Consider the following 56,227-nt stretch of genomic DNA (forward strand, 5'->3'; position numbering starts at 1 on the left):
GATTTGTACCTCTGCGCGTGCGGCGAGCGCCGCACCGGGCTCTCGTGAACCGAGCCGCGCGGCGTCTCGGCCATACGGCTTCGATCCCTCGCGCGGAATGAGGTGTCCCTCGCCGAAGGCGCTCGGTCCGGGTCCTGTGGCGCTTCGCGCGGACGCTATGATGACGCGCCTGCGGCTGCCTTCGTTGGTCTCGCTGTCGGCGAGTAGTTAGGCTTGCGCTACGCAAACTGCGTTTTCCATCGTCTCTGCCTTCGAATTGGGCTGCGCGCCATGGATCCTTGTTGGCGGTTGATAAGCGGATCGACCGACCAGCCTCCTCGCAGCACGACCGAAGAGTCAAAAGGAGGGCCGGGTTTGCCGTGACGGGTTGATGGCCGCGAGAGAGGCTCGTGGGACCCGTCGCGGAGAACCGGGATGTCCAGACATGTTCGCAAGGCCCAATTCGTCACCGATCGGACCAATTTGTATGAAGATATCACTCGCAAGATTATCGCCGAGCTGGAAGCTGGGAGCGTCCCGTGGGTCCGGCCCTGGGCTGCGGCTAAGGCGCCGCTTGCATTGCCTCACAACGCCGCAACCCGTCGACGATATGGGGGCATCAACATTCTGATCCTGCTGGGCGCCGCCGTCGAGCGGGGTTTTTCAGGCCAGAGCTGGCTCACTTTCCGCCAAGCATTGTCGATCGGGGGCTGTGTTCGTAAAGGCGAGCGCGGTACGACCGTTGTCTATACCGACCGCTTTGTGCCGGCCGAGGAGATAAAGCGGGCGAGTACGGCGGGTGATGAAGCTCGGGCGATTCCGTTCCTGAAGCGATTTACAGTTTTTAATACCGAGCAATGTGACGGCCTATCCGCCGATGCCTCTAGCATCGCACCGTCGTCTCATATGGTTGAGCCGCAGGTCGAAGCGCTGATCCGTGCGACCAGGATCGACTTCCGTATTGGGGGCGACCGGGCCTTCTACTGTCCTCGCAACGACTACGTTCAGGTGCCGGCTCTGGCCGCCTATTTCGAGACGATCAACTGGCACAGGACCGCGCTGCATGAGTTGGCGCACGCCAGCGGGCATTCCTCCCGGCTCAATCGCGATCTCTCGGGCGGCTACGGTACCAAAGAATACGCCTTCGAGGAAATCATCGCCGAGATGTCCTCTTCGTTTTGCTGTGCGTCGCTCGGCATTGTGCCTACCGTGCGGCACGCCGACTACATCGACTCATGGCTCAAGGTGCTACGCGAGGATAATCGCGCGATTGTGCGGGCGGCTTCGCAAGCCAGCAAGGTCGCGGATTATCTCCTCGGTTTTCTCCCCGATCTCGGGGTGGGCGCGCCGACGTTAGTCGACGATCACGAGGCGACGTAAATCGTCTCCGCCGCCTGTCGAGAGAGTGAGAGAACGGGCCGGTTTCTGTGACGGGTTGGAGGCCGAGAGAGGAGCTTTCGGCCGCCCGTCATGGGAGATCTGGAGATGACGAAGGTTATCAAAAGAATCGCGTTGTTGCTCTCTTGCGGGATTTCTTTCAACAAGCCGGTGCTGAGCCAATCGACCGTCCGTAGCGTAAACGCCAGTGTCTTGATCGAACGACTAGCCGAGAGCGTCGCGCGCATGTTGTTGCCCACTGACGCGGCTGGCGTTGGTGTCTCGGCCAAGGCACTACTGCGCTTGCTTATCGCGGGCAATACCGAGCGGGAAGTCGCGTGATGCTACGCGACGCTTCCGAACTGGTGCAACGTCTTGCGCGCGATGCCGAGGCGGTGTGTCGCCACTATCTTTCCAACGGAAGGCGCCAGGGGAACTACTGGCTAATCGGCGATGTCAAAAACACGCCGGGCCGCTCCATGTTCGTTCGGTTGAGGGAGTCGCCGAAACGTCCAGCCGGAAAATGGACTGACGCCGCAACGGGCGAGCACGGCGATCTCCTCGACATCATTCGCGAAAGCTGCGGTCTCCTCGACTTCCGCGATGTTGCCGACGAGGCACGCCGCTTCCTCGGTCAGCCGCGATCCGAACCTGGGTCGGACTATCGACCGCCTCTGTCAACAGTACCGACCGGCTCAACGGAATCTGCGCGGCGGCTCTTCGCCATGTCGAGCCCGATTTCCGGCACCATTGTGGAGACCTATCTGCGTCAACGCGGCATAACCAACTTAGGCATCGACAGTTTGCGATTCCAGCCGCGTTGCTACTACCGTCCCGAGGCAGACGCCACAACCGAAATCTGGCCTGCTATGATCGCGGCTGTTACTGACCTCCGGGGACACATCACCGGCGCACACCGCACATGGCTCGATCCATCTAGGTGTGACAAGGCGCCAGTCGGAACCCCACGCCGGGCGATGGGCCACCTTCTCGGTCATGCGGTCCGTTTCGGTCCGTCTGGCGACGTGATGGCGGCGGGTGAGGGCATCGAGACCATGCTGTCGCTTCGCTGCGCTATGCCCTGCATGGCGATGGTCGCAGCGCTCTCGGCCACGCATCTTGCAGCAATCCTGTTTCCAGCAACGCTGCGCCGACTCTATATCGTCCGTGACGACGATCGGGCAGGCGATGGCGCGGTGGCAGGACTGTCCGACCGGGCGCAGTCGGCTGGGATCGAGGCGAGGGTGCTGTCGCCGCAGGATGGAGATTTCAACGAGGATCTGCGGAACTCAGACATCTCCGCGCTGCGCGCGGCGTTGCGCTTCCAGCTCACCCCGGAGGACGTTGGCCGGTTCTTGAGCACGGGCGCTTAGATGGGAGCAGGGAAGAGGCTGGTACTCCGCCCTGACCGTGTGCCATCGACCCCGGGCTTCCGTATTGGCGGAGAGGCCCGCGCCCACGGCCTTCTTGAGAGGGCGACCCTGCGGCAAGCGGTCCGGCCACGCAATGGCGTCCGCCGACTATTTTCCGTCGCGTCCCCAGGGGGCCGCTTTACATCGCGAAGCAAAATAGCCGGCTCCCGCCATCCTCCGCTTCGCTGCGGCCGTTGTCGCTGCGCTCGTCGGTGCAGGTCCGGTCCGCCTGCCGCCTTTCGTCGCCATGAAGGCCGCGATGGGCGCGGCCGATCCGACAAAAGGAGACCACCATGACGATCGACCGCGACGAACAGGCGTACGAGCCACCGCAGGCGACATCCCCGACCGATCACATCCTTACCGAGCTTCAGCTCCATGGCTATCGCCCCTTTCAGGATGAGCCCGACCCGAGATCGCTTCCCGAAGCCTGTACCGTCACCAGTGCCGTCGCCGATATCTTCGACGCACTCACCGCTACCTTGAGCGATACTCGCCTCGAACCCGACCTCGAGGATCTCCTGTGGTCGACGGTGAATCTCTTCCACCGCGCCAGCGAGCGGGTCGAACGTAAACTCGACGACAATGAGCAGGCACAAAAGCGCAGCCAACGCGACCAGGATGGCTCCGAGATCCGCTCGGTCGAACTGGAGCGTCTCACCGCCGAGGGCATGAGTTTGATCGAACGCCGCGATGTCATGGAACTCTTCCGCGACCAGGCCGCCGAACACTTCACCCGACAGATCGGATCGCACTGGCACCCGCGCAGCGGCTCGAAGGTCAACCATCGCGCTCTGACTTCCGCCGTCATCGACAGCCGCGACTTCCTCGCCGCCAGGCGCCGGGCCGGCACCGAAGTCATGCTGCCTCCCGGTCCGAAGATCGCCTTCACCGGCGGCCTCGACTGCAACGATCATCGTCTGATCTGGGACAAGCTCGATCAGGTCCATGCCAAGTATCCAGGCATGGTTCTCTTGCACGGCGGTTCGCCGAAGGGGGCCGAACTTATCGCCGCGCGCTGGGCCGACCACCGTAAAGTTCCGCAAATCGCCTTCAAGCCCGATTGGACCAAACATGCCAAGGCAGCACCGTTCAAGCGCAACGATCAGATGCTCGACGTGCTGCCGATCGGTGTCATCGCCTTCCCCGGCACCGGCATTCAGGAGAACTTGGCTGACAAGGCACGGAAGCTCGGCATCCCCGTCTGGAAATTCGGCAACGGCGGCGCGTGAGCGCCACCGTAGCTCCAGTTGGAGTTGCTATTCATCGAACTTGCAAAGCGGCAATGAGATGTGCTCGCAACTCATGCATTGCCGTTCTTCGTCGGCATGAACGTGGGATCTATTCCTTTCAAGCCGGAGCAGGCCCGTTCGGTGCCGTCGTAGTTTGGCTTCGTCACGGCCGGTGTCACACTCGTAGTCGGGCAGTACGCCTTCTCCGTCGCGCGCTCGAATCGTTCGCCTTCATCTGGGTTACTGTTCGCGGTTCCGGCGGCGCGCGCTGGCTATGATGTGATCCTTGCTCATGCACAGTTCGGCATTCCCTCGGAATGGTGGCGGCAGTCGTTCGCTGTGCTTGGCGCCATCGCTGTCGGGGTCGCCGCTTACGCGAATGTGTCGATATCGACTGACACCGCGCTCAGAGCAGGCGCTGCGCTCAGCCATTGGTCAGCCACCCAATGGGACGGCGACTACGGGGCGGGTGACTATGCGCGTCTGTCGTCACTCGGTTGGCATAACGCTGAAATCTGCTCGTCGTTGCTGATCGCCACATCGCGGTCCCCTCGCTCGCCCCGATTGAGCCGGATGATCTCTTCGGCCGACAGCAACCCCGTGGTGACCGGCACATGCGCTGACTTCCATCTGCTCGGTAACAACGGGGACGCCTTTCTGCACGCCAGGTTTCCTTTTCCTTCGCTGGGAAGGCCGGGCTTCTTGTGTGAGCCGATTGTCCGCTGGCACGTCTCCTAAATGCTGTTCAGCGCTCGCGAGCACCTAGCCTCTCATTGGCTTGATCTGGCCGAAGGCCGGCTACGCCTCGATCGCCTGAACCGCAATGGCGGCGGCGAGACTTTCTTCCCCTGGGCTTCGCCCATTCCTCGCGAGGCAAGAAAGTCTCACCGCCGCCATCCTCCGCTGCGCTGCGGCCTTTGGGGGTGCGGCGTCGATCGCCTTCGGCTTTCAGATCGCCATCGAGGCCGCGGTGGTCGCGGAGCTCGAAAACAGCAAGGAGAAGTGACATGGCTAACATCGGCTCATTCAAGAAATCCGGCCAGGAATTCCAGGGCGAGATCGTCACCCTGAGCCTCCAGACCAGGGGCGTCCGCATCGTCCCCGAGACTGACCGGACCAACGACAACGCGCCGAGCCACCGGGTCTATGTCGGTCGCGCCGAGATCGGGGCTGCCTGGTCGAAGCGCTCCACCGAAGGCCGCGATTATCTCTCGGTCAAGCTGGACGATCCGAGCTTCAACGCTCCGATCTACGCCAACCTCTTCGACGACGAAGACGCCGAGACCTTCACCCTCATCTGGTCCCGCAGCCGCAAGCCGAATGGCGACTGAGGCTCATTTCGCCCCGCCCGAGTTCCTCGGGCGGGGCTTTTTTGCTTTAAAGTCCGCTCACGGCAGTCACATACCTTGATGTGGATGCCGTGGGCTTGGGCGTGCGCATCGCGCGCGGTAGCCTTCAACGCGTCGGTCCCCCAAACGACGTTCTTAGTGAGGATTATGCGAAGGAGTTTGCGCCTGCAATCGATGCACAGTTGTCCCTTGCCGCATTCCCCTCGCTCAAGTGTTCAATGATGCATTCAAGTGATGGTGTACCGGTCTTTAGCGTTGGGCGCGTCCGCTGGCCTCGGACCGGGCTCTCGTGCACCGAGCCGCGGGGCGTCTCGGCCATCCGGCTTTGATCCCTCGCGCGATCATGGGTCGCTCGCCGGAGGCACTCGCCTTCGGGTCCCGCCGTCATTTCATTCCGGCGTCGCTATCACTGCCCCTCTGCGGGTGCCTTGTTAACCGGTCTCGCGACTGCAGTCGGTCCCGCGTCCCGCCGCTTTCAGCGTCGGCGCTATGCTGACGCTCCTGCGGCTGCCTCTTTCTCCAGCCTGCGCTTCGCTTCGGCACGATCTCGTCGGTCTCCGTTGGCGGACGAGAATTGGAGGATAAATCCGACGGTTATCGTCATAGAGCCGCTCGTCCCGTTTGGGTCCATGGGACGGTTCAGGCGTGCCTAGCAGAACTGATATGATCTATATATGGTCCACATGACTCTAAATGATATGTTTATGATACATATTAATCGACCGTCAAAGTAGAATGAGCTATAAAGGAGGCGCAGAAGGTAACATGAACTGTTTATGGACCATACATGTCGAAAACCCAACGCCCTCTCTCCCCCTATGCCGCTGAAGCGGTGGCCCTTCTTGGCCAGCTCATTCGCAGGGCGCGCATCGAACGCAAGCTCAAGGCCGTCGATGTGACCGACCGGGCAGGGATCTCGCGTGGTCTCCTGCGGCGCATCGAGACGGGCGATCCCGGATGCACGATTGGCGCGGTGTTCGAGGTCTCGACAATTGTCGGCGTGCGACTGTTCGATACCGATCAGACAGCACTATCCAGGGCCGTCGAGACCAATCGCGAAATAATGGCGCTGCTGCCGAAATCGGTTCGCAGTCCACGTATCGAGGCCGACGATGACTTCTGACGCCAAAAACACCCAGGCTTTTGTCTGGGTTTGGCTCCCAGATCAAACAGAACCCGTCGTCGCCGGCCTTCTGTCGGCAAGTGGCAAGCAACTCGTATTCAACTACGGGCGAAGTTACCTCGCGCGCAAGGATGCCATTCCCCTCTATGAACCGGAATTGCCGCTGCGGAGCGGAATCCTGCCGCTCATGGCGGGGTTGAGCATGCCGAGCTGTATTCGCGACGCAGCTCCTGACGCATGGGGCCGCCGCATTATCATCAATCGAAAATTCGGAGTGCAAAGCAGGAATGTCGATCCGGGTAGCGTCGATGAGTTCACCTATCTGTTGGAATCCGGTTCAGACCGCATCGGCGCATTGGATTTTCAGACATCCTCCGCGAATTACCTGGCGCGAGAAGGAGCTGAAGTCTCCCTCGACAAGCTCCTGAACGCCGCAGCGCTGGTTGAAAAGGGAGTTCCGCTCCCGGCTGAACTCGATCAGGCCCTTCTCCATGGAACCTCGATCGGAGGTGCGCGCCCCAAGACGATGATCACGTCGGGCAACAAGAAATTTGTTGCGAAGTTCTCATCGCAGAACGACCTCTACGGTGTCGTCAAGGCCGAGTACATCGCCATGCGTCTGGCCGCTGATGTCGGCCTGACCGTTGCCCCGGTGAGCCTTGAACGCGCAGCGGGAAAGGACGTCCTCCTTATCGAACGCTTTGATCGCGTGAAAATGGAAGGAGGTTGGAGTCGGAAAGCCATGGTTTCCGCCCTCACGCTGCTTGAGCTCGACGAACTCATGGCCCGCTATGCCAGCTATGAGCAACTCGCGACCATCATCCGCCACCGATTTCAGGCGCCAAGGGAGACGCTCAAAGAGCTCTTTGCTCGAATGCTGTTCAACATTCTCTGTGGAAATACCGATGACCACGCGCGCAATCACGCCGCTTTCTGGAACGGTAAGGAACTGTCCTTGACCCCTGCATATGACATCTGTCCGCAAAATCGGACAGGTGGAGAAGCCACCCAAGCCATGCTGATCATGGGCCAGGAGCGCGCAAGCCAAATTGCTTTGTGCCTGAAAGCGGCGCCGCTGTTTCTGATCAACAACGCCGAGGCAATCCTGCTCGCCACCAGACAAATCAAAACGATCAAGCAGCGCTGGCCCACTGTATGCGATGAGGCAAAGCTCAGCATGGTAGATCGGAATTTCCTCTGGCGTCGCCAATTTTTGAATCCGTATGCCTTTCTGGGCGCACCGGAAGCCGTCACAAACCTGATCGATTAGAAGGGCATCTCAACCGCGAGGTACGCCAGACGCGAGTCGACATTTTGATCCGAGAATCGAAAGTAACCGAAATCGTTCTGCACGAGGAAAACCGCAAGCCGGAGGGCAATCTTCGATTTCGTGCTGGGATCACGGTGCTCGCCCGGAGGCGCATCACGATGCCGTCTCGAACCGGAAGGCAACGCAAAGCGCCTGATGGAGCGCGTCATCTGAACGGCGATGACGCGTGTCCGCGTCCGGCGCTCGCCGGGCCTTCGGCCCGGCTCGCAAAGGGACAGAGCTCGACATTTCCCTATATCGGATCTCGAACCGCGCCCGCACTTAGCTGACGGTCGTACCCCGTGTTTTTCTCTTTCCGCTGAACGCCGTTGGACGGGTAAGAAGGTCGGCTGCTTCAACGCCTAAGGCCCGTGCCAGGCGATCGACCACATCAATTCCGGCCGCATAAACACTTCGCTCGAGGGCACTGATATAGGTCCGGTCAATCTCCGCGCGATGGGCCAACTCTTCCTGCGACAAGCCGCGGGCTCTCCTGAGCTTTCTCAAATTGATGGCCAGTATCTCGCGTATGTCCATACACGAGAAGCCACATTCTTGAAGAGTATTTCACCACGGAGTATTCTCTACAAACGTAAAGCGGCGAATGTTGCGCACCAAAGTTTTAACCTTTCGACCCTTCCAGCGACCGCGGCGCCGATCTAGAAGTTGGCAGAACTAAGGCGTAGAGACTTATGAAGAAGCCACCACTCGACCCGGACGTCGCAGATGTAGCGCCGACCGATTCGGCGCTAACGCCCTATGACGGACAGCACGTCATAACGTATGCGCGCCTCTTGGCAGCCGAGAGCGAGGGGGCCGACTGGCGAGAAGTTACACGAATAGTGTTACATATCGATCCAGAGCGAGAACCCGACCGCGCGCACAATGCATACCTGACTCATCTTGCGCGGGCTAAGTGGGTTACAGAGCGGGGACGCCTCTTGCACGGTGCCGGCTCGAATTAGAAGAAATCTACCGACCCTATATCCATCGTCAGCACAATTTTCTCCGGCTGATTGGTGGTCATCCCGGAGCACCACGTGGTGCCAAAATAGGGGCTTCCTACAACCCAATCGATCAGAATTATTGCGCCGCAATCCTCGTTAGCTTTGTGAATGGGGCGGAAGCAATGCCTGAGTTCGACTGGCGCTCGCCGGAATCCTACAAGAGCCTGCAAAATGCTGACATCACCGACATCGCCTGGGAATGCCTGCGTCGCAATGCGGATTACCGACGCGACTACGAAGCGATGATCGCCAACAGTCCCGATGGCGAGGCAACCCCGGAATTCCGGAGGAGGTGGGGCATCTGCTTTCGCTCATGATCCGCAAGAGTCCTGTGGCAAGCAAGTTATCTTTTGGGCGCCAGAGGTTCTGCCGACTGTCGTTCCAGTTGCAGCAACCACGGCGCGCCTTAAGGACGACACGCCCCAGCCGCTGCTCGATCTTGCGGCCGGCCAGGTGCGGCGCGCCTCCGATGGATGGCACGCCATCCTTCGTGTTGGCACGTTTGAGCATCGTGTCTGGCTAAAAGAGCCGCCCGCTATCGGTACCAATTATGTGGCAGAGTTGCCGTTTGACGGCGATTTCGACGCACGCGCTTATGCTGCCCGAAGGCTGTGGCGCGCAATCAACGGGCGCACACTGGGGCCCGCTTTTCACGAGCTATCCAAACAGCGGCGCGAGCGGCTGAGCGCTGCTATTCGCGCGCTCGATGCTCGCAATTCTGGCGGCATTTACCGCTCAATTGCGGAGGCGCTGTTTAGCAAGAAGCACATCCCGGATCGTGCCTGGAAAACACACGACCTGCGCAATCGAACCATCCGTCTCGTGCAAAGTGGCCTCGCATTGATGCGCGGCGGCTATCGCGACCTTCTGCGGCCCAAGCGCAGAGGCAAGTAGTGCCTCTTCGGGGGTATCGAAAATCAACCCCTTGATCATCGGCATCCCCTGCGCGGGCCCGCTCCTCCATGATGACCGCACACCCGCCGGCGCCACCGCTGGTACGCGTCGTCATCAAAGAGCTCTCAAATGCCCGATCCAATGGCCGGCCTACCGCCGCGATTCCTGCGTACGCCAGAGGCTGCGCGATATCTGGGCCTTTCCGGCCGCACCCTTGAAAAGCACCGTACGTACGGCACAGGACCGATCTATCGGAAGATCGGCGGTCGCGTCGTCTACGGGCTGGACGATCTGAAGGCCTGGGCTGATCTTGGTGCCAAGAAATCGACATCGGATCCGGGCAAGGGCACGGTACTGCCTGCCAAGAAACATCCGACCCTACGCCCGTATGCGGGCCAAGAACGCCGCTAATTGCCAAGAGGAACAAAGGCGATGCGGCGCAAATGCCTGTCCGAGCCCGATCAGCTTGAGCTCTTTCGTGCGTTACCCGCGCTCCAGCTAAGCAACGAGCAGTCTTCCAAAGCTCGGAGCACACCATGACCGATGTCACGGAAGTCGAACTCCTTTGGCTCGAGAATCGCATCGAGAACCGCATTCGGTTCGGACGTGCCGTCGAGGAAAAGATCCTCGACCCTCGCCGACGGCTCCTGTCATTTGCGCCAGGTAGCATCTTTGCTTTCGTTCGCTGGACGTCGAGCGACTTCGGAACGGCGATCTCGCGGATCGACATCTTACGGGCGGTCGCACCGGGACAGCGGTGCTCGACGGTGCCGTATGTGAAGCCGGGTGGTGAGATTCTTCTGCGTTTGCCTGGCTGGCCCAAGGTCGAACGGGTGCTTCAGCTGATCGATGCGGTCGAAGCGCTCGGCGTCGATCCGGCGGACGCTGCGCCCGACTATTGGCATCACGTTCATAACCGCCTGTCTGTCAACGAGAACCCGCGTCCTTACACGAAAGCGCGACACCAGGCGTGGCTTCACCGGCAGAGGATCATGCGATGAAAAACTGCTTGAAGACGTGGACCGCGATGCTTGCCGGCGCGGCCGCCCTCTTCGCGCCGACCGTTCTGGAGACGACACCGCTCTACGTCTGGAATGCGTCCGACAGTGTACCGATCGGCCTCTATCGCTTGCGCTCCGCCGACAACCTGTTTGTCACCGAGCTGGTTGCGGTTCAGCCCCCAGAACCGCTTGCGATCTTCCTCGACCTGAACGGCTATCTGCCGGCCGGCGTGCCGTTGCTCAAACGCGTGCTGGCGCTTCCGGGGCAGACCGTCTGCAGAAGCGGGCTCACCGTTTCCGTCGACGCGATTGAAATGGGCGAAGCTCGAGATCGCGATGGCCGCGGCCGGCCGCTCCCCAAATGGCAGGGCTGCCGCGTCGTCGGCGAGGGCGAGTTCTTTGTCATGAACTGGCAGTCCGTCAACTCGCTGGATGGCCGCTATTTCGGGTTCTTGCCGACATCAGCCGTGATTGGCCGAGCGTTCCCTGTGTGGACCTGGGAGGACTGATCGTGCGCGTGTTGGGAATTAGATCTGCCATTCCTCTGTTCGACCGAGTGCGGCACCATTTCTTCATCTCGACCAACAACCGCGCAGCCGTCGCGCGCAGCGGCGATCCAGGGCGGCCGAAAGGCCGGCGCGAAGCGGCTTTACCCTGGACGGGCGCGAGCACGACGGCATGCTTGCGGTCGTTCGGGAGGAGCGTTCGCGTCGTCGTACCGTTGTTCTTTCTCCTGACTGTGTGCGACTTTTCTGCTGCAGGGGAGACACGAGCCGCAACGCATACAGCGAGTTCCCGAACTAGCGATCCCCTCGCGGGTTTCATTGACGATGCCTCGCGTCGCTTCGGCGTACCCGTGCAATGGATACGCTCGGTCTTAGGCGCGGAAAGCGCGGGAGATGTTCGCGCCAGGTCCCCGAAAGGCGCCTTGGGGCTGATGCAAATCATGCCGAATACCTGGACGGACTTGCGCCTGCGGTACGGCCTCGGCAACGATCCTTACGATGCCCGGGACAACATTCTTGCAGGTACTGCGTACCTTCGTGAACTGCACGACCAGTACGGTTCGCCGGGCTTCCTTGCAGCCTACAACGCGGGACCTGCTCGCTACGAAGAACATCTTGCTGGTCGTCCATTGCCAGCCGAGACCCAAGCCTATTTGGACAAGCTTACGTCAGTGGTCGGCAGCGATATTGCCGTTTCCAGCGCAGTCGCGAGTCTGCGGCCATCGGCAGCGGCGCTCTTCGTTGTGCGGTCCGATAACTCAAATACCTTTGTCTGGGTGCAGCCTATTCGCCTACCGAACCGAACTCCGACGGCCGACTCCGCTCGCGATATCTCGGCCATCGTGCCTCAAGCCACTGGGCTCTTCGTCGCGAGATCTGATGTGGGAGGTTTGCGATGACCGAATGTGCAAGCTCGTATGCATTAGCGTGCCCTGGGGAAGAATGGGCGGATACGCGAGGGCAGTGGGGAAACACGACAGTAGGGCGGCGAGATAAAAGGGGCTCGCCGGTCGAACCGCAAGTCATTGGCATGGCTTGGGCTCTGGCGTGCCGGTCGGTCGGGGCGGGTGCCGCGCCATGTATTTTGAGCGATGCAATCAAGGACATTTTCGGCACTGTAGGTGCTCTCGCGCCTCTTGAGGCCCGGTCATGACGGTGGGCGACAGCGATCTGCGTATTCGACCCGGGCGCATTCGCAACACCCGCGCGCCGAAACCGATGAGCTTCATCAACCAGGTGCTGCGTGCCGCGAAGAAAGCTGGACATACCTCGGGTCAAGCTGCGGCTGGCAAGCGTTCCGCGGTCTACGGGCGCTCGACGTTCGGCCGTGGCCGGCTCGCCTTTGGCCGCAGCCGGTTGTTCAGCACCATACGGCGCGTGGTGGTTAAGGCGCGCGTGGTTCGTCATAAAGGGCGAGCTTTCCGTTCAGCACCATTGACGGCTCATCTTTCATACCTGAAGCGCGATGGCGTGACCCGGAGCGGCGAGCGGGCCGAGATGTTCGATGCCGACGGTGCGGCTTTCGCGGAACGGTGCCAGGACGACCGGCATCATTTCCGGTTCATCGTCTCGCCCGAGGATGCCGCCGAGATGACCGACCTCAGGGCTTTCACCCGCGACCTGGCCAGGCAGATGGAGATCGACCTCGGCACGCGGCTCGATTGGGTAGCTGTCGATCACTGGAACACGGACAACCCTCACGTCCATCTTCTCGTTCGGGGAATCGATGAGGAAGGGGCCGATCTCGTGATCTCCCGCGACTACATCAGCCGGGGCCTGCGCTCCCGCGCTGAGGACCTGGCCGCCATCGAACTGGGTCCCAAACCAGAGCATGAGATCCGCAATTCGTTGGAAAGGGAAGTCACGGCAGAGCGATGGACGCGGCTCGATCAAGAGATCCGGCTGGCAGCTGATGAAACCGGCTATATCGATCTTCGCCCCGATCATTCGGGCAGTTCGGATCCCGAGACCCGGCGCCTGATGGTTGGTCGGCTCCAGCACCTGGAGAAGATGGGCCTTGCCGCACCAGCTGCGCCAGGGGAGTGGATGGTCGGGCTAGAGACTGAGCGTAATCTCCGCGACCTCGGCATGCGCGGCGAAATCATCATGACCATGCGCCGCGCCTTCACGGAGCGCGGGGAAGCGCGCGGCGTTTCCGACTACGTCATCGAAGGTGGACCGCCGACATCCCGGATCGTCGGACGCTTGATTGATCGGGGACTGCATGACGAACTGACTGGCGAGGCCTACGCCGTGATCGACGGAACAGATGGACGCGCGCACCACGTCCGCTTCCGGGGGATCGAGGCCTTCGAACATGTACCGCAGGCCGGCGGGATCGTCGAAGTGCGACCCTTCGATCAAGCCGGTGAGCCGAGCCCCACCGTGATGCTTGCGACCCGTTCCGATCTCGATCTCAGTGCGCAGGTCACCGCGAGAGGTGCGACCTGGCTCGACCACCGCCTGGTCGAGCGGGACCCTATGCCACTCGCCATGGGGGGATTCGGTCGCGAGACCCGCGACGCCATGGAAGCCCGGACCGAGCATCTGATCCAGGAAGGTCTGGCGCGGCGGCAGGGCCAACGCATTATTCTGCAACGCGACCTCCTGAACACGCTGCGCCGACGCGAACTGGACGAGGTGGCAGCAAGAGTCTCGGCCGACACCGGTCTGCCTCACGTGAAGGCCGCTTCCGGCGAGCACGTGGCAGGCACGTATCGCCAGCGGCTGACGCTGGCGTCGGGGCGTTTCGCCATGATCGATGGCGGACTTGGCTTCCAGCTCGCGCCCTGGTCTCCCGAGCTCGAAAAGAAGCTTGGCCAGCACGTCACCGGCGTCGTGAAGGACGGCGGCGGCATTGAATGGGGTTTTGGTCGCAAGCGCGACCTAGGCCTCTAGCTTGAACTCGCCAAATTCAATTGCACGAAGGACGTTTGGGATGTCCGGAACCAAAATCCTCTGGGGACAGGTGATCGTTGTCGGCCTGATCGTTTTGCTCGCCATCTGGGGAGCGACCGAGTGGACGGCCTGGCGGCTCGCCTACCAGCCGGAGCTCGGACGCCCTTGGTTTGAATTGTCGGGCTGGAAGGTCTATTACCCGCCAATCTTCTTCTGGTGGTGGTTCGTCTACGACGCCTATGCGCCGCAGGTCTTTGTCGAGGGCGCCTTCATTGCTGCGTCGGGGACCTTCGTTTCAATTGCGGTGGCGATCGGCATGTCGGTCTGGCGGGCGCGCGAGGCCAAGAATGTCGAGACCTATGGCTCGGCGCGCTGGGCCGATGAACGGGAGGTTCAAGCGGCCGGACTTCTCGGTCTGGATGGCGTGGTGCTGGGCAAGCTTGACCGCAACTACCTTCGACATGACGGACCGGAGCACGTGTTGTGTTTCGCGCCCACCCGGTCCGGCAAGGGTGTCGGCCTCGTCGTCCCCTCGCTTCTCGCGTGGCCTGGTTCGGCCATCGTTCACGACATCAAGGGTGAGAACTGGCAACTGACAGCCGGCTTCCGTTCACGGCATGGCCGCGTCCTCTTGTTCGACCCAACCAACCCAAAGTCGTCGGCCTACAATCCGCTGCTCGAGGTCCGGCGCGGGGAGTGGGAGGTGCGTGACGTCCAGAATGTCGCCGACGTCCTAGTCGACCCCGAAGGTTCCCTCGATAGGCGGAACCATTGGGAAAAGACCAGTCATTCGCTCTTGGTCGGCGCCATCCTCCACGTCCTCTATGCGGAGGCGGACAAGACCTTGGCCGGCGTCGCCGCCTTCCTGTCCGATCCGAAGCGGCCGATTGAGGTGACGTTGAAGGCGATGATGACTACATCGCACCTCGGCGAGTGGGGCGCCCATCCCGTCGTAGCCTCAACGGCGCGTGAACTTCTCAACAAATCCGAGAATGAACGCTCTGGCGTCCTATCCACCGCTATGTCGTTTCTCGGCCTTTACCGCGATCCCGTAGTGGCCCGGGTGACGCGCCATTGCGACTGGCGGATCGCAGACCTGACCGCCGATGTCAGACCGACGACACTGTATCTCGTGGTGCCACCTTCCGACATCTCACGGACCAAACCGTTGATCCGTCTTGTACTGAACCAGATCGGCCGGCGCTTGACCGAGGATTTGCACGCGAGCGACCGTCGTCACCGTGTCCTGATGATGCTCGACGAGTTCCCGGCGCTGGGGCGTCTCGATTTCTTCGAGTCAGCGCTCGCGTTCATGGCGGGTTATGGGATCAAGGGCTTCCTGATCGCGCAGTCCCTCAATCAGATCGAGAAGGCCTATGGGCCCAACAATGCAATTCTCGATAATTGCCACGTTCGCGTCAGCTTTGCGACCAATGACGAGCGGACCGCCAAGCGGGTGTCCGACGCGCTCGGTACGGCGACCGAGATGCGAGCGATGAAGAACTATGCCGGGCACAGGTTGAACCCCTGGCTCGGGCACCTGATGGTCTCGCGGCAGGAAACCGCGAGGCCGCTGCTTACCCCAGGTGAGGTCATGCAGCTTCCGCCCGGAGAGGAAATCGTCATGGTGGCGGGCACGCCGCCGATCCGAGCGAAGAAGGTTCGCTACTACGAGGATCGGCGGTTTAGCGAGCGGGTCTTGCCGCCGCCCGATCCTGCGGCCTCCGGCCGGTCATCGCGTACCGATGGATGGTCTACTCTTGGAACGCTCATGCCGGCGGCGCTTCCAACCGACCGAGCGGAGCAAGCAGGAGAAGACACGGCCAACAGCGGTCTTCGCCGTGAGCCCGAACTCCCCGATCATCTCGCCATCGTCAAGGAGGCGATCGAGCCGACGCCTACAGAAGAATTTGCGGTCGTTCTTGACGACGATGAGGACGCGGTCCGCCAGTCTCGATTTCTTCGTCAGCAAATGCGCGGCGTCGCCAGTCAGGCCGCCATGGACCCGAATGACGGTATGGAACTGTGAGGCAACATGCGCGACCGGATGAACGTGTATTTCCCGCCCGAGCTTCTAAAGCAGATCACGGACCTTGCCGATCGCAAGAGGCTTTCCCGGTCTGCGATCGTGGAAGCGGCAGTCGCTTCATTTCTGTCACCGGACGGAGCGGACAGGCAGGAGGCAGCATTTACCCGTCGCCTCGACCGGCTATCGCGTCAGATGCAGAGGCTGGAACGAGACGTCGGCTTGTCGGCTGAAACCCTGGCTCTCTTCATTCGCTTCTGGTTGACGATTACGCCACCGTTGCCGAACGCCGCGCAGGCGGTAGCGCAACTCAAGGGGCGGGAGCGCTTTGAAGGATTTGTCGAAGCGCTGGGCCGCCGTTTGCAAAAGGGCCAGAGCTTTCTGCGGGAGATTCCCCACGATATCATTCATACGAAGGTCGACGAACCCGGTAGTTGAAACACTGTTCTTTACATCGAGCTTGCCGTCGAGAAACGTGCGCTCTGTCCAGCCACCGGGCCGTTTCTTTCTTTGCCTACGACAATCTACGAGGCCGGTGTCCACGCGGTCGGTAGCAAAAGGTGAGAGTGTGGGCGGGCAAGTCCATGTTCGAGGATGACGGGTCTGTCTGACGTAAGCAGCTTGCGCCCGACCTTGGTAACATCAATTGTCCACCACTCCAGCTCATTGATTCGGCTTCAGACCAACCCGTTCCGAGGATGATGCGATGTAATCGACGTGACCAGGCTCGCGAGGCTTCTTCGCGCGATTGTACTCTTCCACGCGGTTGTCGTAGTCACGAAGCCAAAAGACTTCCTGGTTTCCCTAACGCGCTCTGGATTTCGAAATATCAGGCCGGTTACGAAACGTGACCAAGCACTCCGTAAAGGCACAGTCCAGGTCGGCGTATCTTCACCTAACAACACATTGAGCGTTTTTTTGGCGAGGCTAATAGCAGTTCATTGAACACACGAGGTCGCCTACCGAAGCCTGCATAACAGGGTGTAGGCGTCCAGCCAGCGTGTTGGTTTTGGCCACTAGGTCCGTAGCCAAATCTTCGAGTTCCTGCCGATCATCTGGCAGGAGGAGTTCCATTGCGGATACGTCCATTTTTGCCGCTTTCATTTCTGCCAAAATATATAACAATATCAATAGTTTTCTTTGCCGCTTTTATTGCCGCTTCCCACGCTCGACAGCGTCGAGCCGCTCAAGCCGCTTTTGGACAAACATGTAGCTGATCTTTGCGGGCATTCCGCGCTTAAGTCTGACGACATCTTCAGGGTGCCAGGTCGAAACCCCGCTAGCCTTTACCAGCTCGGCAATCTCATGCCAGTCCTCCTCCGTTTTCTACGCCAGCCTACGACCGCAGCAATTTAGCCAAGCCGACGAAAGCTGGGTGCGCTATCGGCTCGGAACGAGCAGAGCGAGCAAGAGAAGGCGGCATGCAGATTTCAATTGAGCTGACCGAGCGGCTGGAGGCTTTTGCCCGCCTCAAGGGAGTACATAACGCCCAAATCGTAGAGCAGGCGCTTGATCGTTTTCTATGCCTGAATGGCGGTTCCGTCGACGAAGACCCGCTATTGAAGCGCCTCAATTCGATCGAGAACCAACTCAATCGGGTTGAACATAACCTGAAGATTGTGAGTGAAGTTGCCGCACTGCATGTCCGATATCATCTCACAGTTTCGCCACCCTTGGCTCAATCAGAGCAGCGGGCCGCATGCCAGATCGGCTTCGCACGGTTTGAAGTGTTTGCCGAGCAGGTGGGCAGACGAGCCGCGCAGGATCAACCGCTCTTACAGGAGACGATTAATCGACTCAGTACGACCGGACGCGATAGCTCCGGAGATGACGTTGAAATCTACACCACTTCCGCTGTGTCTAAGCCAGACCAAGACGCTGCAGCCGTCGTAAAAGCCGAGCCCGAGCTAGCCGCTGTCGCCCAGGAGGGCGACGGCAATGGTAACTTTCGCACCAGGTTACAAAACCCGTTCTGCTAATCGAGTCAGTGAGTGGGCACCGGATCCTCTCGCGGCGAGAAATGGGCGCATATCGAGGGAGCGAAAGGCAGAGTCCTGGCAGCTCATGGCGTGCGTTTTCCTTCCGTTTGCTGCCGGATACTATCTTTCATATCTGTTCCGAACGATCAACGCTCTGATCTCTGGTCGTCTCAGTTCGGATACCGGGTTGGGTACTGCAGACCTCGGGTTGCTTACGTCTGTCTATTTCCTGGTCTTCGCGGCGGCCCAGATCCCCGTCGGCATATTGTTGGACCGCTTTGGCCCGCGCCGCGTCCAGAGTGCATTGCTCCTGATCGCCGCGGCGGGCGCTGGATTGTTCTCGATTTCTACCGGATTGCTGTCACTTTTGATCGCGCGTGCAATGATCGGGCTTGGCGTGGCGGCGGCGCTGACGGCCGGACTGAAGTCCATCGTTCTCTGGTTTCCCAGGGAACGAGTGGCCTTGCTGAACGGCTACATGATCATGCTGGGGTCGCTAGGAGCGGTGACCGCCACGGCTCCCGCCGAGCACCTACTCGCCTGGATGGGATGGCAACAGCTCTTTGAAATCCTGGCGGCCACGACCTGTGCCACGGCCGTACTTATCTATGTCGTTGTTCCTGAACGAGTCATGACCCCGTCAACGGCATCAATCCCCGCCACTCTTAGCTCTGTTTTTCGCGATAGGCGTTTCTGGCGAATTGCCCCATTGTCAGCGACTTGCGTGGGGTCGGCCTGGTCTCTGCAGGGATTGTGGGCTTCGCCGTGGCTGATAGACGTGGAGGGACTTGATCGCGCGAGTCTCGTCGGACAGCTGTTCATCATGTCAATCGTACTAAGCGTCGGTGCTTGGTTGTTCGGTGCGACGCTCCACTGCATCAGACGAAGAGGATTCGGAGCCGAGACAATATGGGCTGTTGTCGCGGTGCTATTCATCGCAGCCGAGCTTGCCTTGATCCTGCGCGTGCCTTTGCCGTCCATTTTGCTGTGGTCAGTTATAGCAATTGCGGGAACGGCAACCGTGGTCAGCTTCGCGGTGATAGCTGATTACTTTCCGCCTGAGCTTGCTGGTCGTGCCAACGGCGCCTTGAATGTTCTTCACTTCGGGTCGGCATTTCTGGCCCAATACGGGACGGGTCTGATCCTGGAGCAGTGGTCCACGGAGGATGGCCATAGGCCCATCCTGGCCTATCAAGTCGCGTTCGGTCTCAACGTATCACTGCAGGTCGCGGCGTTGGTCTGGTTCGCGCTACCGTGGTTCCGATCCTTCACCTGGTTGATGGGTTCAATTCTCCTCTTCGTGCCGGTTAGCGTTTCCGACGTAGTCGAACCCGACACTTCGTACGAGCAAACGGTCGTACTGATGCCCGTGGATGACGATGCGGAGTGGTGAGTAGCGACCTGCAACTTTACGGGTCGGCCTTCGCGACCAGCACTGATCAATATTCATCGCTATCGAACTAATGCGATCGGGTGGACGTCAAAATTCCGTTCGCAGTCCTTCTTTTTCTACGCTGGTCTACGATCGCTCAACGCGCTTGTTGCGCCAGTCGGTCGTGAGTTCTCTAATCATCGCATCTGAGGACGCTCTTTAGACGTCTTCATTCGGTGGGGACGACGGTGGTAATACATTCCTTTCAATCAGAGGCGAATTCGCGCGGTGCGCGAATGCTGCGTAGCGCACTGGGTACGGCGATCGCGAGCTACCTCGAAGATGAATCGATCATCGAGGTCATGCTCAATCCAGATGGACGGTTGTGGATTGACCGGCTGTCGAGTGGCCTTGTTGATACGGGCGAAACCTTGTCTGCGGCGGACGGCGAGCGCATCGTTCGTCTGGTGGCGCACCACGTAGGCGCGGAGGTGCATGCTGGCTCACCACGCGTCTCGGCCGAACTACCCGGGACCGGAGAGCGTTTCGAAGGTCTCTTGCCTCCCGTCGTTGCAGCTCCTGCCTTTGCTATCCGCAAGCCCGCGGTCGCCGTGTTTACACTCGACGACTACGTCGCCGCGGGAACCATGACCTCGGAGCAGGCCAGCGCCTTAAGGGCTGCAGTCGTCGCGCGCAAGAACATCCTCGTCGCCGGCGGTACGTCGACCGGAAAGACCACGTTGACCAACGCGCTTCTGGCCGAAGTAGCAAAGACGTCCGATCGGGTCGTCCTGATCGAAGATACGCGCGAACTTCAATGCAAGGCGCCCAATCTTGTCGCGCTGCGGACCAAGGACGGCGTAGCCACACTATCGGATCTCGTTCGGTCCTCGCTCCGACTGCGCCCTGACCGCATCCCGATCGGCGAGGTCCGCGGTGCCGAAGCGCTCGACCTGCTCAAGGCCTGGGGCACCGGTCACCCCGGCGGCATCGGCACCATCCATGCCGGGACCGCGCTCGGCGCGCTGCGGCGGCTCGAGCAGCTTATCCAGGAAGCTGTCATCACGGTTCCGCGCGCCCTGATCGCCGAGACCATCAACCTCCTCGCGGTGCTTGCCGGCCGCGGTACCGATCGTCGCCTCGCCGAACTTGCCCTCGTCACGGGGCTTGGGTCCGCCGGCGACTACAGCCTTTCACCAGCAGGAGACTGACATGCGTCCGCAATTTCGCTTTCTTCGAGAAGCCGCTTCATTGGCAGCTTCCGGCACGTTTCTCTTGATGACCGCTCCGGCCTGGGCAGCTGGCTCGAACATGCCGTGGGAGCAGCCGCTCAATCAGATCCTGCAGTCGGTTGAAGGTCCGGTCGCGAAGATCATCGCCGTTATCATCATCGTTGTCACCGGCCTGACGCTCGCGTTCGGGGATTCGTCCGGAGGCTTCCGCAGGTTGATCCAGATCGTGTTTGGTCTGTCGATCGCGTTTGCAGCCTCGAGCTTTTTTCTGTCGTTCTTCTCCTTCGGCGGCGGCGTGGCGATCTGATGGATGACCCGGTCGCAGGTTTTGTCGTGCCGGTTCACCGCGCGCTCACCGAGCCGATCCTGATGGGCGGTGCGCCGCGGTCGGTCGCGATCGTCAACGGCACGCTGGCGGCCGCCCTTGGACTTGGACTGCGGCTGTGGATCGCGGGTCTCGTCCTCTGGTTCATCGGCCACATGGTCGCCGTCTGGGCCGCCAAGCGCGATCCCGCCTTCGTCGATGTGGTGCGCCGACATCTGCGCATTCCCGGTCATCTCAACGTCTGAGCTCTCCGTCATGATGAATCTCGCCGAATATCGCCATTCCAATGCTCGTCTTGCGGACTTCCTGCCTTGGGCAGCCCTGGTCGACGAGGGAATCATCCTGAATAAAGATGGTTCGTTCCAACGGACAGCAAAGTTCCGGGGACCTGACCTCGACAGTGCGGTGCCAGCTGAACTTGTCGCCGTCGCAGGGCGTCTGAATAATGCCTTGCGCCGTCTCGGATCAGGCTGGGCGGTATTCGTTGAGGCGCAACGCCATTTTGCGGGTGCTTACCCGCCGAACACCTTTCCAGATGTCGCGTCTGCGCTGGTCGACGCCGAGCGCAGAGCACAATTCGAGGAGGCAGGCGCCCACTATGAGTCCAGTTATTTCCTGACCTTCCTCTATCTGCCACCGGAGGAGGGGGCCGCCAGGGCAGAGCGACTGCTCTATGAGGGGCGCGATCGCACCGTTGGGGCAGACGCTCGCGAGGTGCTCCGCGGGTTTGTCGATCAAACCAACCGCGTGCTTCAGCTCCTTGAAGGGTTCATGCCGGAATGCGCCTGGCTCGATGATCAGGACACGCTGACCTACCTGCACTCAACGATTTCGACCAAGCGTCATCGCGTTCGCGTGCCCGAAATTCCCATGTACATCGATGCGCTGTTGGCCGACCAGCCGCTGACCGGCGGGCTCGAGCCGATGTTGGGCTCAGCCAACGTGCGAGTTCTTACGATTGTCGGCTTCCCAGGCACGACGACCCCAGGAATTCTGGATGACCTCAATCGCCTGGCATTTTCGTATCGCTGGTCGACGCGCGCAATCATGCTCGACAAGACCGATGCCACCAAGCTTCTGACCAAAATCCGCCGCCAGTGGTTCGCCAAGAGAAAGTCCATTGGCGCCATTCTCAAGGAGGTCATGACCAACGAGGCATCGACGCTCCTTGATACCGACGCCCACAACAAGGCGATCGACGCCGACGCCGCCCTGCAGGAACTGGGTTCCGATCAGATCGGACAGGCCTTTGTGACGGCAACTATCACCGTCTGGGACGGCGATCCCGGTGCAGCCGACGAAAAGCTGCGGCTGGTCGAGAAGGTCATTCAGGGCCGTGATTTCACCTGCATGATCGAGACGGTGAACGCCGTCGAAGCCTGGCTCGGCAGCCTGCCGGGGCACGTGTATGCCAACGTACGGCAGCCGCCGATTTCGACCCTCAACCTCGCCCATATGATCCCGATGTCGGCCGTGTGGGCGGGTGAGGCGAGAGACCTGCATTTCAAAGGCCCGCCTCTCCTGTTCGGCAAGACCGAGGGGTCGACCCCATTCCGGCTCTCCCTCCATGTCGGCGACGTCGGCCATACCCTCGTGGTGGGGCCGACGGGAGCTGGCAAGTCCGTGTTGCTTGCGCTGATGGCGCTGCAGTTCCGCCGTTACCCGAATTCTCAGGTCTTTGCGTTCGATTTCGGTGGTTCGATCCGCGCGGCCGCGCTCGCCATGGGAGGCGATTGGCACGATCTCGGCGGTGCGTTGTCCGACGGGGACGAAAACCCCGTTGCCCTGCAACCATTGGCCTGGATCGACGATCCCTCGGAACGAGGGTGGGCCACTGAATGGATCGGAGCAATCCTGGCGCGGGAAAAGATCGAGATCACCCCGGAGGTGAAGGATCATCTGTGGTCGGCGTTGACGTCTCTCGCTTCGGCGCCGATGCAGGAACGCACCCTGACGGGCCTGTCAGTCCTCCTGCAATCCAACTCCCTGAAACGCGCCTTACAACCCTATTGCCTGGGCGGTCCGTCCGGGCGCCTGCTTGATGCCGAATTCGAGCGCCTTGGCGAAGCATCAGTGCAGGCCTTCGAGACCGAAGGGTTGATCGGAACGAGCGCGGCGCCGGCCGTGCTGGCCTACCTCTTTCATCGTATTGGGGACCGTCTCGATGGCCGGCCCACACTTCTTATTGTTGATGAGGGTTGGCTTGCCCTCGACGACGAGGATTTTGCCGGCCAGCTCCGGGAGTGGCTGAAAACGCTTCGCAAGAAGAATGCGTCCGTCATTTTCGCCACCCAATCGCTTTCGGACATTGATGGCTCCGCGATCGCGCCGGCGATCATCGAAAGCTGTCCAACGCGCCTGTTGCTGCCGAACGAACGGGCGATCGAGCCGCAGATATCAGCTATCTACCGCCGCTTCGGCCTTAACGACCGCCAGATCGAACTTCTGAGCCGGGCAACGCCGAAGCGGGACTACTACTGCCAGTCTCGCCGCGGCAACCGGATGTTCGAACTTGGTCTCGGCGAAGTTGCGCTCGCATTTACCGCGGCCTCTTCCAAATCCGACCAGGCTGCCATCGAGCAGCTACTCGCCGAACATGGACGTGACGGCTTCGTTCCCGCCTGGCTCCAGAACCGTGGCGTCGCTTGGGCCGCAGACCTCATCCCCAATCTCGGCAACCTGGAGAGATCACTATGAGCCGTCTCAGCTCTTTGCTGGTCGCTGGAACCGTCGCCATCACGCTTGGCGTCACGGTGCCCGTACGAGCGCAGTCGATCGTCTTCGACCCCAACAATTACGTCCAGAACGTCCTGACCGCGGCGCGGGCGCTGCAGCAGATCAACAATCAGATCACCTCGTTGCAGAACCAGGCGCAGATGCTGATCAATCAGGCAAAGAATCTCGCAAACCTGCCGTATTCGTCGCTGCAGCAACTGCAATCATCGATCCAGCGGACTCAGCAATTGCTGGCCCAGGCTCAGCGCATCGCTTACGACGTTCAGCAGATCGATCGCGCGTTCTCGACCAACTATGCGCCGGCCAGCGGCAGCCAGTCGAGCCAAGTCTTGATCGTCAACGCTCAATCGCGGTGGCAGAACTCAATTGCTGCTTTGCAAGACACGCTCCGGGTCCAGGCCGGCGTCGTCGGCAATCTCGACACCAACCGTATCCAGACGTCGGCGCTTGTGACGTCAAGTCAAGGCGCCAGCGGCGCCCTGCAGGCGACCCAGGCCGGTAATCAGATCCTTGCGCTTCAGGCGCAACAACTCGCCGATCTCACCGCAACAGTTGCAGCACAAGGCAGGGCGCAGAGCCTTGAAGCAGCTCAGCGCGCCTCAGCGCAAGATCAGGGCCGAGAACAGCTTCGACGTTTCCTGACGCCGGGACAGGGATATCAATCCTCCAACGTGCAGATGTTCCACTGATGACCGATACAAGCCCCTTCAAGGCGTTGTCGCTGCTCACATCAGTCGGGATACTGGTCGTCGCAGCCTGCACGATCCAGCTTCGTGGTGGAGAAGATACGTCTTCACCGTCAAAGGCAGAGCAGACCGTAGACGTCGACGGTTCCGACCTCGCCCGCTGCCGCAGTGTCACTTCGGAGGATGCGGCGAACTATCAGCATTGCCAGAAGGTGTGGGCCGAAAACCGGCGTCGTTTCCTTGGCAGGAAGGATGGTGCCGCAGTTTCCGGCCACGGTAATCCGGCCGCCGGCCTGACGCCCGCGCCAAAGGATCAGAGCCGGGTGCTGCAAGGTTATCCCTCAGTTGAGATACCTGAGGTGGGCAAGCCATGACTGGTACCGGGGTCATCGATCAATTTCTGGAAACGTTCACACACTACATCGATAACGGCTTCGGGCTTTTGGGTGGCGACGTCGGATATCTCGCAACAACCCTTGCTGCGATCGACGTCACGCTTGCCGCGCTGTTCTGGAGTTGGGGAACGGACGAGGACATCATCGCGCGCCTCGTCAAGAAGACGCTCTTCGTCGGTGTCTTTGCCTACCTTATCGGCAATTGGAATAATCTCGCGCGCATCGTCTTTGAGAGCTCTGCAGGCCTTGGGCTGAAAGCGTCCGGCGCAAGCTTATCTGCGTCGGATTTCCTGCGACCGGGAAAGATCGCCCAAGTCGGACTTGACGCCGGCCGGCCGCTGCTCGAATCGATCTCGAGCCTGATGGGCTACATCAGTTTCTTCGAGAATTTTGTCCAGATCGTCGTTCTCCTGTTCGCATGGGTCGTGGTGCTGCTCGCCTTCTTCATTCTGGCGATCCAGCTCTTCGTTACCCTGATTGAATTTAAGCTGACGACGCTTGCTGGCTTCGTGCTCATTCCCTTTGGCCTGTTTGGCAAGACCGCCTTCGCGGCAGAGCGGGTTTTGGGCAACGTCATATCCTCCGGAATCAAGGTCCTGGTCCTGGCCGTCATCGTTGGTATCGGCTCGACCCTGTTCTCGCAGTTTACCTCTGGTTTTGCTGGCGGCCAGCCGACGATCGAAGACGCGATGACGTTGGTCCTCGCGGCGCTCTCGTTGTTGGGGCTCGGTATCTTCGGGCCGGGAATCGCAAACGGCCTGGTGTCTGGCGGACCGCAACTCGGCGTCGGCGCCGCAATTGGAACGGGCCTTGCTGCTGGCGGCGTTGTTGCGGCGGGTGCAGGTCTTGCCGCTGGTGGTGCCGGCCTCGCTGGCGGAGCCATCGCAGGCGCCGCGCGCGGCGGGGGTACCATTCTGAGCGGTGCATCCGCAGCCTATCGAAGCGGCGGTCTTGCCGGCGTCGCTGAAGCTGGTGCTTCGGCCACCATGAGCCCGTTACGTCGAGCTGCGGCCGCATTCGGCAGTAACGGGCAAGCGAGTGAACCGGCCGTCAGCACTTCCGCGGATGGGCAACCTGAATGGGCATCGCGCATGAAACGCGCCCAGACAATTCGGCATGGTGCGTCGGCAGCCGGCCACGCCGTGCGCTCGGGTGACCACGGCGGGAGTGGCTCCTCCGTCGACCTGTCCGAAGGAGAGCGCTGACACAACTGAGCGTCGCTTTTAGCCAACCGCCGCCGTTGGCAGTGACGCATCAACCCGGACACCGCACGACTTGAAACCAATCGCTTGATCCCAAGGGGCAACTATCGATGTTCAAACGACCATCAGTTCATTACGGGCGCATGCCCGAACCGGGTACACCCTACCAAAAGGCAGCGCAGGTTTGGGACGAACGCATCGGATCGGCACGCGTGCAAGCCAAGAACTGGCGCCTGATGGCCTTTGGCTGCCTCATGCTGTCAGCCGGTCTAGCAAGCGGACTTGTCTGGCAATCGGCGCAAGGGTCGATCACGCCCTGGGTGGTTGAAGTCGATCATCTCGGGCAGGCCCAAAGGGTTACGCCGGCCAATACCGACTATCAACCCACCGACGCTCAGATCGCCTACCACTTGGCCCGCTTTATCGAAGATGTCAGAAGCCTGCCGGCTGACGGCGTCGTTCTGCGTCAAAATTGGCTTCGGGCCTATGATTTTACGACCGATCGCGGGGCGGCCGCGCTCAACGACTATGCGCGTAACAACGATCCCTTTGCCAAGTTGGGTAAGGCGCAGATCTCGGTCGATGTCTCGAGCGTCATCCGCGCGTCGTCGGAAAGTTTTCGGATCGCGTGGATCCAACGCATTTACGACAACGGCTCGCTGGGTTCGACCGAGCGCTGGACCGCCATTCTCACGGTCGTGATCGAGACGCCGCACGACGCCGAACGCCTGCGCAAAAACCCCCTTGGCGTCTACGTCCGCGCCATCAACTGGTCGAAGGAGTTGGGTCAGTGACCAAAACGACGCCTGACGCTTCTGCGAAGCTGCCCATTGCACGCCGCCAGCTCAACGTCACCTGGTCCGAATCTGTGGCCTCGAGGCGAACGCTCCTATGTGCCCTTCTGCTTTGTACGTCCATTCTCGGAGGTTGCGCGACCTACATTCCGCCGGAGATGAGCTATGACACCGAAGTTCCGCCAATGCCGGCGCCTCCGATGCCGGTCGACGACAGACTGCAGCCGCTTCACGTTCCACCGCTCTGGAAACCTGTTCTGGGCGGCAAGTCGGGAGGCAAGGAAGAGGTCGAACCTGTGAGCCGGGTTGAGACAGCAAACAGCGCGGCGAGGGTCGAACCGCGCAAGAAGGGATATTTCAACGCGGCGCAAATCTACGCATACAGCCCCGGGGCGCTCTACCAGGTTTACGCCGCGCCCGGCCAGATCACGGATATTGCGCTCGAAGAGGGAGAGCAGTTGACGGGATCAGGACCAATCGCGGTCGGAGACACAGTGCGCTGGGTGGTGGGCGATACCGAGAGCGGGAGTGGTGACACGCGGCGCGTCCACATCCTGGTGAAGCCGACCCGCGCCTCGATCGAAACCAACCTTGTCGTCAATACCGATCGACGCACCTACCTGATCGAGCTCCGCTCCCGTGAGCGGCCATACATGCCATCCGTTGCCTGGTACTACCCGGAAACCGTTCGCGAACGATCGCGAACGGCCGCCCTGAGACCCGTTCTTCCGGATCCGGCCCAGCGTGTCTTTCGTTACGCGATCGAAGGGGACAGTCCACCCTGGCGGCCGCTAGCAGCGTATGATGATGGCCGCAAGGTCTATATCGAATTCCCGCAAGGGATTGTGCAAGGCGAGATGCCACCCCTCTTCGTCATCGGCCCCGACGGCAAGACCCAACTCGTCAACTATCGCGCCTACGGCAATGTGTTTATCGTAGATCGGCTATTTGCAGCCGCAGAACTGCGGCTCGGTGGTGAGCACCAGCAGAAGGTCAGAATTGTCAGGACTGACGGGAGGCCCTCGTCATGAATGCTCAGAACGGAAACGATCACGAGCAGGTGGTTCCGCAGCAAATACAGGACGAGCAGTCCAAGAGCTTCCGGTTAAGCGCGGAGCATCCGCGCGTGACACGGTTGTCACGAAAGGTCCTGGCGGGAGGGAGTGCGGTTGCGTTGCTTGTCATCGCTGGAGCTGTGTTGTGGTCGTTGCAGAGCAATCGCTCCCGAAACCAGGCGGCCGATGAGCTCTACAGCACCGATCATCACAATATTGCCGACGGCATTGCGGCGCTGCCGAAAGACTACGCGGGTGTGGAACGCCAAGTGATCCCGCAACTCGGTCCGCCGCTCCCTGGAGACCTTGGCCGGCCAATTCTTGCTGCTCAAGGGCAGTCGCCGACGATCGGCGCCACGGCTCCAGATGCGGAACAGCAGCGCCGGGACCAGGAAGCCGAAGCAGCCCGTATCAGCCATTTGTTTGCTTCGACCAATGGAAGAGAAGCACGTCCGCCTGCTGCCGTGGCTCAGGGGAGCGACCGAAATGCTCCATCGATCTCGACCAGCAATAGCGACGATGGATCCGCGCAGAACGGTCAGGACAGGAAACTCGCCTTCGTCAACGCATCCGTGGATCGCCGTACAGTAAGCCCCGACCGCGTCACCAAGCCGCCCTCACCGTATATCGTGCAGGCTGGAACCGTCATTCCGGGAGCCCTGATCACCGGGATCCGATCGGACCTTCCAGGCCAGATCACGGCGCAAGTCAGCGAAGGTGTTTATGACACGCCGACCGGCCGTTTTCTGCTTGTCCCGCAGGGGGCGCGGCTAATCGGCATCTACGATAGCCAAATAGCCTTTGGCCAATCCCGGCTGCTGCTCGTCTGGACGCGGTTGATCATGCCGAACGGTCGCTCGATCGTGTTGGAGCGCCAGCAGGGCGCTGACACGGCGGGATATTCTGGGCTGCAAGATGAAGTCGACAATCATTGGGGGGAACTATTCAAGTCGGCGGCTCTCTCCACTTTGCTGGCTGTCGGCACGGAGCTTGGCGCGGGTTCCGATAGCAACAACAATGACAGTACAATTATCCAGGCATTGCGACACGGAGCAGGGGACGCGCTGAATCAAACCGGCCAGCAGGTTGTTCGTCGCAGCCTCAATATTCAGCCGACTCTGACCATACGACCGGGTTTTCCGGTTCGTGTCATTGTTAATCGAGATCTAGTTCTCGAGCTATACAGGGGATGAAAGTCAGGTGCCGAAACTTAAGATCGAAACACTTCTGGACGAAAAACCAGTCAAGATCATGGCGGAGTTGCCAGCCGCAGTACATCGAGATTTAGTCGCCTACGCGGAGGCTCTGGCACGCGAAACCGGTCAAGCGATAGAGCCGACCAAACTGATTGCGCCCATGTTAGCGCGGTTCATGGCCGCGGACAGAGGATTTGCGAGGTCAAAGCGCATTCATCGTTCACCGACGGTCGGTGACGGATAGCGCTCGGTTAAGAAAGTCAGAAACCGGTGTAGGGCTGGATTTTCGTTGTTCGGGAGCCAATGAGCATAGAAGCATACGTCCATCTGACCTCGGTCGTCGTGTAACTCACGGCAAACCACATTGTTTCCGACAACTCCAGTATCGGAGTCTAGCGTAAAGCTCACGCCGAGTCCCATACTTGTAAAGCCGTAAACTAAGTGTCGGCTTACGTCATGTCGCTGCACGTTTTGGGCGATCCCATGCATCAAAAGCTCCGATTCAATCATCTCCTCCAGGCTACCTGCTTGATCTGACGTTCCGAGCAAAATGGTTTGATCATGAAGATCTGTCCAACGGATCGTTTCGCGAGCAGCTAGAGGATGAGCAGCCGACAGCAAAACAAAAATGCGTTCGTGCCAAAGCGCTAGTGCTCCAAGGGCGATCGACCTGGATCCTCCGGGAACAATGATAATATCTGCGGCTGTACTCTGGAGAAATCTGTGTAACGCCGGCGGCGATCGCTCAATCGCGGCCATTTCAATCCGCGTACAGCGCCGTCCAAAGTCAGCTAAGAGATCCCTCAGTGTCCCTGTTGCAACGGATGTGCACAGGCCAACCGATAGGCGACCAGATTCACCACGCGCGATGTCGGCTGTTGATTCGAGAAGTGCGTCAATTTGGTCCAAGATCACGTTAGCACGATTTAGGAAGATGTGGCCCGCGAAAGTAGGCTGTATGCCCGCCGACGATCGCTCGAACAGGGCGGTCCCAACAAGGTGCTCGAGTTGAGCCACCGACCGACTCAATGCCGAGTGCCGAATAGAAAGTAGGCGAGCGGCCTTCCGAAAACTGCCGCAACTGTGTGCTAGTACCGCGGATCGAAGATGCTTGAGCTCGATCGCGTGTCCTGAAAAGCGGCGGTCGGAGTTGGCCGAAAGTTGCGCATCCACTTGGACACCTCTGGCATTCGGCGATATAGGTGATCTGCGCAGGGTAGGTTAACTTAGATCCGAGCGCAGCTGTATGATTTAACAGGGAGCATTTCTCCTAAGAGCCTGACCGAAAAAGGAGTGAGTGATTTTGGCAGGCTGTGATTCCTTCGGATTTGCAAAGATTCGAGGGAGGGCACGATGCCGTGGACCGACGCAATGGACTGCGCTACGCAAGCGATCTGACCGCTGCGACATCAGGCTCTCCGATCACATCATTCGGAAATCGGAAAGTTCGTACCCAAATCACCCCTATATTCGCGTCTCAATCCGTTAGGGTTCAATGATGTCGGATGAGCACGTCAGGTCTTCGGACCTCGTTGAGATCGCTCGCAGAAGCGGTGACTTTCGGAAGCACTGTGGTGTCGTGCTGGGAGCCTTTCTGTACATTTGGTCCATCAACGCCACACGATCGCGATCGATCTAGTGGAGCGGCCTCATCACGGCTCTAATCGGTGCTGTGGTCGTATGGTTCAAGGGCCGGTGGATCGGTGGTCATTGAACGAGACGGCACCGGGCAGTCAGTGACGGCCGCAGCGGCGGATCTCGCCGAAGAAAATACTGATCAGCCAACTCCGCGGGGAGCAGGCCAGCGCGTGATTCTGCGATGCGAGCTAGATCGGCGTTGAGCGAAGCTAAATGCTTGATGGACTTCAAATGGGGCGCTGTTTCACCACCTATGAGAGGATTTCGCTTCCGGAGCGACGGGCACCCTAAAAGACTAAGCAGGTGCTTGCGTTGCGGCCCCGCGATGACCTGCTTCCTGTTTGATCTGCTTGGACTTCTCAGTTGACTCCAGCTCGTCTCCTGTAGAATTTGACAGGCGAACCAGCGGTTGTGGTCTGATTTTGTGATCTCTGCGTCATTTTGCGAGAGGTCATGATGAAAGCCGTTGCGCTTGGAAGCAGCCAGTTCGGTAACCACCTTGGTTTGCTCAGAGCTATGTATCAGCTACGCGGCAGGGTCTTTCAGGATCGCCTGAACTGGAATGTAGTTGTCTCCGGGGGGCTCGAACTTGACGTCTTTGACACGCTAAATCCTTTCTATCTGCTGGTGCTGTCGGACAATGACGATGTCGTCGGATGCGTGAGGTTGCTGCCGACTACGGCACCAACGATGCTCGGAGAGACATTTTCAGCGCTGTTGGATGGCCACCCAGTGCCACGAAGCGAAACGATTCTTGAAAGCTCGCGCTTCTGCGTTGATACGAGGCTCGCCGGGGAGTTGGGCGCACACGGCTTGAACCGAGCCACGTTCATGTTGTTCGCCGCCATGATTGAAGGTATTCGTGCCGTCGATGCAAAGTCGATCGTGACCGTAACCGATCTGCGTATGGAACGGGTCCTCCGGCGCGCAGGCTGGCCGCTTGAGCGTATTGCGTCGCCGCGTCCGATCGGGGCGACCATGGCGCTCGCGGGCTATCTGCACGATTCAGATGAGGTGTTGGCTACGATGTATCGCCAAGCAGGTGTTGTGGGGCCGGTGTTAGGAACACCGTCGAACGTCCAGGCCTGAAACAAACGCGATGCTGGCCGACCCGCGTCATAGCCGCGTTTTGATCCATCGGCTCGCTGCGCAGGACGCGAAGCTGTGCAGAATTCAGATGGTTGGCGCAGCCACGTAACATTGCTGTCGGCGGCGCGAGACATCTTCAACATTCATGCTGCGTCGTTAGAGAAAACGACCCCGCAGGATCGGCAGACCCTGTCTCTGCATTTGCGGTCGTGGATGTCGATCCTTTGCGTTTGTGGCGTGACGGGTCACGCGCGCTGTCCCTCGCAATGGGGAAGGCCGGCATTGTGTTCCTTGGGGGCGCATTGCTCAAGGAGGACGTGCTGATCGCGGCCCTTGAAGGAGGTGCCCACGGATATGATGTTCGCGTGCTTGCGGATCTCTCGGTGCCGAGGCGGGAAGGCGATCGCCCGCTCGTCTTCAACCCGTTTGCCCTGCATGGCGTTCTAACCATTACGGTTCGGCAGGCCCTCCTCGAATGGGCCGTGTCGTGCGACGGTCCGGTCGCGATAGGCAAGGTGCGGCCGCTTCTATCCTGTTGAAGCGCGCCCGGGCGGGTCTCGTGAAACCGAGGAGGGATGGACAAACATAACAACTGTTGTGTAAATTGGTCACGTCGTTTGGAGGGAGATCGGTTTAATGCGAGTGGTTGTGTTGGGCGGCGCGGGCGGCATGGGCCGTGCCGCGGTCAGAGTGGCCGTGGAGCTCGATTTCGTTTGCGAGGTCGTGGTGGCCGATCGCCACTTCGCCGGCGCGGAGGAGGTCGCGGCGCGGCATCGCGGCAGGGCGCGCCCGGTCCGCGTCGATGTCCGTGATGAGCGCGCTCTCGCCGGGCTGCTCGATGGCGCCGACGTGGTGATGAATGCGTCGGGGCCATTTTTCGAGCTCGGTGTACCGGTCCTCGAGGGCGCAATCGCAGCCGGCGCGCACTATCTCGACATCTGCGACGACTGGGAGCCGACGCTCGAGATGCTTCAGCTGGATGCGCGTGCGAAGGCGCGCGGCGTCACTGCGGTGCTAGGGATGGGCGCGAGCCCGGGGCTGACCAACCTGCTGGCGGTGACGGCGGCGCGGGCGCTGGAGCGGCCGCGCGAGCTCTTGACGGGCTGGTCAATCGATGGCGCGGAGGAGACAACCGGCCACGGCAAATCGCCGTCGGACGAGCCGAGTGCCGCCTTGGTCCACTGGATGCAGCAATTGTCAGGTGAAATCCGCATCCACAGTGGGGGCGCGGCGGCCCTGGTGAAGCCGCTGCAGCGCCGGGAGATAGACTTTCCCAATATTGGCCGGATCGCGGTCTGGACTGTCGGTCATCCGGAAGCGGTCACGCTGCCGCGTGTCTTTGCCGGGCTGCAGGCCTGCGCCAACGTTATGACGGGTGCGAACGAGCGCACTTTTGCCGGCCTGCGCGCGCTGCAGACTCTCGTCGACAGCAAGATCCTGTCGCTGAAGGAGGCAGCCCGCGAACTCAGAAAATCTGACAATGGTTCAGGAGCTGAGCGCGGGCGGTCTGGCGCGGTGACCGACCGGCCATCCCTATTCGGATGGGCGAGCGGCGAGAAGGCTGGCCAAGCTGTGATTTGTGCCGCATCGCTGCGCGGCCTGCCGCCGGGCGGTATGGCCGGGGTGACCGGTGTGCCGCTCGGTCTGGCTCTGCATCTGTTTGCGCGCGCGGCCACGCGGCCACCCGTCGGCGTGCTGACGCCAGAGGAGGTGATCGACCCGGCATGGTTCTTCGATCTGTTCGCCCCGTACTGCGGCTTTGCATCCGGTGCCGACCTTGTCGCCATCGGGGAGCAGGCCGTGGACAACGGAGGCTAAGATGAAAATGCTTCCAGTTGCGCGGCGCGGCGCGGCGCGGGCGCGGGCAGCATCACCTGGCGGCTCCATTCAGCCCGCTGGATGCGCGAGCGCTGCCGCTGACGTTCATCTTCCTCGGCGGGTTCGAATAAGGAGCGCCGAGAATCCGGGGCGGCGTATGCCGTCACCGGAAAATCCAATCGGGATAATCCGCGCATCCACCGTCCTACGCCCCTTCGAGCGGATACAATTAGCGATGTCGAGGTACTTCAATGCAAGGTCCAACATCTAGTCACGCCAGCCTTGCTTGGCACAGCGAGGGCGGCTCCGCTGACGTTCCTATCCTCCTGATTCACGGCTTGGGCCAGACCTTACAGGATTGGCCCAGCGCTTTTGTGACTGGGCTCGCCGGCACGGGGCGTCGGGTGATCCGGTTCGACAACCGCGATGTCGGCCGATCCCCGCGGTACGATGAGCTCGGTGCGCCGCCACTGCTACGCTTGTGGCTGTGCAGCACGTTGCGGCTGCCGCAATGGGTTAGGCCGCCGTATATGGTCGCGGACATGGCGTCGGACGCGGTGGCCCTGCTGGACGCGCTGAACATTCCCGTTGCGCATCTGGTCGGCGCCTCAATGGGAGGGATGATCGCGCAGCATATCGCTCTGGCTCATCCGAAGCGCGTCCGGTCGCTTACCCTGATCATGTCCTCGTCGGGCGCGCCCGCGCTGCCGCCACCGCGCGGCGACGTGCAGCGGGTGCTCAGCAACCGGGAGCCGGATGATCTCCAGGCCGCGATCACGTCGGCCTATGCATTCCGCCGCCTGATCGCAGGGCCTCTTCAGTCGAACGACCAAGCCGAGCTGGAGCGGCGCGTCGCGCGTTCGACGGCCTACGGATGGCCGAACCGGAGCGGTGTCGCGCGGCAATATGCGGCGATCCTGGCGGACCGGCGCCGGTACCGGCTGCTGAGCCAGATCAAGGCGAAATGTCTGGTCATTCATGGCGAGCAGGACCCGCTACTGCCGATCGCCCACGGCCGGGACGCCGCAGCGCGGATTTCCGGCAGCCGCTTCGTGTCGCTGGCGGCGATGGGGCACGAGATCACTCCGGCACTCTGCGCCTCCATCCTAACCGAAATCGCGACGCTACTCCGCGATGCGTGATTGGGATGTCCATGTGCGAATGCGCATGGACATCTCTTTCGTTCAAGACCGGCCGCCGAAGCGGAGGCTCCTCATCTCGCGTGCGCTCAGCGGCACGGCTGACTCGGCTGGGATGTCTTCACCCAGGTCTCGCCGTCGCTACCGCCGAGCAGCAGCTTGGACGCATCACCGGTCACCTTGAAACCGCGCTCAGTTTTGCCGGTCGCGGGATCGTAGGCGGAAGCATTGTCGCCGGACCGTGCGAACTGCAGCACGGCCATGCCGCAGATTGGGCGCGAGCGTCTGGCAGGGTTCGGATTTCCCCGGTCCAGTTCGCCGTCCTTCAAATCCTGGCCCCACACCAGAATCCCGCAGATGTTGCTGCCGCACGGTTCGAGCTTGACGATACCGGTCTTGTCTTGCGTCAGAAAGTAACCGGATTCGGGGGTCTGTCCGGCCGATGCGGGAGCGTTGAGCACGAAGATCGCTGCGGCCGCGAGCGCGATGGATGGCTGTCGCATATCAGTTTCTCCTGTTTTCGATGAGAGATGATCCGGTGCGCCAGCGTTCGATTGGTCGCGCCGCATCTCGGTCATAAATAAATCACAACAGTTGTTGTGTAGCAAATGCGACCGTGATACATCCAGCCCGACATAACACTTGTTATGTAAACGAATGCCAACAACGGCATCGATTGGGGAGGATACTCAATGTGGGGTGGTGGTTCCTTGAGAACAGCCGTTCTCTATTCCATGGCTGCTGTTGTGTGCGGCACTATTGACGTCGAGGCAGGAATGGCGAGGCCTGCGGCCTCGACGACACCGCAGGCCGTCACCGATGTCGAAGCGACGATAGATGCAGATCGATCGGATGGGGCGTCCGGCGCGCGTACCAAGGACGGCAAAGTGCGGAAGGAAAATACCGAAGGGCAACCGCACGCGAAGCCGCGACCACGCGCGGCGGTCGCGACGCCGCCCGACCCGTTGGCCGCAACTGCGCTGACGCTTACGGCGGCCGGCGACGCGGCGGCCAATGCCGCCGACCCGGCAGCCGCCATGTCGACGCCGGACGAGCCGTCGGGCCTCAAGGTCGAGGGTCATATTGGCGCGCGGCTCAGCAATCAGAGCGACCACGAGGGCGCGAAGAACCGGAAGACGTTTGCCGCGCCGGACTTCGAAATCACCTTCAATGACCGCTTCTTCTTCAGTATTACCGACAATATGGGGCTGGACATCGGTGCGGACGCCAAGCCGCAGGTTGGCGTCTATCTCGTGAGCACTGAGGCGCTGAAGGTCGGCCTCGCTCTGACCTACGAGAGCGCGTTCGACCGGAAGGTCGAGCCGTCAATCTACGGCGCTGACGGCATCGTCGCGCCCGACCTGCGCGTCCTCGCGACTTATACGTTCGGCAACAGCCAGATCGCGGCGCGCTATTCCCGTGTTCTCGGCGGATCGCAGAGCGAGAAACTGTCCATGGGCGCATTTCACGTGTTCGAGCTGCGTCCGGATCTCATGCTGACCGCCGGCGGCTCGGTCACATGGGCCAACCAGAAGGCGGTCAATGCGCTCTTCGATCCAATTACGACGGTGTCCGACGGTTTCGGAGGCTCCATCACCGGGCGCGCTTCCGAGTTGATCGAGCTCGGAGGCGGCGTGGCGAAGCGGCCTTCAGCGGGCATCAAGAGTGTCGATGCCGTGGTCACCCTCGAATATTGGATTAGGAAGAATCTGTCGATCGAGTTGCTGGGTGGCGTGGTCTACCTCACGGATAATGTCCGGGGCACGCCTGTGGCCGAGACGCCCTGGGTTTCCGGCGTGTCCGCCATCGTCAAGCACCATTTCTAGCCGCCCCCTCGCTTTGAAAGACTTGAACATGAGCCAAGAAAACAAGCTGCTGGTTCTCGGAGGGGCGGGCGCGATGGGGCGCGTCGCGATCAAGACCTTGCTGGGCACGAGGACGTTCGGATCGATCACCATCGCCGACCGCGCTCTCGAGGCTGCCCGGCAGTTCGCCTATGAGCTAGGCGATCCGCGGGTCAAGGTGATCGGGCTCGACGTAAATGACGCCGCCGATCTGGACGCAGCGCTGCAAGGCGCCGACGTTGTGATCTCGACGGTCGGTCCGTATTACCGGTTCGGCACCATCGTGCTCAAGGCCGCGATTACGAACCGCACCCATTACCTCGACATCTGCGACGACTGGCAGCCGACCGTCGACCTGCTGGCGCTGGATGACGAGGCGAGGGCGGCGGGGATCACCGCAATCATCGGCGCCGGCGCAAGTCCCGGGATATCGAATCTGCTGGCCGTGAAGGCGGCAGCCGAACTCGACCGCGTCGATACACTGCATACCGTCTGGGGCACCGGCAAGCGTTCCGCCGACGACGATGTGGCGGAGAACAGTGCTGTGCTTCATCACTTCCTGGCGATGCTGATCGGCCACATCCGGGTGCATCGCGAGGGGGCGCTGGTCGATGTACGCCCGCTGCAGCGTCTCCGTATCGACTACCCGGGCATTGGCCGAGTGCCGGTGCACACCATCGGGCACCCCGAGCCGATCTCACTGCCGCGCCACTTTCCGACGCTTCGCCACAGCGTGAACGCGATGGACATGCCACGGGGGATCATCTCGGTGCTCAGGTCGATGACTCGGCGAATCGAGGAGAAGAGTATCCCCTTCGACGATGCGGTTGCCTATTTGGGAAAGGTGTTCGCGCAGAGCGACACGCTGGGGTTTGGCGCTGCGCTCAAGGAGGCGGCCCGCTTTACCTGGGGCGCTGGCGTCGAGATCATCACGCGAAAGAAATATCTTCCCATGCTGTCGGCCTATGCGGAGGGGACCCTGCATGGCCAGCGCGTGCGGGTCGGGGTATCGATGCGCGGCGAGATTCCAGGCGGCATGGCGAGCGCCACCTGCATTCCAACCGCGATCATGGCCGAGATGCTGATGGCAGGGGAAGTGGATCGTCGCGGTGCCTTCGCTCCGGAAGCGGGCGTCGATCCCGACCGCTTCTTCAGACGGCTCACGCCATTCACCACCATGCCGGCCCTGGAAGGATCGTTGTTGCGAACCGTGCGAGCGGAGGCGGTCTGAGATGACCACTATTGTAAGCGAACCGGTGAAGACCCCCCGCAAGCGTGGCGTTGGCCGTTGGTGCCTGCGGCAGATCAATGAACAGAACTATCCGGCTGCGGTGTCGGCGCTGGTTGACGCCATTTTCGTCGTACCCATTGTGTGCGTCGTTGCTCTAATCGAGTACTGGGATGCCTCAACCATCCTGCTCTACGTCCCGACGCCAGACCTTTCCGGCAAGTCGTTCGCGGAGATCGTCTGGGCGCTGGTATCGTCGACCGAGGAAAATGTCTTCGATGAGGTCTATGGCGGCCTGATCGTGTCCTGGGCGTATTCGTTGGTCGCCTATGGGTGGATGATCAAGCAACGCCGGGCGGGGCGGTTCGCCCCGCCGCTGCCGTGGAGCGCGAAATGGTTCTGGCCGGGCTTCTTGTGGCTGACTGGCACGCTGATCCTCTGGGTGGCGGCCACGGTGGTGGCGCAGGACCAAATCGAGAGCTATTGCGAACTGGCAGGCCTCGACACCTCCCTCACCGTGGCCCGGTCGCTGGCGATCATTGCTGCAACGTCGAGCGTGATCCAGTATACGTTCAGTTACGTGATCGTATCGACGGCCTTCCGGATTCGCGGGCGCCGGTCGGACTAGCTCGGCGGGACGGGACCAGATGAGACAGTTGTCGGAAAATCAGCGCGCCCGGCGGGCGGATGTTGTGGAGTGCGCCTGGCGCGTGATCATCAGGGACGGTGTCGATCGCACGAGCATCCGCTCTATCGCCCAGGAGCTTGGCGGCACCACTGGCATCGTCACGCACTACTTTCGCGACAAGGACGAACTGCTGCTGTTCGCACTGGACCGTGTGATCAAGGCGATGCAGCAGGTCGAGTTTCCGGAGAAAAAGTCGGACCTGACCGTCAAGAACGTGGTGGCGTGCTGGCTGAAGATTCTCCCGACCTCGAAGGACTGCAAGGACAACTGGCGGGTATGGACCGCGTTCATGGGCTACGCGGTGGGGCGAGAAAGGCTGATGGCGGAGTACCGTAAGCATCACAGCGAGCAGATCGCTGAGGTGACGAAGGGGTTTGCCAGCATGAGGGCCGCCGGGCTTCTGACCTCGAAAGGCAACGAGCGCGACGATGCGATCGGATGCCTGGCGCTTATCGACGGCCTCGGTATGGCGTGGGTCATCAACCCCGACCGCTATCCCGAGCGGGTGTTCCGCTCTGTGCTGAACGATTTCTACGCGGCGCGCGCGCCGTGAACCGACCTCCGTGAGGGGAGGATTTGTGCCCAAATGACATCACAACAGTTGTGTTTGATAGAGCGAGCGCGTGGAGACGAAGATGCAATCAGGAGAGCCGGAGATCGACCAGGAGATCATCATTATCGGAACCGGTTTTTCCGGGCTCGGCATGGCGATCGCGCTGATCCGGGCAGGCATCACCAGCTTTCTGGTACTAGAGCGAGGGAGAGAGATCGGAGGGACCTGGCGGGACAATCACTATCCGGGCGCCGCCTGCGACATCCCCTCGCACCTGTATTCATTCTCGTTCGAAGGCAAGCCGGACTGGTCACGGAAATATCCGCGGCAGCTGGAGATCAAGGCCTACATGCAGCAAACCGCGCGCAAGTACGGCGTGCTCGATTATGTGCGATTCGACACGACCTTACGCGGCGCACGGTTCGAGGCGTCCGAGGGCAGATGGCATATTGACTGCGGCGCGAGCAGGTTTCGCTGCCGCTTCCTGGTGTTGGCCACCGGCGGGCTCAGCGAGCCGGCGATCCCTGCCTTGAATGGCGCGGCCGATTTCTCGGGCCCCTCGTTTCACTCGGCGGCTTGGAATCACACCGTTGCGCTAGACGGCAAGCGGGTTGCGGTTATCGGCACGGGGGCGAGCGCGATCCAGTTCGTGCCGGAAATCGCATCGCGCGTGAAGCAGTTGGACATCTATCAACGAACGCCGCCCTGGGTCGTGCCGCGCCCCGACCGTCTGTTTACCCGTGCGGAAAAGTTCATCTTCGGCGCGGTGCCGTTCGTCCGAAAACTCTATCGCGAGTTGATCTTTTGGCACAACGAATATCAGGGGATCGGCATTTTCAAGCCGCAGCTGATGAAGGGCGCGGAAACCCTCGCGCTGCGGCATATCGAAGCCCAGGTCGCCGATCCGGCCCTGCGGGAGCTCGTCACGCCGCGCTACGCGATGGGATGCAAGCGCATCCTCATTTCGAACGACTGGTATCCGGCGCTCAGCCGGCCGAACGTTTCGGTGATCAGCAGCGCCATAGCTGACGTCGGTGCCGACGCGATCGTCACGGCCGACAGCATCAAGCGTGCCGCCGATGTGATCATCTACGGCACCGGATTCCAGGCGACTGCGTTCCTGCAGAATGCGGATATCGTTGGTCGCGACGGCGTCACGTTGAAGACGCGGTGGGCGAATGGCGGCGAGGCTTACCTCGGCACGAGCATCAAGGGATTCCCGAACCTTTTCACAGTCACGGGGCCGAATACCGGGCTCGGGCACAATTCCATGATCTATATGATCGAGACCAACGTGAACCAGATCTGCGAGACAATCATGGAGGCACGCCGGCGGAAAGCGACCCGCGTGGAGGTCAAGCCGGAGGTTCACGATCGGTATAATCGCGAGCTGCAGCGGGACCTGACTGGGACGGTCTGGAAGTCTGGCTGCAGAAGCTGGTATCAGACCGAGAGCGGCAAGATCACGACGCTCTGGCCAGGGTTCTGCTTTCAGTTTGGGCGCCGGGCCAGGCACTTTCGGCGAGCCGACTATAATATCGATTAGCTGACGGGAGGCTGATCGCAATCGTCAGACCACGCGTGCAGACACTTTACAGGTTACATCAACAGGTGCCCGTCGACGGGCATCATTTCGTCGCAGGATCCTCGCAAGTCAAAAAAGTCGCTCTGTGTCATGATCACTTCCAGAGAGAAGGCTTTCTTTGAGTATGTTGACGCCATTCAGATCGCGGATGATGAAAAAGGATTTGAGGCTGCGGGAGGTCGGCTTGCGCGTGGCTTGGGGTTCAAATGGTTTGCATATCTTCGACGTGACTGTGACGCGACGAAGATACTTACGTCTTATCCTGTTGCCTGGGTTCGACGTTACGTTGAGGCTGACTATCAGAAGGTGGATCCTGTCGTCAGGCGAGCGCACCTCGACAACGATCTCTTTGGATGGGCGGTCACGTCCGCCAGCAACCGAAAGGATTGTCGGCAGAGGTGTTTCCGCAATGACGCGATGGCATTTGGCATATCGACCGGAGTGACGGTGCCAATCAAGTGCGGCTTTGGTCGATTCGCGGCCTTCACGATGGCGTCAAGTGACGAGTCGCAGCGAGCGGTTATAGAAGAGGTGGCATTGCTCGTTCGCGTCGCCGCCTTGTACTTCCATGCACGTTGCAGCGACATCGACAAAATCAAGCGATTGCCTTCTGATCGCCAGCTAACTCAGCGCGAGCGATTGTGTCTCGCCTGGGCAGCCCAAGGGAAAACGGTGACTGACACGGCTTTGCTGATGAGTATCTCTCCTCGAACTGTCTCGTTTCATCTCAATAACGCTCGGGCGAAGTTGAATTGCTCGACTATCGCGCATTGCGTAGCTGAGGCGTTTCGTCACAAAATTCTCGCGTAAGCATTGCATCTATCTCGTCTTGCTTTGATCGAGATGGACATCATTTTCTTGGCGCGGGTCGACTCCGATTATTGGTCGGCATGGCCGCGATTGGCGACACAGGGCATCATTCCGACCAACGTTTGTCAGACCACCGCAGAAGGGGGCCAAGCTTTGCGAGACATCGAGTTAGGGCGGCGGGGCTCGCGGATGTTGGACGTGGCCTAGGGCAGTCAAAATCCCATTCATTCAACCTTGCCGCCCGACGGGCTCTCGTGAACCGAGCCCGCTCACGCGGTCTGCGGCCTTCGGCTTCGATCCCTGGCGGAAGCCTTGGCGAGCCCATCGCGGGGGGCAGTCGGTCCCGCGTTCAGCCCAACGGCGTCGCTATGCTGGCGCTCCTGCGACTGGGCTGTAACTGGTCTCCAGGCCGCGAATGGTCCCCGAGTGACCCAATGCACACTAAATTGCGACGTCAATCGCCCGCGTACGCCTCAAACCAGATCGGTACTGCACTTGGTACTGCACGCTCTGCCACCAACATTAAGTGGCTGCTCAAGCCGCGGATTCGAATAGCAATTTGAGACGGTTGCGCGTCCAGGATTTGAACCTACTAACCTGCGCCGATCGGGGTTGATGCCTATTGCTCCTTCATGGTCGATATCCTTTCTCGCCCGCGCGTCGAAAGGAGTCTCGGCACGGAGGTAACGGCTACAGTCGGCTCTCGGCTTCGCGCCAAAGACACTTGGCTACGACCGCGATGTACTCATAAACACTTATGAAGCGGCCGCCAGGATCGTTCCTGCTGGTAGATCGGAGCACGACTCCCGCATTGAGATCGTAGTGTTCGTAGGCCGATCGCTTGATGCGAAGTGAGCGCAATATCAGGTGCTCGTCGCGAATCTGTCTGCGCTCGGGGTGTGGGCTACGGATTTTGTTTGAAGTGCCGGCAGGGATTTGGAGCAAGCCGCATCCAATTGATGTCGGCTTCAGGGTCGACGTCCGCCTTCGTGTGGATTCTTCGGATTCGCAAATCAGAGTGGCTACGCGGCAGCGTGGAAAGGCAGCCTGTAAGTCGCGATAGTGTGCTCTGGTGTAAATGGCGCACCCGACACGATTCGAACGTGTGGCCTTCGCCTTCGGAGGGCGACGCTCTATCCAGCTGAGCTACGGGTGCCTAGTGCTTACGCAGTGCTTACGCGAATTTCTCGCGGGTGTGAAGCGACGAGCAACAATCTCGCAAGTCCTTGTCTTCTAAGCCTCTTTCAATCTCCCTTTCCACACAAACTGGGTTGACACGAGCCTTCGGAGGGCAACGCTCTATCCAGCTGAGCTACGGGTGCGTTATCGGTTCATTTAGCCGAGGCGGCAATGTCCTGTAAGGGGCTTTGGTTCGGGTGAGCAAGGCCCGAATGCAGCAGTCAGACGTTCGAATCGTGTTGGGCGCGTCAGAAAAGCGGGTGCCAGACGACGTCGTTGCCGCGGGACTGCTATATCAGAGCACTCAGGAAGGCGTGTGAGCTCTGGCCGCATCGACGAAGCGAGCCGCCAGAGGCGACAGATTATCCTCGCGCCAGGCCAGTGCGATATCGAGCGTCTCGTGAGTGTCTGCGATCTCCAACTTTTTGATGCCTGGTGGCAACGTGGAAATGAAGGATGCGTCAAGGATCGTGCATCCGAAATCAGATCGAACCAGTTGAAGCAGAACAGGTAAATCGTCGGCTTCTTCCGCGACATTCAGCTTCAGTCCGCGCGAAGTAACCATATCATTTACAAGTGATCGAAAGCCTTGCCATCGGTTGGCTGTGCCAATGACAATCGGTCCAGTTACGAGCGTTTCAAGCGTTATCGATTCGTCATTGGCCCAGGGGTGCTTGGCAGATACAAGCACGATAAGTCGTTCGCGCGAGATCAAGATACTTTTTTGCGGCAACGTCAAAACATTGGACATGATGAAGCCGAGATCGATAGTGCCTCTCTCAAAAGCGGTGGCTTGTTCGGACGACGCGAGAAGACGCAGGGCCACGTGAGCTTCCGGATACAGTTTGCGAAATTCGATGATGATGTCGGACATCGGACCGGTTGCAGCGAACGTGGAGTATCCAACCATGATCGAGCCGCTTAGGCCGTTTGCGATTTGTCCAGCGCGCGCGCAGGCGTTCGTCAGGCGCCGCATGGCATCGGCTCCGTCGCGATAGAGCACTTCCCCCGCCGGCGTTAACGCGACACGGCGCGTCGACCTTTCGAACAGCGAGAAGCCAAACTGCTGCTCAAGCTGCCGGATGCTGCGGCTGAGCGCAGGTTGGGCGATCCCGAGAAGTTCAGCTGCCCGTCGAAAGTTCAGCGTTTCGGCCACCGTGAGGAAATACTGAATTTTGGAGTGAAAAGAGGGGTGGATCATCGCGACAGCACAGGTTGAATAATAACACAAAGGTATCAATGGAGGCTTGATTGGCATTGGACAGGCATGATTGCACCCTGTCAATCGAAAGGCTGCTCGAAGTTTGAGCGGGATGGAAAATGCGAGGCCGCTCTCGTGTCGCTAGCGCGGGATTGGGGCTCGCGCGTCCCGGTATCCAGGGCGCTCGGTGACCTATACAAAAGGGGAACATTATGCCCAGAGCAAAGGCCATGATCGTCGCGGCTCAAGCGGAAGCCGCAGAAGCAGGCGCATCGATCCTCGAAGCAGGGGGTAATGCGGTAGACGCCGCGATTGCCTGCGCCTTCGTCCAGGGTGTTGTCGATCCGTTGATGTCGGGTATTGCAGGCTTCGGCAGCGCGGGAATCTATTTCCCCTCACAGGGCTTTCATCAATATATCGATTTTCACGCGCCCGCGCCGGCTGCAGCGCGCTCCGATATGTGGGAACATCTCATTGAGGGTGAGGCGCGGGATGGCTACGGCTTCATCCTCAAGGGTAAAGTCAATGATGTCGGCTATCAGTCAGCTTGCGTTCCTGCTTCGCTAAAGGCCTATTTTGAAGCGCATGCCAAGTTCGGCGTGTTGCCGTGGGGTGATATCGTGGCCCCGGCGATCGCATGGGCAGAGCGCGGATGGATGGTACGTCCGCATGTCGAGTTCTTCTGGTCCGATCCGGGCATGATGGGCCGGGCCTCTGGGCTGGAGCGGCTGGCGTTCTCCGACTCTGGACAGAAGCTTTACTGCCGAGATGGCGCGCCGAAGCGGGTCGGGGATGTCGTTCGCAATTCCGACTATGCCAACACGTTGCGGATGATCGCCGAGGGTGGCTCGGACGTTTTTTACAAGGGCGAACTCGCGCAGCGCATCGCGCGCGACATGCGAGAGCATGACGGCCTGATCACGCTTGAGGATCTCGCAAATTACCAGCCGAAGTGGCTCGATCCGTTGCGCGGAACTTATCGTGGCTACGACGTCACCACCAACAATCCGCCGGGCGGCGGACTTATGTTGATCGAGATGCTCAACATTCTTGAGCGCTTCGATCTCGCCGAGATCGGACACAACAGCACCGAGTATCTGCGCGTCGTTTGTGAGGCTATGAAGCGGGCGACCGTCGACAAGGACAATTCCATCGGCGATCCCGGCTTCTTTGATGTTCCTGTCGACCGTCTTGCCTCAAAGGAATACGCAGCCGAGATGGCGCGGGAGATCGCCGCGCGGAGCAAGGCCAATGTCCCGCGATTGAACTCGGGTTTTCCGTCGAAGGATACGACACAGGTATGCGTCGTGGATCGCGACGGCAACTGTGTCACCATGACTCACTCGCTCGGCATGCCGTCGGGCGTGATCACGGACGGGCTTGGCTTCTTCTACAACGGCTGCATGGCGGTCTTCGATCCGAGGCCGGGCCGCGCCGGCAGTATCATGCCTGGCAAGGCACGGTTCACGTCGGTGTGTCCATCAATCGTCTTCCGCGATGGCAAACCGTATCTCGTCATCGGCGCTCCCGGTGCCACGCAGATTGCGATGGGCGTGCTGCAGGCCACTTTGAACGTTCTCGATTTCGACATGACGATGACCGAAGCCGTAAGCGCGCCGCGCTTCTCTGCGACGAGCAATGCAATCGATGTTTCAAACCGTATTCCCCACGGCGTGACGCGGCAACTCGAGGCTGATGGCTATGAAGTGATTCGAAGTCCCTACACATTTGGGTTCGCCGCTGTGCATGGCATCCGCCTTGGCAAGGACGGTTTCGATGGCGGCGCCGATCCCGGTCATGACGGGATCGCTCTGGCCGTCTGACCATTCACGAAGCAAATGAACTCTAGCAGGAGAACGACCTTGAAGGCGAAAACGCTTGGATTGGCCATCGCGGCCTTGTTGATCGTGAGTGAAGCGGCCAACGCACAGATTTCTGATGACGCCGTTAAAATCGGTGTGCTCACTGACCACTCGGGCGGATTTGCCTACCTCGTCGGAAAGCATTCTGTGGAGGCTGCGCAGATGGCTGTTGATGATTTCGGCGGCAAGGTGCTCGGAAAGCCGATCACCATCGTCACGGCGGACCATCAGAACAAGGCTGATATTGCCGCAACGCTCAGCCGCAAATGGTTCGATACCGAAGGCGTCGACGCGGTAACGGACGTGGCCGGTTCTGCCGTGGCGCTCGCAACTCAAGAAATCGCAAGATCTCGGAACAAGATTCTGCTGATTTCCGGAGCCGCTACGACTGAGTTGACCGGAAAAGCCTGCTCAGGGACCACTTCTCAGTGGAGCTACGACACCTATGCCTTCGCCAAGGGGACCGCGAGCCAGGTCACAAAGCAGGGAGGCAATTCGTGGTTCTTCCTGACAAGCGATTATGCCTTCGGACATTCGTTGCTGGCGGATGCGAGTCGATTCGTCGAAGAGAACGGCGGAAAGGTTGTTGGGAGTGTTCGCTTCCCGTTCGGATCGCCGGATTTCTCATCGTTTCTGCTGCAGGCTCAAGCTTCAAAGGCAAAAGTCATTGGCCTGGCAATGTCGGGAGCCGACCTACTCAATGCAATCAAGCAAGCCCGCGAGTTCGGCATCGTGCAATCAGGCCAAAATCTGGCAAGTCTGGTCATTTACATCAATGACATTGAGGGCGTGGGATTGGATATTGCTCAGGGATTAACGCTTACGACGTCGTTCTACTGGGACACTAATGACGAGACGCGCGCGTGGTCGAAGCGCTTCATGGAGCGTTCCGGCGGCTTTATTCCGAATTTGATCACGGCGGGCACTTACGCGTCCGTGTTGCACTATCTGAAGGCTGTTCAGGCCGCAGGAACGGACGACGGAAAGGTCGTTGCGGCAAAAATGCGGGAAATGCCGGTCAACGACTTCTACAATAAGAACGTGGAAATCCGCGCGGACGGTCGCGTCATGCACAAGACTTACCTGATGAAGGTGAAGTCGCCATCCGAGTCACAGTATCGCGGCGACTACTATCGGGTGGTTGCCGAGATGTCGGGCGAGCAATCCTTCAAACCGCTTGCCGACAGCCAATGTCCGCTGATCGCCACCAAGTAGCATGATGTCGGTTGAAAGAAGCCCGCTGGTAGCTCCAGCGGGTTTCATATCTAAGGGGCGCATCAGCGTCATCGGCAGCGCGGGCATGGTCAGGATGGTCGACTGCACCAGCACGTTGGGAAGATTGGCGACCGAGAGGAAGCCTGGCGCGACAGCACCGAACACGGCAATCAGCGCGACCAGCACGAAAGCGAGCGACTATCCCGCGTTCGCCTTCAGTCCGGCGGCCTCGATGCCGGCGAGAGCGCAGATCTCGTCATTATCAGAGGTATCGCCGCTGACGCCGACCGCGCCGAGCAGGCCGCCGTCGCCCATGATCAGCACGCCGCCGGGCACCGGTATCAGGCGGCCCTGCGCCATCGTGTTCACAGCGTCGATGAAATAGGCCTGCTCCTGCGCGCGCTGGAACAGCGCCCGCGATCCCATGCCCATCGCGAGTGCGCCATAGGCCTTGCCGTGGGCGATCTCGGCCCGCATCAGGCTGGTGCCGTCCTGCGCCGCCGTGACTTTGACGCAGCCACGGGCGTCGAGAATAGTGATGACCAGCGGCTTGAATTTCTTCTCGACGCCTTTGGCAAGCGCGGCATCGAGAATCTTGCGGGCAACGTCGAGGGTGAGTTCAGCCATGGGTCTGTTCCTTTGTGAAGAGGGAGGAGGTTGAATGGGTTCTGGCGCTGTCGAGGCTCATCGCCAGCACCTGTGCGACGTGAAGCGCAGCACGCTTCGTGCCATCCTTGATCTGATGCCGGCACGAGGTGCCGTCGGCGACGATCAGTGCGGCCGCGTCGGCACCGCGCACCGCCGGCAGCAGCGAGAGTTCGGCCATATCGATCGAAGCCTGATAGGTGTCGGCGCCATAACCGAAGGCGCCGGCCATGCCGCAGCAACTGGACTCGATGATCTCGACGGTCAGGTCGGGGATGAGGCGCAGTATCTTCTCGACCGGCTTGAACGCGCCGAATGATTTCTGGTGGCAATGGCCGTGCACCAGCGCCTTCTCGGCGATGGCGCCAAGCGGCAGCTTAAGCCGGCCGGCTTCCGCCTCGCGAACCAGAAACTCCTCGAACAACAGCGCATGCGCGCTGACGCTTCTGGCATCGTTGTCGGAGCGCAGCGAAAGCAGTTCGTCGCGGAGCGTCAGGAGGCAGCTCGGCTCCAGCCCCACGATCGGCACTCCGCGCGCGGCGAACGGCGCGTAGGTCGCGACCAGCCGGTCCAGTTCGCTGCGCGCCTGATCGACTAGCCCCGCCGAAAGGAAAGTGCGCCCGCAGCAGAGCGCCCGGCCGCGATCGCGGGGCTTGGGAACATGGACGCGGTATCCGCCTTCGACCAGCACGCGCAGCGCGGCATCGAGATTTTCCCGTTCATAGGCGCGGTTAAACGTGTCGGCGAACAGCACGACCTCGCGACCGTCAACGGGGCCAAACACCTCGGCATCGGGCCCGAACACATCGCGCCGGAATGCGGGCAGCGCGCGTTGCGCGCTGATCCCGGCGAATCTTTCAAACAGCGCGCGCAGCACAGGGCTGCGGTTGCGCCAGTTGGCGAGCGGGGCGAGGCGGGATGCGAGCCCGGCATAATGCGGGAGATAGCCGACCAGCCGGTCACGCAGCGAAAGCCCGTGTTTGGCGGCGCGCGCGGCCAGTACCTCGACCTTCATCTTGGCCATGTCGACGCCAACAGGGCATTCGTGGCGGCACGCCTTGCAGGACACGCAGAGTTTCAGCGTGTCCATCATCTCGTCGGAAGCCAGCGCATCCGGGCCCAATTGGCCTGACATCGCGAGCCGCAGCGTATTGGCGCGGCCGCGCGTGACATCCTTTTCGTTGCGGGTGGCGCGGTAGGACGGACACATCACGCCGCCTTCGAGCTTCCGGCAGGCGCCGTTGTTGTTGCACATTTCCACCGCGCCCTGAAAGCCGCTTCCGGCGCCGGGATAGGCCGACCAGTCGAGCGCGGTCTTGAACTCTGGGACGCGATAGTCCGGCGGAAAACGAAACAGCGAACGATCGTCCATTTTTGGCGGGTCGACGATCTTGCCTGGATTGAGGATATTTTCCGGGTCGAAGCGGTGCTTGACCTCGCGGAAATCGGCAACGATGCGGGAGCCGAACATCGTCTCATGGAATTCGGAGCGCACCAGGCCGTCGCCATGCTCGCCGGAATGCGAGCCCTTGTATTCGCGCACCATTTCGAACGTCTCTTCGGCGATGGCGCGCATCGCCTTGACGTCTTTTTCGAGTTTTAAGTTGAGCACTGGGCGCACATGCAGGCAGCCTTCGGAGGCGTGCGCATACATGGTGCCGCGGGTGCCGTGCCTGGCGAAGATGGCGTTGAGCCGTTCGGTATAGTCGGCCAGGTGCGGCAGCGGCACCGCGCAATCCTCGACAAAGGAGACCGGCTTGCCCTCCTGCTTCATCGACATCATGACGTTGAGGCCGGCGGCGCGGAAATCGGCGATGCCGGCCTGAAGTGCGGGCTCGGTGATTTCGACCACGCCGCCCCATTTGCGCTGCGGCTGGTCCCAGCCGAACCCGAGATCGCCCATCAGTTCGCCGAGCTGCTTCAGGCGTTGCAGGTTTTCGGCCTGGTCTTCCTCGGCGAATTCCACGATCAGCACCGCATCTGGATCGCCGCGCACGGCGGTGCGGATGATCGGCTGGAACATCGCGATGTCGCGGCCGAGTGCGATCATGGTGCGGTCGACCAGCTCGACTGCAATGGGGCGCAGCTTGACCAGATGCTGCGCCGCATCCATCGCCTCGTAGAAGCTGCCGAAGTGGCAGACGCCCAGCACCTTGTTGCGGATGACAGGCCACAGCTTGAGTTCGACCTGCGTGGTGAAGGCCAGTGTGCCTTCGGAGCCCACCAGCAGATGCGCCATGTTGTTGGGCGCATTGCGCGGCACCAGCGCATCGAGGTTGTAGCCGCCGACGCGGCGCTGCACTTTCGGAAACCGCTCGGAGATCTCGCCTGCCTCCCGCTCGCCGAGATCGAGCATATCGCGGAACAGCGCAAGGCCAGTGTCGGGCGAATTGACCTGCGCGAGATCGCGCGGCACCTCGCCGAAATGCAGCAGCGTGCCGTCGGCCAGCGCCGCATCCATCGACAGCGTGTTGTCGCGCATGGTGCCGTAGCGCAGCGAGCGTCCTCCGCAGGAATTATTGCCGGCCATGCCACCGATGGTGGCGCGGGAGGCGGTGGAAACGTCGACCGGAAACCACAGCCCGTGCTTTCTGAGCTGGCGGTTGAGATCATCCAGCACGATGCCGGGTTCGACCACGCAGGTCCGGTTGGCGACATCGAGCGAAAGGACGTGGTTCAGATGCTTCGAAAAGTCGACGACGATGCCCTCATTGACAGTCTGGCCGCACTGCGAGGTGCCGCCGCCGCGGGGGGTGACGATCCGGCCCTCATCCCTGACGATGGCGAGCGTACGAAGTGCCTCGTCCATGGTCCGGGGAACCACCACGCCGAGCGGCACGATCTGGTAGAAAGAGGCGTCGGTCGCATAGCGGCCGCGGTTGAAGGCATCGAAGAAAACGTCGCCCTTGATCTCGCAGGCCAACCTGTTTTCGAGCGTCACTGAGCCTTTGTTGGACATTCCACCCCCGCTGCTACCGGCAAACATCGCTCGCTCGTACTTGGGTGGAAAAATAAATGCAACGATTTCGTATTATGTCTAGTTTTGAATTCAAAAACGACCAAGGCGTGGGCGGCGCCTCGCCTGACCTAGGCGTCGACGCCGTCTTTCAGATGTTCGACCGCGGCCGTCCGCTTGTTGCGCAAATGTATAAACAGGATGTCGCTGAGTTCGCTGCCGGCGCGGCGACGCAGCGCGTCCAGGATGGTCTCGTGTTCGCGCATGGCTTCCCCCCATCGCTCGCGCTTGCGGGCAAAATTGGCGGAGTAGCGGACTCGCCGAATGCGGCCGGCGAAGTTGGCGTAAGTGTTTCGCAGCGTTGTGTTGCGCGAGGCTTCGACGATCTTGTGGTGGATCAACTGATTGACGCGGAAATAGCCGTGCATGTCGCGGTTCAGGTAGAAGCCGTACATCTCGTAATGCAGCCGCTCGATCTCGGCGATTTCGGCGTCGGTGATGTTTTCGCAGGCGAGGCGGCCGGCCAGGCTTTCGAGCCCGCCCATGACGTCGAACAGTTCGGCAAGATCGCGCTCGCTCAATTGCCGAATGCGCGCGCCACGGTTGGGTAGCAGTTCCACCAGCCCTTCAGAAGCCAGTACCTTCAGGGCCTCGCGCAGCGGCGTGCGCGAGATGCCCAGCATCTCGCAAAGCTGACGCTCGGGAACGCGGCCACCGTCCGGGATGTTGCCTTCGACGATATGGTCCCGCAGCCGCGTTAAGGTCTCGCCATGCAGGGACTGGTCTTCACGGCTGGCATCCGCCGCGGTTGCAAGGGCCGTCGAACCGGCATCATGGGGAATCAAGGGCTTCATAAGCGGAACATAGGCTTTGAATTGGGAGCCGTCGATGCATGTTTGTGAACAATTTTTAGGTTGATATACCAAAAAATGAATGCAATATTTCGGCAGCTTTGGTCCGAAACGAGGAATCCATGCCCCAAGGACGCCATTTCCTGCAAATTCCCGGGCCAAGCCCGGTGCCCGATCGTGTGCTCCGCGCCATGGACATGCCGGTCATTGACCATCGGAGTTCCGAATTTGCCGAGCTGGGCAAGACGGTGTTCGACGGCTGCCAAAAAATCTTCAAGACCAACGGACCGGTCATTATTTTTCCCTCCTCAGGCACCGGCGCCTGGGAGGCGGCGATCGTCAATACGCTGTCGCCGGGCGACAAGGTGTTGATGGTCGAGACCGGCCATTTCGCCACGCTATGGCGGCAGATGGCGGCGCGCTGGGGCATCGAGGTCGACTTCATCCCGGGCGATTGGCGCCACGGCGCCGACCCCGCTGATATCGAAGCCAGGCTGGTGCAAGACGAAAAGCGCGCCATCAAGGCAGTCATGGTGGTGCACAATGAGACCTCCACCGGCGTCACCAGCCGGGTCGGCGAGATCCGCGCCGCGATGGACCGGGCCGGGCATCAGGCGCTGCTTCTGGTGGACACCATCTCCTCGCTCGGCTCGGTCGACTACCGGCACGACGAGTGGAAGGTCGATGTCACCGTCAGCTGTTCACAGAAGGGATTCATGCTGCCTCCGGGGCTCGGCTTTAATGCCGTCTCCGAGAAGGCGCGCGCCGCCGCGAAGATCAACAAGATGCCGCGGTCCTACTGGGACTGGGACGAGATGCTGAAGCCGAACGCGGCCGGCTTCTTTCCCTACACCCCCGCCACCAACCTGCTGTACGGCCTGCGCGAAGCCATCGCGATGCTGCTCGAGGAAGGGCTGGATGCGGTGTTCGCGCGGCACAAGCGTCTTGCCGCCGCCACGCGCGCGGCGATCACGCATTGGGGCCTTGAAGTGCTGTGTCTTGAGCCCGCCGAGTATTCACCGGTGCTGACGGCTGTGCTGATGCCGCCGGGGCACGATGCCGACAAGTTCCGCAAGACCGTGCTCGACACCTACAACATGTCGCTCGGCTCCGGTCTGAGCAAGCTCGCCGGCAAGGTGTTTCGCATTGGTCACCTCGGCGAGTGCAACGAACTGACGTTGATTGGGGCCCTGTCCGGCGTCGAGATGGGTCTCTCCGCTGCGGGCGTGCCGCATCGGGCCGGCGGCGTCGAAGCTGCGATGAAATCGCTGGAAGAGCGGCCGCAGTCAAATTCTCCGGCGCACCTGAAGGTGGTCAAACCTGACCGGGTCGCAGACCATCGGGACGGCTAACGCCATCGGTTCGGCGCAGCCATTGAACCAATACAATAAAAAGCGAAACGGGAGGGAAATATGCGGCTTCGGTTCAAGGCCACGCATGTCGTGCTGGCGATGTTGTGCGTCATGTACTTCATCACCTATGTCGACCGGGTCAACATCGGCACGGCGGCCAGTGAAATCCAGAAAGAACTCGGTCTGAGCAACACGCAGCTCGGGTTGGTATTCTCGGCCTTCGCCTATCCCTATTTGCTGTTCCAGGTAATCGGCGGCTGGGTCGGAGACCGCTTTGGGCCGCGCAAGACCCTGTTCTGGTGCGGGCTGATCTGGGCGCTCGCCACCATCGCGACCGGCTTCGTGACCAGCCTGTTGACGCTGTTCATTGCGCGCGTCGCGCTTGGTTTCGGCGAAGGAGCGACCTTTCCGACGGCGACGCGCGCCATGCAGTACTGGACGCCCGCCAACCGGCGTGGCTTCGCCCAAGGCCTCACCCACGCATTCGCGCGGCTGGGAAACGCCGCGACGCCGCCGTTGATTGCAACGCTGATGGTTTGGCTGACCTGGCGTGGCTCGTTCGTCGCGCTGGGTCTGGTCAGCCTGGTGTGGGGCGTAGTGTGGGCGCTGTATTTCCGCAATGAACCGAAGGATCACCCCGGAATCACCGAGGCCGAACTGGCGTCGCTGCCGCCGCGCCCCCTAGACAAGCGACCGCAGGTGCCGTGGGGACCGTTGTTGCGCCGGATGTGGCCCGTCACGCTCACCTACTTCTGTTACGGCTGGACGCTCTGGCTATATCTCAATTGGCTGCCGCTGTTCTTCAAGAACAACTACAGCATGGATATCAAGAATTCGGCGCTGTTTGCTTCCGGGGTGTTCTTCGCGGGCGTGCTCGGCGACAGCCTCGGCGGCATTCTGTCCGATCGCATTCTCAAGCGAACGGGCAACGTCCGCTTGGCGCGGCTGAGTGTCACCGTCGCGGGTTTCGCCGGAGCTCTTTTGTCGCTGCTTCCGATCCTGTTCATCCACGACATCACGGTGGTCGCCCTGTGTCTGTCAGGCGGCTTCTTCTTTGCCGAGATCACCATCGGGCCGATGTGGTCGGTGCCGATGGACATAGCGCCGAAATATTCGGGGACGGCCGCCGGCCTAATGAATACCGGGTCGGCGCTGGCGGCTATCGTTTCGCCTTTGGTCGCCGGTTACGTGATCGATGCGACGGGCAACTGGTACTTGCCGTTCCTGATGTCGATGGGATTGCTCCTGCTTGGCGGCTTTTCGGCGTTTCTGATGCATCCTGAAAAGCCCTTTGAAGAACTAGCGGAAGTGAATCCGGTCAAGCGAGGTGTACTCGCTCAAGAGCTAAAATGACTTCCTTACCGCGGCCGAGGCGGCCGCGGTCCTATTGGATCATTTCCAAATTCTGAGAGTGCCTACCCGTCGAGTGCTGCCGATATCCAATCAACACCGGAGCCAACTATGCCCAACTACAAGATTCTCATTCTCGGTGCGTCGTATGGTTCGCTTCTTGCCTCCAAAATGATGTTCGGCGGCCACAGCGTGAAACTTGTTTGTTTGCCGGCTGAGGCTGACCTCATCAATTCCGAGGGCTTTCGCGTGCGGATGCCGATCCGGGGCCGCAAGGAGCAGATCGAGATCGATTCCCGCAAGTTGCCGGGCAAGGTGTCTGCTTCCGGGCCGGCCGATATAAATCCCAAAGACTATGACCTGATCGGGCTGGCGATGCAGGAGCCGCAATACGGCTCGCCCGGTGTTCGCGAATTGCTCGATGCCGTGGCGAAGTCGCGCGTGCCATGCATGTCGATTATGAACATGCCGCCGCTGCCTTATATGAAGCGTATCCGCAATGTGAACAGCGAATTGCTCGGCCCAGCATACACCATGCCGGCGGTATGGGACAGCTTCGATCCCGGCACGTTGACATTGTGCAGCCCGGATCCGCAGGCGGTCCGGCCTCCGGAGGAGAAGGTCAATATATTACAAGTAACTTTGCCGACCAACTTCAAGGTTGCACGCTTTGACAGCGAGAAGAGCAACGAGATCCTTCGCAACATCGAGAAGGATATCGATGCCGTTCGCTTCGATGCCCCGGAAGGCAAGATCGAACTGCCGGTAAAGTTGCGTGTTCACGACTCGCTTTTCGTGCCACTGGCCAAATGGGCGATGCTTCTGGCCGGCAATTACAGGTGTATCACCCAGGACGGCATGCGAACCGCACAGGAAGCGGTGCATACCAACCTCAAGGAAGCTCATTCGATATACGAATTCGTCCTGGACGTGTGCGTCAAGCTTGGTGCCTCGCGCGATGAACTTGTACCATTCGAGAAATATGCTGCGGCTGCGGAAAGCCTGTCGCGTCCAGCTTCGGCTGCGCGCGCGCTCAACAATGGCGCGATCAATATCGAACGCGCCGACAAGCTGGTGCAACTCGTCGCCCAACAACAAGGCATGAGCCATCCTCTGCTCGACGCCATTGTTATCCTGGTGGATGAAAGGATCGCTGCAAACCGCAGGAAGGCTGTGGCGGCCTGACAGATCAATGGTCGACCCGACCAGGTTTCGCTGGATGAGGGGCACCTCGCCGAGAGGGGAGCCATCATCCCAAGGACCAAAATCCCGATCGCGTCATCTCTGTGCTGCATCGGCTCGGGACCCCATATCGCGCTCATAAAAAGCTGTAGCGAGAGCTGGGCTTGGGCCTCTTGACGGCACCCGCCGGGCAGGGGACAAGCTCGGCAAATAGTGATATTCGGGTGCTTGCGAAGCCAAGACAAGACCGGGAAGGACGCCCATGACTGTGCATACTGGAAGGCATTTTCTGCAGATTCCGGGACCGACCAACGTGCCGGACCGGGTGCTGCGCGCCATGGACATGCCGACCATGGACCACCGGGGTCCCGAGTTCGCCGAGATCGGTCACGCGGTTCTGGGCGCCATGCAGCGGGTGTTCCGCACTAAGCAGCCGGTCATCATCTATCCGTCGTCCGGCACCGGCGCCTGGGAGGCCGCGATCGTCAATACGCTGCAGCCCGGCGACAAGGTGCTGATGGCCGAGACCGGGCAGTTCGCCGTGCTGTGGCGCGGCATCGCCGACAAGTTCAAGCTCGACGTCGATTTCCTGCCGGGCGACTGGCGCCATGGCGCCGATCTCGAGCAGCTCGAAGCGCACCTCGCGGCCGACCGCCAGCACAAGATCAAGGCGGTCATGATTGTTCATAACGAGACCTCGACCGGCTGCGTCACCCATCCGCTCGATGTCCGCAAGATCATGGATCGCGTCAAGCACCCGGCGCTGCTGATGGTCGATACCATTTCCGGTCTCGGCTCGCTGGAATATGAGCACGATGCCTGGGGTATCGACGTCTCGGTGGCCGGCTCGCAGAAGGGCCTGATGCTGCCGCCGGGTCTCGGCTTCAACGCGGTCTCGGAAAAGGCAATCGCGGTGGCGAAGGCCAATCCTGCGATGCGCTCCTATTGGGACTGGCA

At 60.6% G+C, this 56,227-nt stretch carries 54 protein-coding genes, 1 tRNA gene and 1 pseudogene (1 of these 56 running past the window's edge); 46 read left to right on the plus strand and 10 right to left on the minus strand.

The features are described from left to right. The first annotated feature begins 414 nt into the window (after nucleotides 1–414). From BLR13_RS29960 to BLR13_RS30000, 7 genes are all read left to right on the plus strand, one after another. Entirely contained in the window at nucleotides 415–1,359 is a 945-nt protein-coding gene (locus tag BLR13_RS29960) for an ArdC family protein (protein ID WP_074816335.1), read from the plus strand. 105 nt (nucleotides 1,360–1,464) lie between these two features. Beyond that, nucleotides 1,465–1,698, plus strand: a complete 234-nt coding sequence (locus BLR13_RS29965) for a hypothetical protein (protein WP_074816332.1) — start codon at nucleotides 1,465–1,467, stop codon at nucleotides 1,696–1,698. Beyond that, on the plus strand, nucleotides 1,698–2,729 hold the full coding sequence (locus BLR13_RS29970; protein ID WP_074816330.1) for a DUF7146 domain-containing protein: 1,032 nt from the start codon (nucleotides 1,698–1,700) through the stop codon (nucleotides 2,727–2,729). Before BLR13_RS29965 ends, BLR13_RS29970 begins: the two co-directional genes overlap by 1 nt. Before the next feature lie 332 nt (nucleotides 2,730–3,061). Continuing rightward, on the plus strand, nucleotides 3,062–4,000 hold the full coding sequence (locus BLR13_RS29975; RefSeq protein WP_074816326.1) for a DUF2493 domain-containing protein: 939 nt from the start codon (nucleotides 3,062–3,064) through the stop codon (nucleotides 3,998–4,000). Between the two features lie 1,007 nt (nucleotides 4,001–5,007). Then, nucleotides 5,008–5,331 carry a DUF736 domain-containing protein gene (locus tag BLR13_RS29990; protein ID WP_074816318.1) on the plus strand — a complete coding sequence of 108 codons (324 nt, stop codon included), beginning with the start codon at nucleotides 5,008–5,010 and terminating at the stop codon, nucleotides 5,329–5,331. Nucleotides 5,332–6,136: 805 nt separating this feature from the next. Further along, on the plus strand, nucleotides 6,137–6,472 hold the full coding sequence (locus tag BLR13_RS29995; protein ID WP_074816315.1) for a helix-turn-helix transcriptional regulator: 336 nt from the start codon (nucleotides 6,137–6,139) through the stop codon (nucleotides 6,470–6,472). After that, the gene (locus BLR13_RS30000; RefSeq protein ID WP_074816311.1) at nucleotides 6,462–7,742 is read left to right on the plus strand and encodes a type II toxin-antitoxin system HipA family toxin; all 1,281 of its coding nucleotides are present in this window, start codon (nucleotides 6,462–6,464) and stop codon (nucleotides 7,740–7,742) included. Before BLR13_RS29995 ends, BLR13_RS30000 begins: the two co-directional genes overlap by 11 nt. A 321-nt stretch (nucleotides 7,743–8,063) precedes the next feature. Here the strand turns inward: BLR13_RS30000 and BLR13_RS30010 are convergent, their stop codons facing one another. Beyond that, a complete protein-coding gene (locus tag BLR13_RS30010) occupies nucleotides 8,064–8,318 on the minus strand; it encodes a helix-turn-helix domain-containing protein (protein WP_074816305.1) in 255 nt (84 codons plus the stop codon). A 155-nt stretch (nucleotides 8,319–8,473) separates the two neighbouring features. Here BLR13_RS30010 and BLR13_RS41995 point away from each other — a divergent pair, with 155 nt between their 5' ends. From BLR13_RS41995 to BLR13_RS30125, 23 genes are all read left to right on the plus strand, one after another. Next, nucleotides 8,474–8,746 carry a DUF2285 domain-containing protein gene (locus tag BLR13_RS41995; protein ID WP_074816299.1) on the plus strand — a complete coding sequence of 91 codons (273 nt, stop codon included), beginning with the start codon at nucleotides 8,474–8,476 and terminating at the stop codon, nucleotides 8,744–8,746. A 164-nt stretch (nucleotides 8,747–8,910) separates the two neighbouring features. Continuing rightward, the gene (locus BLR13_RS30020; protein WP_074816296.1) at nucleotides 8,911–9,105 is read left to right on the plus strand and encodes a transcriptional regulator domain-containing protein; all 195 of its coding nucleotides are present in this window, start codon (nucleotides 8,911–8,913) and stop codon (nucleotides 9,103–9,105) included. A 136-nt stretch (nucleotides 9,106–9,241) separates the two neighbouring features. Then, on the plus strand, nucleotides 9,242–9,682 hold the full coding sequence (locus BLR13_RS30025) for a DUF2285 domain-containing protein (RefSeq protein WP_349532586.1): 441 nt from the start codon (nucleotides 9,242–9,244) through the stop codon (nucleotides 9,680–9,682). A gap of 129 nt (nucleotides 9,683–9,811) precedes the next feature. Then, nucleotides 9,812–10,093 (plus strand): helix-turn-helix transcriptional regulator, encoded by a 282-nt coding sequence (locus tag BLR13_RS30030; RefSeq protein ID WP_074816293.1) that lies wholly within the window; start codon nucleotides 9,812–9,814, stop codon nucleotides 10,091–10,093. A 125-nt stretch (nucleotides 10,094–10,218) separates the two neighbouring features. Further along, nucleotides 10,219–10,683 carry a DUF2840 domain-containing protein gene (locus tag BLR13_RS30035; RefSeq protein ID WP_074816291.1) on the plus strand — a complete coding sequence of 155 codons (465 nt, stop codon included), beginning with the start codon at nucleotides 10,219–10,221 and terminating at the stop codon, nucleotides 10,681–10,683. 26 nt (nucleotides 10,684–10,709) lie between these two features. Next, nucleotides 10,710–11,192: a S26 family signal peptidase gene (locus BLR13_RS30040; RefSeq protein WP_074830946.1), complete on the plus strand. Its 483-nt coding sequence runs from the start codon at nucleotides 10,710–10,712 to the stop codon at nucleotides 11,190–11,192. Nucleotides 11,193–11,416: 224 nt separating this feature from the next. After that, a complete protein-coding gene (locus tag BLR13_RS30045; RefSeq protein WP_433994287.1) occupies nucleotides 11,417–12,088 on the plus strand; it encodes a lytic transglycosylase domain-containing protein in 672 nt (223 codons plus the stop codon). A gap of 250 nt (nucleotides 12,089–12,338) precedes the next feature. Continuing rightward, on the plus strand, nucleotides 12,339–14,087 hold the full coding sequence (locus BLR13_RS30050; protein ID WP_074816288.1) for a relaxase/mobilization nuclease domain-containing protein: 1,749 nt from the start codon (nucleotides 12,339–12,341) through the stop codon (nucleotides 14,085–14,087). A 40-nt stretch (nucleotides 14,088–14,127) separates the two neighbouring features. After that, nucleotides 14,128–16,116, plus strand: a complete 1,989-nt coding sequence (locus BLR13_RS30055; protein ID WP_074816285.1) for a conjugal transfer protein TraG — start codon at nucleotides 14,128–14,130, stop codon at nucleotides 16,114–16,116. 6 nt (nucleotides 16,117–16,122) lie between these two features. Continuing rightward, a complete protein-coding gene (locus BLR13_RS30060) occupies nucleotides 16,123–16,551 on the plus strand; it encodes a CopG family transcriptional regulator (protein WP_074816281.1) in 429 nt (142 codons plus the stop codon). A 983-nt stretch (nucleotides 16,552–17,534) separates the two neighbouring features. Then, nucleotides 17,535–18,092, plus strand: a complete 558-nt coding sequence (locus tag BLR13_RS30065; protein ID WP_074816278.1) for a hypothetical protein — start codon at nucleotides 17,535–17,537, stop codon at nucleotides 18,090–18,092. Between the two features lie 85 nt (nucleotides 18,093–18,177). Next, on the plus strand, nucleotides 18,178–19,485 hold the full coding sequence (locus tag BLR13_RS30070) for an MFS transporter (RefSeq protein WP_074816273.1): 1,308 nt from the start codon (nucleotides 18,178–18,180) through the stop codon (nucleotides 19,483–19,485). Between the two features lie 275 nt (nucleotides 19,486–19,760). Further along, on the plus strand, nucleotides 19,761–20,675 hold the full coding sequence (gene trbB / locus BLR13_RS30075; protein WP_171944921.1) for a P-type conjugative transfer ATPase TrbB: 915 nt from the start codon (nucleotides 19,761–19,763) through the stop codon (nucleotides 20,673–20,675). Between the two features lies 1 nt (nucleotide 20,676). Next, nucleotides 20,677–21,003 carry a TrbC/VirB2 family protein gene (locus tag BLR13_RS30080; RefSeq protein WP_074816269.1) on the plus strand — a complete coding sequence of 109 codons (327 nt, stop codon included), beginning with the start codon at nucleotides 20,677–20,679 and terminating at the stop codon, nucleotides 21,001–21,003. Next, entirely contained in the window at nucleotides 21,003–21,266 is a 264-nt protein-coding gene (locus BLR13_RS30085; RefSeq protein ID WP_074816266.1) for a VirB3 family type IV secretion system protein, read from the plus strand. The genes BLR13_RS30080 and BLR13_RS30085 overlap by 1 nt, the downstream gene beginning before the upstream one ends. Before the next feature lie 10 nt (nucleotides 21,267–21,276). Beyond that, nucleotides 21,277–23,718 carry a conjugal transfer protein TrbE gene (gene trbE, locus BLR13_RS30090; protein WP_074816262.1) on the plus strand — a complete coding sequence of 814 codons (2,442 nt, stop codon included), beginning with the start codon at nucleotides 21,277–21,279 and terminating at the stop codon, nucleotides 23,716–23,718. Further along, nucleotides 23,715–24,446: a P-type conjugative transfer protein TrbJ gene (gene trbJ / locus BLR13_RS30095; protein WP_074816258.1), complete on the plus strand. Its 732-nt coding sequence runs from the start codon at nucleotides 23,715–23,717 to the stop codon at nucleotides 24,444–24,446. Before trbE ends, trbJ begins: the two co-directional genes overlap by 4 nt. Next, nucleotides 24,446–24,817 carry a putative entry exclusion protein TrbK-alt gene (trbK-alt, locus tag BLR13_RS30100; protein ID WP_074816254.1) on the plus strand — a complete coding sequence of 124 codons (372 nt, stop codon included), beginning with the start codon at nucleotides 24,446–24,448 and terminating at the stop codon, nucleotides 24,815–24,817. The genes trbJ and trbK-alt overlap by 1 nt, the downstream gene beginning before the upstream one ends. Then, nucleotides 24,814–26,043, plus strand: a complete 1,230-nt coding sequence (trbL, locus tag BLR13_RS30105) for a P-type conjugative transfer protein TrbL (protein ID WP_074816252.1) — start codon at nucleotides 24,814–24,816, stop codon at nucleotides 26,041–26,043. Before trbK-alt ends, trbL begins: the two co-directional genes overlap by 4 nt. A gap of 107 nt (nucleotides 26,044–26,150) precedes the next feature. Next, on the plus strand, nucleotides 26,151–26,834 hold the full coding sequence (trbF, locus tag BLR13_RS30110) for a conjugal transfer protein TrbF (protein ID WP_074816249.1): 684 nt from the start codon (nucleotides 26,151–26,153) through the stop codon (nucleotides 26,832–26,834). A 29-nt stretch (nucleotides 26,835–26,863) separates the two neighbouring features. Then, on the plus strand, nucleotides 26,864–27,865 hold the full coding sequence (trbG, locus tag BLR13_RS30115; protein ID WP_349532658.1) for a P-type conjugative transfer protein TrbG: 1,002 nt from the start codon (nucleotides 26,864–26,866) through the stop codon (nucleotides 27,863–27,865). After that, nucleotides 27,862–29,082 (plus strand): TrbI/VirB10 family protein, encoded by a 1,221-nt coding sequence (locus BLR13_RS30120; protein ID WP_074816243.1) that lies wholly within the window; start codon nucleotides 27,862–27,864, stop codon nucleotides 29,080–29,082. Before trbG ends, BLR13_RS30120 begins: the two co-directional genes overlap by 4 nt. 7 nt (nucleotides 29,083–29,089) lie before the next feature. Further along, nucleotides 29,090–29,329 (plus strand): DUF2274 domain-containing protein, encoded by a 240-nt coding sequence (locus tag BLR13_RS30125; RefSeq protein ID WP_074816242.1) that lies wholly within the window; start codon nucleotides 29,090–29,092, stop codon nucleotides 29,327–29,329. Here BLR13_RS30125 and BLR13_RS30130 read toward each other — a convergent pair. Then, nucleotides 29,299–30,258 carry a LysR family transcriptional regulator gene (locus BLR13_RS30130; RefSeq protein WP_083387535.1) on the minus strand — a complete coding sequence of 320 codons (960 nt, stop codon included), beginning with the start codon at nucleotides 30,256–30,258 and terminating at the stop codon, nucleotides 29,299–29,301. The two genes, BLR13_RS30125 and BLR13_RS30130, sit on opposite strands and share 31 nt — an antisense overlap. Nucleotides 30,259–31,176: 918 nt before the next feature. On the opposite strand from BLR13_RS30130, the gene BLR13_RS30135 reads away from it, so the two are divergent. From BLR13_RS30135 to BLR13_RS30145, 3 genes are all read left to right on the plus strand, one after another. Continuing rightward, nucleotides 31,177–31,812 carry an acyl-homoserine-lactone synthase gene (locus BLR13_RS30135; protein WP_074816239.1) on the plus strand — a complete coding sequence of 212 codons (636 nt, stop codon included), beginning with the start codon at nucleotides 31,177–31,179 and terminating at the stop codon, nucleotides 31,810–31,812. Between the two features lie 209 nt (nucleotides 31,813–32,021). After that, complete coding sequence (locus tag BLR13_RS30140; protein ID WP_074816236.1) at nucleotides 32,022–32,351, plus strand: hypothetical protein; 330 nt, start codon at nucleotides 32,022–32,024, stop codon at nucleotides 32,349–32,351. 97 nt (nucleotides 32,352–32,448) lie between these two features. Continuing rightward, nucleotides 32,449–33,630: a saccharopine dehydrogenase family protein gene (locus tag BLR13_RS30145; RefSeq protein WP_083387534.1), complete on the plus strand. Its 1,182-nt coding sequence runs from the start codon at nucleotides 32,449–32,451 to the stop codon at nucleotides 33,628–33,630. Here BLR13_RS30145 and BLR13_RS40675 read toward each other — a convergent pair. Beyond that, nucleotides 33,627–33,827: a hypothetical protein gene (locus BLR13_RS40675; RefSeq protein ID WP_143039596.1), complete on the minus strand. Its 201-nt coding sequence runs from the start codon at nucleotides 33,825–33,827 to the stop codon at nucleotides 33,627–33,629. The two genes, BLR13_RS30145 and BLR13_RS40675, sit on opposite strands and share 4 nt — an antisense overlap. A 54-nt stretch (nucleotides 33,828–33,881) precedes the next feature. Here BLR13_RS40675 and BLR13_RS30150 point away from each other — a divergent pair, with 54 nt between their 5' ends. Beyond that, entirely contained in the window at nucleotides 33,882–34,772 is an 891-nt protein-coding gene (locus BLR13_RS30150) for an alpha/beta fold hydrolase (protein ID WP_074816230.1), read from the plus strand. Nucleotides 34,773–34,858: 86 nt separating this feature from the next. Here BLR13_RS30150 and BLR13_RS30155 read toward each other — a convergent pair whose 3' ends face one another. After that, entirely contained in the window at nucleotides 34,859–35,272 is a 414-nt protein-coding gene (locus BLR13_RS30155) for a DUF2147 domain-containing protein (protein ID WP_074816228.1), read from the minus strand. A 273-nt stretch (nucleotides 35,273–35,545) separates the two neighbouring features. Between BLR13_RS30155 and BLR13_RS30160 the strand changes: the two genes are divergently transcribed. The 6 genes from BLR13_RS30160 to BLR13_RS30185 all read left to right on the plus strand — a co-directional run bounded on the left by BLR13_RS30160 (nucleotide 35,546) and on the right by BLR13_RS30185 (nucleotide 41,477). Then, nucleotides 35,546–36,595 (plus strand): MipA/OmpV family protein, encoded by a 1,050-nt coding sequence (locus tag BLR13_RS30160; protein ID WP_157793741.1) that lies wholly within the window; start codon nucleotides 35,546–35,548, stop codon nucleotides 36,593–36,595. Beyond that, nucleotides 36,522–37,844, plus strand: coding sequence for a saccharopine dehydrogenase family protein (locus tag BLR13_RS30165; protein WP_074816221.1), 1,323 nt, complete (start codon nucleotides 36,522–36,524; stop codon nucleotides 37,842–37,844). The genes BLR13_RS30160 and BLR13_RS30165 overlap by 74 nt, the downstream gene beginning before the upstream one ends. 1 nt (nucleotide 37,845) lies before the next feature. Beyond that, nucleotides 37,846–38,469 (plus strand): hypothetical protein, encoded by a 624-nt coding sequence (locus BLR13_RS30170; RefSeq protein WP_074816218.1) that lies wholly within the window; start codon nucleotides 37,846–37,848, stop codon nucleotides 38,467–38,469. 19 nt (nucleotides 38,470–38,488) lie between these two features. Next, nucleotides 38,489–39,082 (plus strand): TetR/AcrR family transcriptional regulator, encoded by a 594-nt coding sequence (locus tag BLR13_RS30175; RefSeq protein ID WP_074816215.1) that lies wholly within the window; start codon nucleotides 38,489–38,491, stop codon nucleotides 39,080–39,082. 82 nt (nucleotides 39,083–39,164) lie between these two features. Next, nucleotides 39,165–40,628, plus strand: coding sequence for a flavin-containing monooxygenase (locus tag BLR13_RS30180; protein WP_074830940.1), 1,464 nt, complete (start codon nucleotides 39,165–39,167; stop codon nucleotides 40,626–40,628). Nucleotides 40,629–40,757: 129 nt separating this feature from the next. Then, a complete protein-coding gene (locus BLR13_RS30185) occupies nucleotides 40,758–41,477 on the plus strand; it encodes a helix-turn-helix transcriptional regulator (protein WP_074816213.1) in 720 nt (239 codons plus the stop codon). 1,079 nt (nucleotides 41,478–42,556) lie between these two features. Here BLR13_RS30185 and BLR13_RS30195 read toward each other — a convergent pair. Further along, a tRNA-Arg gene (locus BLR13_RS30195) sits at nucleotides 42,557–42,633 on the minus strand. A gap of 327 nt (nucleotides 42,634–42,960) precedes the next feature. Continuing rightward, the gene (locus BLR13_RS30200; RefSeq protein WP_091976829.1) at nucleotides 42,961–43,914 is read right to left on the minus strand and encodes a LysR family transcriptional regulator; all 954 of its coding nucleotides are present in this window, start codon (nucleotides 43,912–43,914) and stop codon (nucleotides 42,961–42,963) included. A gap of 155 nt (nucleotides 43,915–44,069) precedes the next feature. Between BLR13_RS30200 and ggt the strand changes: the two genes are divergently transcribed. Both ggt and BLR13_RS30210 read left to right on the plus strand, forming a co-directional pair. Further along, nucleotides 44,070–45,680 carry a gamma-glutamyltransferase gene (gene ggt, locus BLR13_RS30205; protein ID WP_074816205.1) on the plus strand — a complete coding sequence of 537 codons (1,611 nt, stop codon included), beginning with the start codon at nucleotides 44,070–44,072 and terminating at the stop codon, nucleotides 45,678–45,680. Between the two features lie 15 nt (nucleotides 45,681–45,695). Beyond that, nucleotides 45,696–46,934 carry an ABC transporter substrate-binding protein gene (locus BLR13_RS30210; RefSeq protein WP_074816202.1) on the plus strand — a complete coding sequence of 413 codons (1,239 nt, stop codon included), beginning with the start codon at nucleotides 45,696–45,698 and terminating at the stop codon, nucleotides 46,932–46,934. Nucleotides 46,935–46,994: 60 nt separating this feature from the next. Here the strand turns inward: BLR13_RS30210 and BLR13_RS42475 are convergent. The 4 genes and pseudogenes from BLR13_RS42475 to BLR13_RS30230 all read right to left on the minus strand — a co-directional run. Then, a pseudogene (locus BLR13_RS42475) lies at nucleotides 46,995–47,129 on the minus strand (ABC transporter permease); the annotation flags it as partial. A 3-nt stretch (nucleotides 47,130–47,132) separates the two neighbouring features. Further along, complete coding sequence (locus BLR13_RS30220; RefSeq protein WP_074816199.1) at nucleotides 47,133–47,561, minus strand: GlcG/HbpS family heme-binding protein; 429 nt, start codon at nucleotides 47,559–47,561, stop codon at nucleotides 47,133–47,135. After that, nucleotides 47,554–50,538 (minus strand): FAD-binding and (Fe-S)-binding domain-containing protein, encoded by a 2,985-nt coding sequence (locus BLR13_RS30225; protein ID WP_074816195.1) that lies wholly within the window; start codon nucleotides 50,536–50,538, stop codon nucleotides 47,554–47,556. Before BLR13_RS30225 ends, BLR13_RS30220 begins: the two co-directional genes overlap by 8 nt. Nucleotides 50,539–50,666: 128 nt before the next feature. Beyond that, the gene (locus BLR13_RS30230) at nucleotides 50,667–51,389 is read right to left on the minus strand and encodes a GntR family transcriptional regulator (RefSeq protein ID WP_074816192.1); all 723 of its coding nucleotides are present in this window, start codon (nucleotides 51,387–51,389) and stop codon (nucleotides 50,667–50,669) included. A 119-nt stretch (nucleotides 51,390–51,508) separates the two neighbouring features. Here BLR13_RS30230 and BLR13_RS30235 point away from each other — a divergent pair, with 119 nt between their 5' ends. From BLR13_RS30235 to BLR13_RS30250, 4 genes are all read left to right on the plus strand, one after another. Next, on the plus strand, nucleotides 51,509–52,738 hold the full coding sequence (locus BLR13_RS30235) for a pyridoxal-phosphate-dependent aminotransferase family protein (RefSeq protein ID WP_074816189.1): 1,230 nt from the start codon (nucleotides 51,509–51,511) through the stop codon (nucleotides 52,736–52,738). A gap of 60 nt (nucleotides 52,739–52,798) precedes the next feature. Then, nucleotides 52,799–54,091 (plus strand): MFS transporter, encoded by a 1,293-nt coding sequence (locus BLR13_RS30240; RefSeq protein WP_074816187.1) that lies wholly within the window; start codon nucleotides 52,799–52,801, stop codon nucleotides 54,089–54,091. Between the two features lie 108 nt (nucleotides 54,092–54,199). After that, nucleotides 54,200–55,273, plus strand: coding sequence for a hypothetical protein (locus tag BLR13_RS30245; protein WP_074816184.1), 1,074 nt, complete (start codon nucleotides 54,200–54,202; stop codon nucleotides 55,271–55,273). 259 nt (nucleotides 55,274–55,532) lie between these two features. Continuing rightward, nucleotides 55,533–56,227, plus strand: partial view of a pyridoxal-phosphate-dependent aminotransferase family protein gene (locus BLR13_RS30250; protein ID WP_074816181.1) — the 5' portion only. 505 nt of this gene lie beyond the right edge of the window; the window shows 695 of its 1,200 coding nt (coding positions 1–695); its start codon is at nucleotides 55,533–55,535; its stop codon lies off the right edge, out of view.

The organism is Bradyrhizobium ottawaense (assembly GCF_900099825.1).
GTDB lineage: Bacteria > Pseudomonadota > Alphaproteobacteria > Rhizobiales > Xanthobacteraceae > Bradyrhizobium > Bradyrhizobium ottawaense_A.

Excerpts from the sequence above, each read along its gene's own strand:
- BLR13_RS29960 (WP_074816335.1), top strand. The coding sequence starts at position 415 with ATGTCCAGACATGTTCGCAAGGCCCAATTCGTCACCGATCGGACCAAT.
- BLR13_RS29965 (WP_074816332.1), top strand. The coding sequence starts at position 1,465 with ATGACGAAGGTTATCAAAAGAATCGCGTTGTTGCTCTCTTGCGGGATT.
- BLR13_RS29970 (WP_074816330.1), top strand. The coding sequence starts at position 1,698 with ATGCTACGCGACGCTTCCGAACTGGTGCAACGTCTTGCGCGCGATGCC.
- BLR13_RS29975 (WP_074816326.1), top strand. The coding sequence starts at position 3,062 with ATGACGATCGACCGCGACGAACAGGCGTACGAGCCACCGCAGGCGACA.
- BLR13_RS29990 (WP_074816318.1), top strand. The coding sequence starts at position 5,008 with ATGGCTAACATCGGCTCATTCAAGAAATCCGGCCAGGAATTCCAGGGC.
- BLR13_RS29995 (WP_074816315.1), top strand. The coding sequence starts at position 6,137 with ATGTCGAAAACCCAACGCCCTCTCTCCCCCTATGCCGCTGAAGCGGTG.
- BLR13_RS30000 (WP_074816311.1), top strand. The coding sequence starts at position 6,462 with ATGACTTCTGACGCCAAAAACACCCAGGCTTTTGTCTGGGTTTGGCTC.
- BLR13_RS30010 (WP_074816305.1), bottom strand. The coding sequence starts at position 8,318 with ATGGACATACGCGAGATACTGGCCATCAATTTGAGAAAGCTCAGGAGA.
- BLR13_RS41995 (WP_074816299.1), top strand. The coding sequence starts at position 8,474 with ATGAAGAAGCCACCACTCGACCCGGACGTCGCAGATGTAGCGCCGACC.
- BLR13_RS30020 (WP_074816296.1), top strand. The coding sequence starts at position 8,911 with ATGCCTGAGTTCGACTGGCGCTCGCCGGAATCCTACAAGAGCCTGCAA.
- BLR13_RS30030 (WP_074816293.1), top strand. The coding sequence starts at position 9,812 with ATGCCCGATCCAATGGCCGGCCTACCGCCGCGATTCCTGCGTACGCCA.
- BLR13_RS30035 (WP_074816291.1), top strand. The coding sequence starts at position 10,219 with ATGACCGATGTCACGGAAGTCGAACTCCTTTGGCTCGAGAATCGCATC.
- BLR13_RS30040 (WP_074830946.1), top strand. The coding sequence starts at position 10,710 with ATGCTTGCCGGCGCGGCCGCCCTCTTCGCGCCGACCGTTCTGGAGACG.
- BLR13_RS30050 (WP_074816288.1), top strand. The coding sequence starts at position 12,339 with ATGACGGTGGGCGACAGCGATCTGCGTATTCGACCCGGGCGCATTCGC.
- BLR13_RS30055 (WP_074816285.1), top strand. The coding sequence starts at position 14,128 with ATGTCCGGAACCAAAATCCTCTGGGGACAGGTGATCGTTGTCGGCCTG.
- BLR13_RS30060 (WP_074816281.1), top strand. The coding sequence starts at position 16,123 with ATGCGCGACCGGATGAACGTGTATTTCCCGCCCGAGCTTCTAAAGCAG.
- BLR13_RS30065 (WP_074816278.1), top strand. The coding sequence starts at position 17,535 with ATGCAGATTTCAATTGAGCTGACCGAGCGGCTGGAGGCTTTTGCCCGC.
- BLR13_RS30070 (WP_074816273.1), top strand. The coding sequence starts at position 18,178 with ATGGCGTGCGTTTTCCTTCCGTTTGCTGCCGGATACTATCTTTCATAT.
- trbB (WP_171944921.1), top strand. The coding sequence starts at position 19,761 with ATGCTGCGTAGCGCACTGGGTACGGCGATCGCGAGCTACCTCGAAGAT.
- BLR13_RS30080 (WP_074816269.1), top strand. The coding sequence starts at position 20,677 with ATGCGTCCGCAATTTCGCTTTCTTCGAGAAGCCGCTTCATTGGCAGCT.
- BLR13_RS30085 (WP_074816266.1), top strand. The coding sequence starts at position 21,003 with ATGGATGACCCGGTCGCAGGTTTTGTCGTGCCGGTTCACCGCGCGCTC.
- trbE (WP_074816262.1), top strand. The coding sequence starts at position 21,277 with ATGATGAATCTCGCCGAATATCGCCATTCCAATGCTCGTCTTGCGGAC.
- trbJ (WP_074816258.1), top strand. The coding sequence starts at position 23,715 with ATGAGCCGTCTCAGCTCTTTGCTGGTCGCTGGAACCGTCGCCATCACG.
- trbK-alt (WP_074816254.1), top strand. The coding sequence starts at position 24,446 with ATGACCGATACAAGCCCCTTCAAGGCGTTGTCGCTGCTCACATCAGTC.
- trbL (WP_074816252.1), top strand. The coding sequence starts at position 24,814 with ATGACTGGTACCGGGGTCATCGATCAATTTCTGGAAACGTTCACACAC.
- trbF (WP_074816249.1), top strand. The coding sequence starts at position 26,151 with ATGTTCAAACGACCATCAGTTCATTACGGGCGCATGCCCGAACCGGGT.
- BLR13_RS30120 (WP_074816243.1), top strand. The coding sequence starts at position 27,862 with ATGAATGCTCAGAACGGAAACGATCACGAGCAGGTGGTTCCGCAGCAA.
- BLR13_RS30135 (WP_074816239.1), top strand. The coding sequence starts at position 31,177 with ATGATGAAAGCCGTTGCGCTTGGAAGCAGCCAGTTCGGTAACCACCTT.
- BLR13_RS30145 (WP_083387534.1), top strand. The coding sequence starts at position 32,449 with ATGCGAGTGGTTGTGTTGGGCGGCGCGGGCGGCATGGGCCGTGCCGCG.
- BLR13_RS40675 (WP_143039596.1), bottom strand. The coding sequence starts at position 33,827 with ATGCGCGGATTATCCCGATTGGATTTTCCGGTGACGGCATACGCCGCC.
- BLR13_RS30150 (WP_074816230.1), top strand. The coding sequence starts at position 33,882 with ATGCAAGGTCCAACATCTAGTCACGCCAGCCTTGCTTGGCACAGCGAG.
- BLR13_RS30155 (WP_074816228.1), bottom strand. The coding sequence starts at position 35,272 with ATGCGACAGCCATCCATCGCGCTCGCGGCCGCAGCGATCTTCGTGCTC.
- BLR13_RS30160 (WP_157793741.1), top strand. The coding sequence starts at position 35,546 with ATGGCGAGGCCTGCGGCCTCGACGACACCGCAGGCCGTCACCGATGTC.
- BLR13_RS30165 (WP_074816221.1), top strand. The coding sequence starts at position 36,522 with ATGTCCGGGGCACGCCTGTGGCCGAGACGCCCTGGGTTTCCGGCGTGT.
- BLR13_RS30170 (WP_074816218.1), top strand. The coding sequence starts at position 37,846 with ATGACCACTATTGTAAGCGAACCGGTGAAGACCCCCCGCAAGCGTGGC.
- BLR13_RS30175 (WP_074816215.1), top strand. The coding sequence starts at position 38,489 with ATGAGACAGTTGTCGGAAAATCAGCGCGCCCGGCGGGCGGATGTTGTG.
- BLR13_RS30180 (WP_074830940.1), top strand. The coding sequence starts at position 39,165 with ATGCAATCAGGAGAGCCGGAGATCGACCAGGAGATCATCATTATCGGA.
- BLR13_RS30185 (WP_074816213.1), top strand. The coding sequence starts at position 40,758 with ATGATCACTTCCAGAGAGAAGGCTTTCTTTGAGTATGTTGACGCCATT.
- BLR13_RS30200 (WP_091976829.1), bottom strand. The coding sequence starts at position 43,914 with ATGCCAATCAAGCCTCCATTGATACCTTTGTGTTATTATTCAACCTGT.
- ggt (WP_074816205.1), top strand. The coding sequence starts at position 44,070 with ATGCCCAGAGCAAAGGCCATGATCGTCGCGGCTCAAGCGGAAGCCGCA.
- BLR13_RS30210 (WP_074816202.1), top strand. The coding sequence starts at position 45,696 with ATGAACTCTAGCAGGAGAACGACCTTGAAGGCGAAAACGCTTGGATTG.
- BLR13_RS30220 (WP_074816199.1), bottom strand. The coding sequence starts at position 47,561 with ATGGCTGAACTCACCCTCGACGTTGCCCGCAAGATTCTCGATGCCGCG.
- BLR13_RS30225 (WP_074816195.1), bottom strand. The coding sequence starts at position 50,538 with ATGTCCAACAAAGGCTCAGTGACGCTCGAAAACAGGTTGGCCTGCGAG.
- BLR13_RS30230 (WP_074816192.1), bottom strand. The coding sequence starts at position 51,389 with ATGAAGCCCTTGATTCCCCATGATGCCGGTTCGACGGCCCTTGCAACC.
- BLR13_RS30235 (WP_074816189.1), top strand. The coding sequence starts at position 51,509 with ATGCCCCAAGGACGCCATTTCCTGCAAATTCCCGGGCCAAGCCCGGTG.
- BLR13_RS30240 (WP_074816187.1), top strand. The coding sequence starts at position 52,799 with ATGCGGCTTCGGTTCAAGGCCACGCATGTCGTGCTGGCGATGTTGTGC.
- BLR13_RS30245 (WP_074816184.1), top strand. The coding sequence starts at position 54,200 with ATGCCCAACTACAAGATTCTCATTCTCGGTGCGTCGTATGGTTCGCTT.